The 57,671-nt window shown below is 42.8% G+C and carries 48 protein-coding genes and 1 tRNA gene (2 of these 49 cut by a window edge); 29 read left to right on the top strand and 20 right to left on the bottom strand.

Features of this window, described 5'->3' with window-relative positions; translation table 11 throughout:
• Window positions 1–653 carry the 3' portion of a MotA/TolQ/ExbB proton channel family protein gene (locus tag AC2FA3_RS00490; protein ID WP_490507822.1) on the top strand. It extends 52 nt beyond the left edge of the window, so 653 of the gene's 705 nt are visible here — the last part of the coding sequence; its start codon lies off the left edge, out of view; its stop codon occupies window positions 651–653.
• Between the two features lie 106 nt (window positions 654–759).
• Window positions 760–1,161 (top strand): ExbD/TolR family protein, encoded by a 402-nt coding sequence (locus AC2FA3_RS00485; protein WP_490507821.1) that lies wholly within the window; start codon window positions 760–762, stop codon window positions 1,159–1,161.
• Between the two features lie 257 nt (window positions 1,162–1,418).
• Here the strand turns inward: AC2FA3_RS00485 and AC2FA3_RS00480 are convergent, their stop codons facing one another.
• Window positions 1,419–1,958, bottom strand: coding sequence for a DUF2799 domain-containing protein (locus AC2FA3_RS00480; protein ID WP_490507820.1), 540 nt, complete (start codon window positions 1,956–1,958; stop codon window positions 1,419–1,421).
• Between the two features lie 370 nt (window positions 1,959–2,328).
• Here AC2FA3_RS00480 and AC2FA3_RS00475 point away from each other — a divergent pair, with 370 nt between their 5' ends.
• Both AC2FA3_RS00475 and topA read left to right on the top strand, forming a co-directional pair.
• The gene (locus AC2FA3_RS00475) at window positions 2,329–2,925 is read left to right on the top strand and encodes a hypothetical protein (protein ID WP_490507819.1); all 597 of its coding nucleotides are present in this window, start codon (window positions 2,329–2,331) and stop codon (window positions 2,923–2,925) included.
• Between the two features lie 281 nt (window positions 2,926–3,206).
• Window positions 3,207–5,885, top strand: coding sequence for a type I DNA topoisomerase (topA, locus tag AC2FA3_RS00470; RefSeq protein ID WP_490507818.1), 2,679 nt, complete (start codon window positions 3,207–3,209; stop codon window positions 5,883–5,885).
• 134 nt (window positions 5,886–6,019) lie between these two features.
• Here topA and AC2FA3_RS00465 read toward each other — a convergent pair whose 3' ends face one another.
• From AC2FA3_RS00465 to lon, 3 genes are all read right to left on the bottom strand, one after another.
• Entirely contained in the window at window positions 6,020–6,577 is a 558-nt protein-coding gene (locus AC2FA3_RS00465) for a superoxide dismutase family protein (RefSeq protein ID WP_183620600.1), read from the bottom strand.
• A 171-nt stretch (window positions 6,578–6,748) separates the two neighbouring features.
• Window positions 6,749–7,855, bottom strand: coding sequence for an META domain-containing protein (locus AC2FA3_RS00460; RefSeq protein WP_490507817.1), 1,107 nt, complete (start codon window positions 7,853–7,855; stop codon window positions 6,749–6,751).
• Between the two features lie 154 nt (window positions 7,856–8,009).
• On the bottom strand, window positions 8,010–10,628 hold the full coding sequence (gene lon / locus AC2FA3_RS00455; protein WP_490507816.1) for an endopeptidase La: 2,619 nt from the start codon (window positions 10,626–10,628) through the stop codon (window positions 8,010–8,012).
• Window positions 10,629–10,948: 320 nt separating this feature from the next.
• Here lon and AC2FA3_RS00450 point away from each other — a divergent pair, with 320 nt between their 5' ends.
• Window positions 10,949–12,310: a Na+/H+ antiporter family protein gene (locus tag AC2FA3_RS00450; protein WP_490507815.1), complete on the top strand. Its 1,362-nt coding sequence runs from the start codon at window positions 10,949–10,951 to the stop codon at window positions 12,308–12,310.
• A gap of 106 nt (window positions 12,311–12,416) precedes the next feature.
• Here the strand turns inward: AC2FA3_RS00450 and AC2FA3_RS00445 are convergent, their stop codons facing one another.
• Entirely contained in the window at window positions 12,417–12,650 is a 234-nt protein-coding gene (locus tag AC2FA3_RS00445; protein ID WP_490507814.1) for a hypothetical protein, read from the bottom strand.
• The gene (locus AC2FA3_RS00440) at window positions 12,650–13,366 is read right to left on the bottom strand and encodes a 5-formyltetrahydrofolate cyclo-ligase (protein ID WP_490507813.1); all 717 of its coding nucleotides are present in this window, start codon (window positions 13,364–13,366) and stop codon (window positions 12,650–12,652) included. The genes AC2FA3_RS00445 and AC2FA3_RS00440 overlap by 1 nt, the downstream gene beginning before the upstream one ends.
• Window positions 13,367–13,507: 141 nt before the next feature.
• Here AC2FA3_RS00440 and fumC point away from each other — a divergent pair, with 141 nt between their 5' ends.
• The 3 genes from fumC to AC2FA3_RS00425 all read left to right on the top strand — a co-directional run bounded on the left by fumC (window position 13,508) and on the right by AC2FA3_RS00425 (window position 16,523).
• Window positions 13,508–14,911 carry a class II fumarate hydratase gene (fumC, locus tag AC2FA3_RS00435; RefSeq protein ID WP_490507812.1) on the top strand — a complete coding sequence of 468 codons (1,404 nt, stop codon included), beginning with the start codon at window positions 13,508–13,510 and terminating at the stop codon, window positions 14,909–14,911.
• A gap of 333 nt (window positions 14,912–15,244) precedes the next feature.
• Window positions 15,245–15,676 carry an ACP-like domain-containing protein gene (locus AC2FA3_RS00430; RefSeq protein WP_201544851.1) on the top strand — a complete coding sequence of 144 codons (432 nt, stop codon included), beginning with the start codon at window positions 15,245–15,247 and terminating at the stop codon, window positions 15,674–15,676.
• A 172-nt stretch (window positions 15,677–15,848) separates the two neighbouring features.
• Window positions 15,849–16,523 (top strand): DUF4145 domain-containing protein, encoded by a 675-nt coding sequence (locus AC2FA3_RS00425; protein WP_490507811.1) that lies wholly within the window; start codon window positions 15,849–15,851, stop codon window positions 16,521–16,523.
• A gap of 121 nt (window positions 16,524–16,644) precedes the next feature.
• Here AC2FA3_RS00425 and AC2FA3_RS00420 read toward each other — a convergent pair whose 3' ends face one another.
• The 4 genes from AC2FA3_RS00420 to AC2FA3_RS00405 all read right to left on the bottom strand — a co-directional run bounded on the left by AC2FA3_RS00420 (window position 16,645) and on the right by AC2FA3_RS00405 (window position 20,215).
• Entirely contained in the window at window positions 16,645–17,457 is an 813-nt protein-coding gene (locus AC2FA3_RS00420; RefSeq protein ID WP_490507810.1) for a MipA/OmpV family protein, read from the bottom strand.
• A gap of 76 nt (window positions 17,458–17,533) precedes the next feature.
• Window positions 17,534–18,526 carry a rhomboid family intramembrane serine protease gene (locus AC2FA3_RS00415; RefSeq protein WP_490507809.1) on the bottom strand — a complete coding sequence of 331 codons (993 nt, stop codon included), beginning with the start codon at window positions 18,524–18,526 and terminating at the stop codon, window positions 17,534–17,536.
• 117 nt (window positions 18,527–18,643) lie between these two features.
• Window positions 18,644–19,831, bottom strand: a complete 1,188-nt coding sequence (locus AC2FA3_RS00410; RefSeq protein ID WP_490507808.1) for an alpha-hydroxy acid oxidase — start codon at window positions 19,829–19,831, stop codon at window positions 18,644–18,646.
• Between the two features lie 66 nt (window positions 19,832–19,897).
• On the bottom strand, window positions 19,898–20,215 hold the full coding sequence (locus tag AC2FA3_RS00405; RefSeq protein WP_490507807.1) for a glutaredoxin family protein: 318 nt from the start codon (window positions 20,213–20,215) through the stop codon (window positions 19,898–19,900).
• Window positions 20,216–20,488: 273 nt separating this feature from the next.
• Between AC2FA3_RS00405 and mtgA the strand changes: the two genes are divergently transcribed.
• The 5 genes from mtgA (at window position 20,489) to AC2FA3_RS00380 (ending at window position 24,936) form a co-directional block, all read left to right on the top strand.
• On the top strand, window positions 20,489–21,175 hold the full coding sequence (gene mtgA, locus AC2FA3_RS00400) for a monofunctional biosynthetic peptidoglycan transglycosylase (protein WP_201544861.1): 687 nt from the start codon (window positions 20,489–20,491) through the stop codon (window positions 21,173–21,175).
• Window positions 21,176–21,345: 170 nt separating this feature from the next.
• Window positions 21,346–23,613 (top strand): polyphosphate kinase 1, encoded by a 2,268-nt coding sequence (gene ppk1, locus AC2FA3_RS00395; protein WP_490507806.1) that lies wholly within the window; start codon window positions 21,346–21,348, stop codon window positions 23,611–23,613.
• A gap of 331 nt (window positions 23,614–23,944) precedes the next feature.
• Window positions 23,945–24,115: a hypothetical protein gene (locus AC2FA3_RS00390; RefSeq protein ID WP_490507805.1), complete on the top strand. Its 171-nt coding sequence runs from the start codon at window positions 23,945–23,947 to the stop codon at window positions 24,113–24,115.
• A 96-nt stretch (window positions 24,116–24,211) separates the two neighbouring features.
• Entirely contained in the window at window positions 24,212–24,463 is a 252-nt protein-coding gene (locus AC2FA3_RS00385; protein ID WP_490507804.1) for a hypothetical protein, read from the top strand.
• 101 nt (window positions 24,464–24,564) lie between these two features.
• Window positions 24,565–24,936: a hypothetical protein gene (locus AC2FA3_RS00380; RefSeq protein ID WP_490507803.1), complete on the top strand. Its 372-nt coding sequence runs from the start codon at window positions 24,565–24,567 to the stop codon at window positions 24,934–24,936.
• Window positions 24,937–25,067: 131 nt separating this feature from the next.
• Here AC2FA3_RS00380 and AC2FA3_RS00375 read toward each other — a convergent pair whose 3' ends face one another.
• Complete coding sequence (locus AC2FA3_RS00375) at window positions 25,068–25,766, bottom strand: MiaE family protein (RefSeq protein ID WP_490507802.1); 699 nt, start codon at window positions 25,764–25,766, stop codon at window positions 25,068–25,070.
• A 569-nt stretch (window positions 25,767–26,335) separates the two neighbouring features.
• On the opposite strand from AC2FA3_RS00375, the gene AC2FA3_RS00370 reads away from it, so the two are divergent.
• The 11 genes from AC2FA3_RS00370 to AC2FA3_RS00320 all read left to right on the top strand — a co-directional run bounded on the left by AC2FA3_RS00370 (window position 26,336) and on the right by AC2FA3_RS00320 (window position 40,884).
• Window positions 26,336–28,534, top strand: coding sequence for a malate synthase G (locus AC2FA3_RS00370; RefSeq protein WP_490507801.1), 2,199 nt, complete (start codon window positions 26,336–26,338; stop codon window positions 28,532–28,534).
• An 836-nt stretch (window positions 28,535–29,370) separates the two neighbouring features.
• Complete coding sequence (locus tag AC2FA3_RS00365; protein ID WP_490507800.1) at window positions 29,371–30,435, top strand: porin; 1,065 nt, start codon at window positions 29,371–29,373, stop codon at window positions 30,433–30,435.
• Window positions 30,436–30,663: 228 nt separating this feature from the next.
• Window positions 30,664–32,298, top strand: a complete 1,635-nt coding sequence (gene pyrG / locus AC2FA3_RS00360) for a CTP synthase (protein WP_201563085.1) — start codon at window positions 30,664–30,666, stop codon at window positions 32,296–32,298.
• Between the two features lie 256 nt (window positions 32,299–32,554).
• Window positions 32,555–33,430 carry a 3-deoxy-8-phosphooctulonate synthase gene (gene kdsA / locus AC2FA3_RS00355; protein WP_490507799.1) on the top strand — a complete coding sequence of 292 codons (876 nt, stop codon included), beginning with the start codon at window positions 32,555–32,557 and terminating at the stop codon, window positions 33,428–33,430.
• Between the two features lie 36 nt (window positions 33,431–33,466).
• Entirely contained in the window at window positions 33,467–33,721 is a 255-nt protein-coding gene (locus tag AC2FA3_RS00350) for a heavy-metal-associated domain-containing protein (protein WP_298909230.1), read from the top strand.
• A 205-nt stretch (window positions 33,722–33,926) separates the two neighbouring features.
• Complete coding sequence (locus AC2FA3_RS00345; protein WP_298909229.1) at window positions 33,927–34,151, top strand: heavy-metal-associated domain-containing protein; 225 nt, start codon at window positions 33,927–33,929, stop codon at window positions 34,149–34,151.
• A 320-nt stretch (window positions 34,152–34,471) separates the two neighbouring features.
• Complete coding sequence (locus AC2FA3_RS00340; protein WP_298909227.1) at window positions 34,472–36,820, top strand: heavy metal translocating P-type ATPase; 2,349 nt, start codon at window positions 34,472–34,474, stop codon at window positions 36,818–36,820.
• 358 nt (window positions 36,821–37,178) lie between these two features.
• Window positions 37,179–38,495, top strand: coding sequence for a phosphopyruvate hydratase (gene eno, locus AC2FA3_RS00335; RefSeq protein ID WP_490507798.1), 1,317 nt, complete (start codon window positions 37,179–37,181; stop codon window positions 38,493–38,495).
• Window positions 38,496–38,629: 134 nt separating this feature from the next.
• Window positions 38,630–38,938, top strand: coding sequence for an FtsB family cell division protein (locus tag AC2FA3_RS00330; RefSeq protein WP_201608851.1), 309 nt, complete (start codon window positions 38,630–38,632; stop codon window positions 38,936–38,938).
• 115 nt (window positions 38,939–39,053) lie between these two features.
• A complete protein-coding gene (ispD, locus tag AC2FA3_RS00325) occupies window positions 39,054–39,842 on the top strand; it encodes a 2-C-methyl-D-erythritol 4-phosphate cytidylyltransferase (RefSeq protein ID WP_490507797.1) in 789 nt (262 codons plus the stop codon).
• 418 nt (window positions 39,843–40,260) lie between these two features.
• Window positions 40,261–40,884, top strand: a complete 624-nt coding sequence (locus tag AC2FA3_RS00320; RefSeq protein ID WP_490507796.1) for a BLUF domain-containing protein — start codon at window positions 40,261–40,263, stop codon at window positions 40,882–40,884.
• 243 nt (window positions 40,885–41,127) lie between these two features.
• Here AC2FA3_RS00320 and AC2FA3_RS00315 read toward each other — a convergent pair.
• The 4 genes from AC2FA3_RS00315 to pyrC all read right to left on the bottom strand — a co-directional run bounded on the left by AC2FA3_RS00315 (window position 41,128) and on the right by pyrC (window position 43,672).
• A tRNA-Glu gene (locus AC2FA3_RS00315) sits at window positions 41,128–41,203 on the bottom strand.
• Between the two features lie 52 nt (window positions 41,204–41,255).
• Window positions 41,256–41,453 (bottom strand): hypothetical protein, encoded by a 198-nt coding sequence (locus AC2FA3_RS00310; RefSeq protein ID WP_490507795.1) that lies wholly within the window; start codon window positions 41,451–41,453, stop codon window positions 41,256–41,258.
• A 211-nt stretch (window positions 41,454–41,664) separates the two neighbouring features.
• Window positions 41,665–42,411 carry a ribonuclease T gene (rnt, locus tag AC2FA3_RS00305; RefSeq protein ID WP_490507794.1) on the bottom strand — a complete coding sequence of 249 codons (747 nt, stop codon included), beginning with the start codon at window positions 42,409–42,411 and terminating at the stop codon, window positions 41,665–41,667.
• Between the two features lie 190 nt (window positions 42,412–42,601).
• A complete protein-coding gene (gene pyrC / locus AC2FA3_RS00300) occupies window positions 42,602–43,672 on the bottom strand; it encodes a dihydroorotase (protein ID WP_490507793.1) in 1,071 nt (356 codons plus the stop codon).
• Window positions 43,673–44,070: 398 nt separating this feature from the next.
• Here pyrC and AC2FA3_RS00295 point away from each other — a divergent pair, with 398 nt between their 5' ends.
• Window positions 44,071–45,309: an argininosuccinate synthase gene (locus AC2FA3_RS00295; RefSeq protein ID WP_490507792.1), complete on the top strand. Its 1,239-nt coding sequence runs from the start codon at window positions 44,071–44,073 to the stop codon at window positions 45,307–45,309.
• Between the two features lie 280 nt (window positions 45,310–45,589).
• Here AC2FA3_RS00295 and AC2FA3_RS00290 read toward each other — a convergent pair whose 3' ends face one another.
• On the bottom strand, window positions 45,590–46,885 hold the full coding sequence (locus AC2FA3_RS00290) for a hypothetical protein (protein WP_490507791.1): 1,296 nt from the start codon (window positions 46,883–46,885) through the stop codon (window positions 45,590–45,592).
• A 146-nt stretch (window positions 46,886–47,031) separates the two neighbouring features.
• Between AC2FA3_RS00290 and AC2FA3_RS00285 the strand changes: the two genes are divergently transcribed.
• Both AC2FA3_RS00285 and AC2FA3_RS00280 read left to right on the top strand, forming a co-directional pair.
• The gene (locus AC2FA3_RS00285) at window positions 47,032–47,571 is read left to right on the top strand and encodes a L,D-transpeptidase family protein (protein ID WP_490507790.1); all 540 of its coding nucleotides are present in this window, start codon (window positions 47,032–47,034) and stop codon (window positions 47,569–47,571) included.
• A gap of 210 nt (window positions 47,572–47,781) precedes the next feature.
• Window positions 47,782–48,396, top strand: a complete 615-nt coding sequence (locus tag AC2FA3_RS00280; protein WP_490507789.1) for a nitroreductase family protein — start codon at window positions 47,782–47,784, stop codon at window positions 48,394–48,396.
• 244 nt (window positions 48,397–48,640) lie between these two features.
• Here the strand turns inward: AC2FA3_RS00280 and AC2FA3_RS00275 are convergent, their stop codons facing one another.
• Together AC2FA3_RS00275 and AC2FA3_RS00270 are read right to left on the bottom strand one after the other, a co-directional pair.
• Window positions 48,641–50,260, bottom strand: a complete 1,620-nt coding sequence (locus AC2FA3_RS00275; RefSeq protein ID WP_490507788.1) for a CYTH and CHAD domain-containing protein — start codon at window positions 50,258–50,260, stop codon at window positions 48,641–48,643.
• 216 nt (window positions 50,261–50,476) lie between these two features.
• Window positions 50,477–52,063 carry an isocitrate lyase gene (locus tag AC2FA3_RS00270; RefSeq protein ID WP_490507787.1) on the bottom strand — a complete coding sequence of 529 codons (1,587 nt, stop codon included), beginning with the start codon at window positions 52,061–52,063 and terminating at the stop codon, window positions 50,477–50,479.
• A gap of 866 nt (window positions 52,064–52,929) precedes the next feature.
• Between AC2FA3_RS00270 and AC2FA3_RS00265 the strand changes: the two genes are divergently transcribed.
• Both AC2FA3_RS00265 and AC2FA3_RS00260 read left to right on the top strand, forming a co-directional pair.
• Entirely contained in the window at window positions 52,930–53,919 is a 990-nt protein-coding gene (locus tag AC2FA3_RS00265) for a LysR family transcriptional regulator (RefSeq protein ID WP_490507786.1), read from the top strand.
• A gap of 428 nt (window positions 53,920–54,347) precedes the next feature.
• A complete protein-coding gene (locus AC2FA3_RS00260) occupies window positions 54,348–55,736 on the top strand; it encodes an NAD-dependent succinate-semialdehyde dehydrogenase (protein ID WP_490507785.1) in 1,389 nt (462 codons plus the stop codon).
• Between the two features lie 207 nt (window positions 55,737–55,943).
• On the opposite strand, the gene purN is transcribed toward AC2FA3_RS00260, so the two are convergent.
• Together purN and purM are read right to left on the bottom strand one after the other, a co-directional pair.
• The gene (gene purN, locus AC2FA3_RS00255; RefSeq protein WP_490507784.1) at window positions 55,944–56,645 is read right to left on the bottom strand and encodes a phosphoribosylglycinamide formyltransferase; all 702 of its coding nucleotides are present in this window, start codon (window positions 56,643–56,645) and stop codon (window positions 55,944–55,946) included.
• On the bottom strand, window positions 56,645–57,671 hold the 3' portion of the coding sequence (purM, locus tag AC2FA3_RS00250) for a phosphoribosylformylglycinamidine cyclo-ligase (protein WP_201544903.1). 23 nt of this gene lie beyond the right edge of the window; the window shows 1,027 of its 1,050 coding nt (coding positions 24–1,050); the start codon falls outside the window, past its right edge — the gene reads right to left on this strand; its stop codon occupies window positions 56,645–56,647. Before purM ends, purN begins: the two co-directional genes overlap by 1 nt.

The raw sequence follows: 57,671 nt of genomic DNA, 5'->3' as shown, positions 1-57,671 counted from the left end.
TCTTTTTGCTCCTTGTTTTATCTATCGCCTCTTGGGTGACCGGTATCATCCGCATCCTACAAAGTCGCAAACTGGCGGCTAGTGTCGCTGATGATTTGAGTGCGCAGATTCACAGTAAGCAGGCTAGTCTGGTTGACACAGATGCCGCGTCTCGGCGTTTGGTGATTGAGCAGACGTTACTGAAGCATATCGGTCGCTACCGTTTTGCCAGTGAGCGCGGGCTGCCGATACTTGGTACAACAGCCGCAATCGCGCCATTTATTGGTTTGTTTGGCACGGTGTGGGGTATTTTTCACGCGCTGCATAATATCGGTGTCAGCGGCCAAGCGGGATTAGGACAAGTAGCGGGACCAGTCGGTGAAGCCCTTATTATGACCGGTCTCGGGATTGCTGTTGCCATTCCAGCGGTGGTGTTTTATAACCTTGCAATACGTATCAATCGCCGCGTCATGTACCACGCCAATGATAGAGCGCATGATTTATTGGCGCAATCTACCGAGCTTGCTGCGGTCCAACAAGCGCCAATCCAAAACTCAGAAGCCCAGCATAGTACTACTAATCAAACTCAGTTAACAAAACAGGCGAATACAGACAAACAAGCGGCGCCGCCATCTGAGCATTATCATAACTCGGCACCATCGCAGCTGTCATAATTATTTAATAAAAAAATGATAACCTAAAATAGTTTAAAAGAGTAACGTGAAAATCAGTTAAAAGCATGAATGGCAAAGACTTCAACTAACAGTATTGAGAATAATTATGGCATTTCAATTGGGTGATGATGACAGTCAAAGCATGAATGAGATGAACCTTATTCCGCTTATCGATATTATGCTGGTATTGATGATTATCTTTTTATTGACGGCAACCGTACTAAATCCAACGGTGCCCTTAGATTTACCGAAGACCAGTGCCGAGGTCAATGAAGTGCCGCCAGAGGCCATTCAAATTAGCATCGATAAAGATGCAGGTTTGTTTTGGGATGATGAGCCTATCAGCATAGAAGCATTGGAAGTGCGTCTGCAACAGCAGTCGGCGAGCGGCAAGGATCCTTCTATCCATTTGCGTGCGGACAAAGAAGGGAAGTACGATACCGTGGCGCAAGTATTGGCAGCTGCCAGTCAAGCGGGGTTAACGAAGGTTGCGTTCGTCAATGAGTAAGGTTTGGAAGGGTAATTAAAAAGTAGATAGGCGGTAAAGAAATCTTCTAAAAGAATAAGCTACCAAGATAAATAAATAAGCTTAGCAATAAGAAAATAGCCAAAACAATAACAAGCATAATTAAAATAATAAATGTTCTCTCCGGCCTCGCATGGGTAACCTTGCGAGGTTATCTTTTTGCTGATCGCCTGTTTTCGACTGCAACATTGCTATAAACGTAACTGTATTCGCACTAATGGGTTTTAAAAACACTGCTATTACCAACCATAACCAAATGGGCGATAACCATAGCCAAAGCGACCAGGTCCATAACCAAACGGATAGGGCGAACGCAAATAATCAAGGTCACGCTGGCGAATATAATAGTAGCGTCCTTGCGCGTAGGCTTCTTCTAGCTTTTCGATACCTTCGAGCGGACAGACAGGCTGCCAATCATAACCTTCGCGACCAAGTTTATAAGCATTGAGCTCAGTACAGTAATTTTTCAGCCCTTGCTGACGACCTTGCTCCCATAATACGCGGTTTGGCGTTGCGCCAACAACGCTTGCGCATTGATTGGTATAGTTACCAAAGTAAGCTCCTGAGCGCCCACGGATACCATCAGCATAGCCGACTTCTTGCCAGTTGCTATTTTGGCATTGTTCAGGCGTTAGACTTTGGGTGGTTGCGCAGCCGGATAAGGCAAATAAAGCCGCGCCCATTAGCGAGATAGTAAGACGAGGTTTACGCATGATTTTACCGACGCATTTACTCTTTTGTGAGGCGGTCGATGAGTTTCGCTTAAGAAGATAATTCATAATAAACCTGCGCGTGTTTAAAATTATGGTTTATCATAGCACTTTTTTATATAGTCAACTTCTTGCATCTTGTTGGTAAATGAGGCGTTTTCTGTACTAAGTATTTGATATAGCACTATAAATAGCAGCGCATTGGTGGGTATCAGTCTTGCTCAGTATTTAGCTACTTATCAGCGATAGTATTTGCGACCGCTTGATTTTTAAAGGTTTACGCGCATTATAAGCACGTAGATATTATATAGCTGATAAAAGCTGTATCGCTGATAGCGGTTTATAATTAAGCTTTTTATATAAATAACCACGTTAATAGGTTATTCGTCCTATTTTAATTGCTAGCACTACACTAATTAAGTTAAAAGGTCAGACTGTTATGGGAATGTGGATTGCGATCGCCATTGTACTATTCGTATTAGGGAGTATGATGGCGCTCAAACCTAGCGGTATCGACCAGCGTTTGGATAAGCTGCGCATGACTGCGCGTCGCTTACAACTCAATCCTAAATTGGTGACTTGCCCAGATTGGGTAAAGGGTAAAGACAATGAGTATGGTCGTGGGATGATGGGTCAATATTGCTTGGTGCTCGATGATACACAGCTGCCATATACACGCTATCAAGTGATTGATGGGCAATGGCGACCAGATAGCAGTTTTGTCGATACCACTACAGATGCGGCTAAGCTCAACATTCCAACTGCTATTCGGTCTAGTCAAAGCAATAATCATACGACGGTTAAGAAGACCAATTTTAGTTTGGATAAAGTGCCACTAGATTTACCAGTCAGTATTGAGCCCTATGTAAAAGGCTTATTGACGAAGGCTAATAGCATTGTGATTTATTGGGAAGATATCGCTTATGTGCGACCCTCGACCAATCCTGCTTATCAGCAAAAATTGATTGAGAGTGATTTATTATTGCTTAAGCAGAAGCTTGAAGAGTGGGCGCTACAGATGCAAAAGAGCTTATGAAAATCGTGTCAGGGTAGTAAATCAATTTTTCGTCTCCATTAAGAGGCAATATGCAAGTCCTTTTGGCAAACTCTCAGTCATTTTAAGTTGACAGCTTAATGCTTAGCAGTGTAACGTCTTTATAACTGTATCTATGCGTTATGGTTATTGTTTGTTTTATAACCGTTTTTATCGGCAGCCCTTACTACAATAATTCGCTGAGCCATTATAACTAACTATTATAAATTGCCAGCTGCCGAATTTATCCTTATTTTAATTTACTTATTATGGTGTCGTCACTTATGGCAAAACCCGCAACCAAAAAAAGTCCAGCTGCGGCTGCTGACAAAACTAAAGACAGTCCAAAGGGCAAGTCTTTGGTGATTGTAGAATCACCCGCCAAGGCAAAAACCATTAACAAATACTTAGGCGACGACTTTATCGTACGCTCAAGTATCGGTCATATCCGTGATTTGCCAGTGGGCGCGAGCAAAAGCGCGAAGAAGCCTGCCGCAAGCAAAAAAGATGACAGCCTAAGCAAAGAAGAAAAAACCCAGCAAGCATTGGTACGGCGCATGGGCGTCGACCCAGAACATAACTGGGCGGCAGTCTATGAAGTATTGCCCAATAAAACCAAGGTTATCAAAGAGCTTAAGGCCTTAGCCAAAGACGCTGACAAAATCTATCTCGCAACGGATATGGATAGAGAAGGGGAAGCGATTGCTTGGCACCTAAAAGAAGTTATCGGCGGTCCAGACAGTAAATATGAGCGTGTGGTCTTTAACGAGATTACCAAATCTGCCATCCAAAATGCTTTTAAACAGCCATCAAAACTCGATATCGACCGTGTTAACGCTCAGCAAGCGCGTCGTTTTTTAGACCGTGTCGTTGGTTTTATGGTATCACCATTATTATGGCAAAAGGTTGCTCGTGGTCTGTCTGCAGGTCGTGTCCAGTCGGTTGCCATGCGTTTGGTGGTTGAGCGTGAGCATGAGATTCGCGCCTTTATCCCAGAAGAATACTGGCAGATTCATGCTGATACCCATATTGCCGATAGTAAAGCCAAAAAAGACACAGACGCCGAGCAAATTGCAATTCGTCTAGAAGCAACCAAGCAAGGCGGCAAAACGCTAAAGCTCGTCAATAAAGAGCAGACCGATAAAGTCTTAGCAGTACTTAACTCAAGCGACTTTATTGTTAAAGAACGCGAAGAGAAGCCAACGCAATCGCGCCCCAGTGCGCCGTTTATCACCTCAACATTGCAGCAAGCAGCCAGCACGCGATTGGGTTTTTCGGTTAAGAAAACCATGATTTTGGCGCAGCGTTTATACGAAGCCGGTCATATTACTTATATGCGTACCGACTCAACTTTCTTGTCTGGTGATGCGCTTGCTGCTGTTCGTGGCTATATAGAAGACAGCTATGGCGCAAAATACGTGCCAGAAAAGCCAAACTTCTATGGCAATAAGCAAGGCGCACAAGAGGCGCATGAAGCCATTCGTCCGTCTAACGTCAATATGAAATCAACCCAGCTAAAAGGTGTTGAGCGTGATGCCATCCGTTTATATGAGCTGATTTGGCGTCAGTTTGTGGCTTGTCAGATGCTGCCAGCAAAATACTTGTCAGTGAATCTGTTTGTTGCGGCCAATGATGTCGAGCTAAAAGCCCGCGGTCGTACGTTAGTGTTTGATGGCTTTACCAAAGTCATGCCACCAGCAAAGACCGACGATACTTTACTTCCGGATGTCAAACAAGGTGATAAATTAACGCTAGATAAGCTTGATCCTAGTCAACACTTTACCAAGCCACCACCGCGCTATACCGAGGCAAGTTTGGTCAAAGAGCTTGAGAAAAAAGGCATCGGTCGTCCATCGACTTATGCTTCTATCATCTCGACCATTCAAGATCGTGGTTACGTGAAATTAGAGAATAAGCGTTTATTCGCCGAAAAAATGGGCGATATCGTCACTGATAGACTGACCGCAAGCTTCCCAGATTTGATGGATTATACCTTTACTGCCGCGCTAGAAGACAAGCTTGACCATGTCGCTGAAGGCGATACTGACTGGAAAGATGTCCTCGATAACTTTTATGGCGACTTTAAAAAGACTCTAGATCGTGCCAAAGAAAAAGACGGAATGCGTCCGAATGATCCAACCGATGTGCCAGACGTACATTGCGATATTTGCGATCGTCCGATGCAATTACGTACCGGCTCAACGGGTGTATTCTTAGGCTGTACTGGCTATAACCTACCGCCAAAAGAGCGCTGTAAAGGCACCAAAAACTTGATGCCGGTCGAAGCGTTTGCCAATCTTGATGATAGCGACAGCGATGACGAAGCGGCCGAAGTTAAAGATTTGATGGAGAAAAAACGCTGCCCGAAATGCGGTACCGCCATGAATGGCTATATAGTTGATGGTGGTCTCAAGCTCCATATCTGTGGTAATAATCCTGATTGTGACGGTTATATCTTAGAAGAAGGTAAGTTTGAAGTACCGGGTTCAGATGCCCCAACCATCGACTGTAATAAGTGTGACGGACAGATGGAACTAAAAACTGGACGTTTTGGCCCTTACTTTGCTTGTCAAAAATGTGACAATACCCGTAAAGTGCTCAAAACAGGCGAAGCAGCGCCGCCGCGTATGGATCCTATTCATCTGCCAGAGCTAAAATCAACCAAGCACGATGATTACTTTATCTTGCGTGAAGGCGCGGCTGGGATGTTCTTAGCGGCGTCTAAATTCCCGAAAGTACGGGAAACGCGACCACCAAAGCTTGCTGAGCTGAGAGAAATTAAAGATAAAATGGAAGATAAATTCCAGTATCTGTTTGAAGGACCAGATGAAGATCCTGACGGCAATCCAACAATTCTACGTTGGTCACGTAAGAAAAAAGAGCAGTATATCGGCTCTGAGAAAAACGCTAAGGCCACCCGTTGGGGTGTATACTGGCGTAATGGCGAGTGGGTAGAAGAGTAAGCTTGTCTTACTTTTACCATCAATCGCTTTAAATAATAAAAAAACCTCTTAGATTATCTAAGAGGTTTTTTTTATTCTATCAATTTTAATGATACTAACAGTATTGAGCTTTAAAAGTTATTAGCTAAATACGATTAGTTCTTTTCGATGATACCGCAAGCAACGCGATCGCCTGCATTACCAGCTGGCTGGCTAGTATAGTCGTCAACACCACTATGGACGATAAAGGCTAGACGGTTAACACTATATTTACCGGCATCAGCAGCGGAGATTTTCTTATTTACAAAGTTGATAGTAGCAACACCATCAGCATTGGCGGTTAAGTTAGGCAAATCGCCCGCATGACCGTTCATATCATCAGGGTTAGAGTGCGGTTTATTATCTGGATTAAAGTGACCACCTGCCGCTTTACCCATATCAGCACAGCTACCCGTTTCATGGATGTGTAGTGATACCGTCTTACCTGGTTGCAAGTTCATGAGCTTACCGTAGACTTGTACGCCGCCATCAACCGGACGTAGGAATACTTGACCCACTTCATTCTTATTACCAGCGACTGCATTGATCGTAGATTTTAGCGCAGGTTGGCTAAGTGGATTGCCGGTTTGCATCTGACCTTCGACGGTTTGGCAACCCGTCATTACTAACGCTGAACCACATAATAAGGCACTTGCAAGCATCGTCTTATTCATTATTATCTCCATTTATATTTAATCGTTATGATGAGTTTCTATAATTTTAGTTAATATATTCAAATAATTCCTAATACCGCAACCAGTATAGCCAAGCGTTAGATATAGTTATTCATCAAATGCGCAACAATCGGTTAATAAATGTAAGTATCGTATGGGTTTGAAAATAGTTTACGGTATTTTCTTTGCTTCGTTTTGCCATACTAAGGTTTCGCCTGTTGCTATCGTTTGCAATAAATTATAACGAGGCATATCAGTCTGATTGTCTGCTATTGGCCATATCGGTTGTGAGGGTTGCAAACTTAGCGTTAGCTGACTGCTGCTATCACGCATTAAATCAAACAAAGCGGACTCGATTCTATTGCCTGTCTCACCGCAACCCATTACAGTACTAATAATAGTGCCGACCTTAAAAGTATTATCTTTGAGTAAAAAATAAGGCGCACGCGAGCCGTTACAGCCTGAGCTAAAGGAGGCGTATTGATTGTCAGGCCAACTCTCAAAGCTTGCTGAAATAGGGTGGTCAGAATGATAAAAATTACCCAAAGATTTTCTGATTAATTGACCTTTTTCATCAAAAGTATTGCTGACGGCGCTGACCAGCTGCCAATCGTAGTGTTCCAATAACTCATTAGTAATCGGCAATCCAGTGGGAGCTACTAGTGGCTTTGCTAAACCTGTAAAGATTAAGCGATTGCCATTTTCGATATTAAGCGCCAAGCGTTTAGGGGCGGCTTGTATGGCGACTGGCGCTGATTTTGATGTTAAATGCGAAGTTGGCAATAACTCGAAATTAAGCCTAACAGGTGCGTACTTAACAAATAATGATTGAATACTATTATCCTCTGTAATCACAGTTTTATTATCAAGGGCATTGTCATCGTTACAGGTCGCAGGAACTTTGGCAAGATGAGAATAATAAGGATAAGGCGGCGCGGACATCGCATAGAAATCCAGCATATATTGCTCGCAACCTTGATAAAATCTGACTGAACTGGGTTCTATTGCTAAGGTAATCGGTGCAAAATTTTCGATATCGATTATGTTACCGTTTTGATTAATTACTTGCGCCAATTGCCAGTCATAGTGACCTGACCACTGCATCACTTGCGCTTCACTTATGACAGCATTGTCAGTAGGGTTGATAGTATTGAAGGTTGTATTATCTACTGTATTCGTTTGTTGAGGGCTTTTCATCGGTGCGGACTGACAGCCTGTTAACGCTACAGAAAACGAAGCAGCTAGCAATAAGGATAGCGTTAAGCGTTTTGAAATCATTGTAATTACCATATAAACATTTGTCTGAAATATAGCATAGGGTTTTATTTAGATTGTTGTTTATTATTGCCAAAAATTATTGCCAAAAAAAAGCCGCCCATCATGACGATGAGCGGCTCTTTAATTTGTAAGACTGGATTAGTAACTAATCAGATTAGTTATGCAGCGCTTTGCCTGAGGTTTTATCAACCGTCACTTTCGCAGGCTTAAGCGGCACTGGCATACTAACCAAGGCCACTTTTAATATCTCATCAATCGTCGCTACCGGCTGAATGGTTAAGCCTTCTTTAACGTTATCAGGGATATCGGCCAAGTCACGCTCGTTGGTATCTGGAATCAATACATGCTTGATACCGCCGCGATGCGCCGCAAGTAGCTTCTCTTTGAGACCACCGATACGTAATATTTTACCACGTAAAGTAATCTCACCTGTCATGGCAATATCTGGACGAATAGCAATACCCGTTAAGGCAGAAACCAGCGCTGTGGTTAGTGCACCACCAGCAGAGGGGCCATCTTTTGGGGTGGCGCCTTCTGGCATATGTACGTGGACGTCAGTCGTTTTAAAGGTTTCGTAATCGATACCTAAGCTGTCGCCGCGCGCACGTACCACACTCATGGCAGCACGAATAGACTCTTTCATCACATCGCCGAGTGAACCGGTAAAGATAAGCTCGCCTTTACCTTTCATCGCGACGGCTTCGATAGTGAGTAGCTCGCCACCGACTTGCGTCCACGCAAGACCAGTAATACGACCAATTTCAGGCTCTTCTTCAGCCAGACCATAATCGTACTGATGGACGCCTAGATAGTCATCGATGTTTTTATCGTCGACCACCACCAGTTGACGTTCTGCTCTTTTCGGAGCGCGAGCGCCATGCGTTTCAACCGAACCGCGAACCACTTTACGACAGATTTTATTGACTTCACGCTCAAGGTTACGCACACCTGCTTCACGCGTATAGCTACGGACGATGCTATGTAGCGCCGCTTCAACAATCTCAATTTCACCTTCTTTAAGACCATTATTTTTAATGGCTTTTGGCACCAGATACTTCTGCGCGATATTCACTTTTTCTGCTTCGGTATAGCCCGGTAGACGAATCACTTCCATACGGTCAAGCAGCGCTGCCGGAATATCCATACTGTTAGCGGTACAAATAAACATCACTTGTGATAAATCTAAGTCCATATCTAAGTAATGGTCATTAAAAGTATCGTTTTGCGACGGATCTAATACTTCAAGCAATGCTGACGCTGGATCGCCGCGGAAGTCTTGCGCCATCTTATCGATTTCATCCAATAAGAATAGCGGGTTCTTGACTTCAACTTTTGCCAGTGACTGGACGATTTTACCTGGCATTGCGCCGATATACGTACGGCGATGACCACGAATTTCCGCTTCATCACGGACGCCGCCAAGCGCCATACGCACAAACTTACGACCCGTTGCACGCGCAATCGACTCACCCAATGAGGTTTTACCAACACCCGGAGGACCGACTAAGCAAAGAATAGGACCACGAAGTTTTTTCACGCGTGATTGTACGGCTAAGTATTCTAAGATGCGGTCTTTTACATCTTGCAAGCCATAATGGTCTTCGTCTAAGACGGTTTTGGCTTTGTCTAAATTGATAGAAACTTTGGTCGTCGCATTCCACGGCGTGTCCAAAATCCACTCAATATAGTTACGCACCACTGAAGACTCACTTGATGCTGGTGGCATCATTTTGAGCTTTTTCATCTCTTGCTCAGCTTTTTTGCGCACATCTTCTGGCAAGTCAGCATCTTCTAGACGCTGTTCAAGCTCGGCCACGTCATCTTCACCATCAAATGCGCCGTCATTCATATCTGACAGCTCATTTTTAATGGCTTTCATCTTCTCGTTTAAGAAGTACTCGCGCTGATTGTCTTCCATTTGCTGACGAACCGCATCTTGGATATCCTGCTCGATATTTTGTTCAGCACTTTGTTTAACCAGGTATTCAGTCAAGGTATTGATATGGGTTTTGATATCGTCTTCTTCTAAGAACGACTGCTTAATATCCAAATCCATCGACACGCGGGTTGAGATGAAATAGACCAATTCAAGCAAATCATCGATGCGTTTTGCCACGCGAGTTAGCTCGCGCGCATTACGTAGACGAGCGTCTGCATAGCCTTCAAACAACGTTGTTAATGCTTGAATGGTATTTTTTTGCTGGCTTTCATCCATGTCGACATCAAGGTCAGCACGCTCAAATTTTGCCATCAATAGCCCATCATGACTCTCTATCGAGTCAACGCGCGCGCGATATTGACCTTCGATCAGTACTTTGATGCAATTCTCATCGCTATCATGTGGCATGGTACTAACGATGCGGCAAACCGTACCGTATTGATATAAGTTGTCGTGATCAATATCTTCGGTGAGCGAATCTTTTTGCGCCACCACCAATACTTTATTGCCGTACTCAGCTTGTGCCAATTCAACAGCTTTCACCGATGGCGCACGACCAACAAATAAGGCAATTTGCATATGCGGATAAACAACCACATCGCGCAACGCTAGTAGCGGTAGATAGTTTTCTTCAGCGTCTTTAGCCTTAATATCTTCAGAATCGCTGTCTTTACTCTCATTGTCTTCGACAGTTTCGTTTTTAACCGTTTCAGACGCCGACTCGTTTTCCAACATATCGTCAGATGAAGTATTTAGCGCATTATCATCAGAAACGTTAGATGAAACGTCGACATCGATGTCGATATTGTCTTGGGCAATTTTATGTTCACTCATATATTCTTCCTCGTTCACCAGACTTGTAAAGTCAAGTTAGTGGTTCATGTTTAGATAAATGGTGCTGCTAAACAAAATTGCAAGGCTCTATCACGAACAGTAATGACAATATTGCGCCTTTATTTGCATTGTCGCTGATGTCTGCTAGGTTTTGCGCGTGGGCTTTATGGCTAAAATCAGGTAAAATGACGCGCGTCTTAACCGCTCCGTTTAAATAGCAACGATATGGGTTAACGTGTGAGTTAAAACGCTAGGGCGAAATAAATAGGTCAGTAATGTGTCAATAGCGGGCCAAAAAACATAGGGTAAGGGGCGAGAATATGACCATCAATGCGGTGCTACTAGCGGTAGTCATCATGCTAGGGCTGTCTTTAGCGCGGGTACACGTGGTACTCAGTTTATTAATCGGGGCGCTGGCAGGTGGGCTGATTGCGGGTCTTGGCATGACCGATACCTTAAATGCCTTTCAAGAAGGGATCCGTAATGGCGCGCAAATCGCGTTGTCTTATGCCTTGTTGGGTGCTTTTGCAGTAGCGATTGCACATTCGGGCTTGCCGCAATCTTTGGCAGGAGCAGTCATTAAGCGCATTGATGCCGGTGGCACCAGTGGCATGATTAAATACATGCTGTTTGCCGGTCTGGTCACCATGAGCTGCTTTAGCCAAAACTTAATTCCCATTCATATTGCCTTTATTCCATTGCTCGTGCCGCCTTTATTGCTCGCCTTTAATCGCATGCAAATTGATAGACGCCTGATTGCCTGTCTGATTACTTTTGGTCTTGTGACCACTTATATGTTTATCCCTTATGGCTTTGGCGATATTTATCTCAATCAAATCATGCTTAAAAACGTCGGTGAGGCCGGTATTGATGTATCGAATATTTCGGTCACCAAAGCTATGGCGATTCCGGCACTTGGCATGCTCGTTGGTTTGCTAGTGGCGGTATTTATCAGCTATCGTAAGCCGCGCCAATATCAGCAGCTAGCAATCGATAAACAAGCACATGATGCCGTGGTAGAAAATGATTCTTTAAGCAAAACAGCAGCGGATGCACAAACGCAAAGCAAGCTTAAGACTATCGTCGCGCTGGTCGCCATTGTCACCGCTTTTGTGGTACAGCTTTATACTGATTCGTTATTGTTAGGCTCGATGTTTGGCTTTGGTGTCTTTATGGCAACAGGCGTGGTCAAATGGCGTGATGCCGATACGGTCTTTAATGATGGTATCAAGCTGATGGCAATGATTGGCTTTATTATGATTACCGCACAGGGCTTTGCCGAAGTCATGAAAGCGACCGAACAAATTCAGCCATTGGTTGATGGCGCGGCGTCATTGTTTGCGGGTAACAAAGCAATGGCAGCATTCATCATGTTGTTAATAGGTTTGATTGTGACGATGGGCATTGGCTCTTCATTCTCCACCATTCCAATTTTGGCGGCGATTTATGTGCCGCTCTGTATCTCTTTAGGGTTTTCACCACTCGCGACGGTGGCGATTATTGGAACGGCAGGCGCGCTTGGCGATGCGGGTTCTCCAGCGTCAGACTCCACCCTTGGACCAACCTCTGGTCTAAACGTTGATGGGCAGCATGACCATATTAAAGACAGCGTGGTCCCAACCTTTATTCATTACAATATTCCGTTATTGGTGTTTGGTTGGATAGCGGCGATGGTACTTTAATTCATAATCCATATTTTGATAATAGACACGAAAAAGGCAAGTGACTTTATGATCATTCGCCTTTTTCATGGCTATTATCATGATGTGATTTACGCCTCTCTCAATACTACTCATCAAAATCTTTAAGCTCACTACCCAAGCTTGTTAAAAACTCATCACTCTGCGCCAGTAATTCGTTTAAGCGTTCTTCATTAATAAGCCGTGCCAGCTCATCAGCGCTAAAAGACTGCTCTTGACTATAATATAGCAGCTCATAATCCGCTTTTTCTAACTCTTGCAAATGTTTCTCGACATGCTCTGCGCTAGAGTTAGTTTCCAGTGGCATCTTATTATTACTCATTAAAACCACCTCAAGCCACTTGGCGTAATTAAACCATCTAACGGCACATCCCATGGATGACGCTCTAGTTGTTCGACCACTTGAAAGTCATAGCACCAGCCAATTTTTAATGGCTTTCTAACCCCTACCTGATGGCTTTTACCAAGCGTTGTATCATAAAAACCACCACCCATACCCATACGATTGCCGTTTTTATCAACTGCTGTTAATGGGCAGATAACGACATCTAATTCAGCTGCCCACAATAATCGGCGATGATGGTTTTGTTTCATACCCAGACTATGAATACGCGTCGGTATGTTTAATAACTTTGCATGATAAATAGGGACAAAGCGCAGCCGTTTATCCATATTACCTTTATTATCGCGACCGAGCGAGCCAACCATTGGCAAGTAAGGAAAATAGCCTAAGCGACCACACCAATCGAGCAGTGGCTGAGTGGGCAGCTCGCCAAAGCCATCATAATATAAGCCGATACGCGCATGCGGTGCTAAGCGCTGTTGCAACTTAATTAAGTGCAAGCTTGCCATACGAGCATATTGCCTACGCTCGCCATCTGTAAGCTTACGACGTTGGCTGGTAAACTGGCGTCTTGGCGGATTGATTAAAGTATCAGAGATTTTGCCCTCTTTTTTAGAAGGGTCGACCTCATTGGACAGCTCACATAGCCTTGATAGCGAAGTAGCAGATTGTTGTTGGCTGGTGTTTTTAGACATCAGTTAGCCTCACGGACTTGGAGAAATTTGTGATAAGTCATGCTATCATAACGCCACTTTACATCGTATTTTCCTTTATGTGCAGCGTGTGTTGCATTTTTTTCGAAGCAGCTATAAAACCAACCATCAAAGAGGGTAGTTATGTCGACACAGAATCAGGCAACTCGTACCGAAAAAGATACCATGGGCAATGTGGAAGTCCCAGCTGACGCTTATTGGGGTGCGCAAACCCAGCGTAGCCGTGAGAACTTTAAAATTGGTGGTGAGACGTTGCCACGTCCAATGATTGAAGCAATGGCTTTGGTTAAAAAAGCCGCTGCGATTACCAATGCTAGCCTTGAGCGTATCGAAGGCGATAAGCGTGACCTTATTGTCCAAGCTGCTGATGAAGTTATCAACGGTGGTCTAACGGATCAGTTTCCATTGGTTGTATGGCAGACTGGTTCTGGTACGCAGTCAAACATGAACATGAACGAAGTATTGGCCAATCGTGCTAATGAGATTGCTGGTAATGCACGCGGTAGCTACACGCCGATTCACCCAAATGACCATGTCAATCATGCTCAATCTACCAACGATAGCTTCCCAACTGCGATTCGTGTGGCTGCTGCTCGCGAAATCAATGGTTTATTGATTCCAGCGGTAAAAGCACTACGTGATACCTTGGCTACTAAAGCTAAAGAATTTGATAGCATTGTCAAAATCGGTCGTACGCATTTGCAAGACGCCACGCCTTTGACCTTAGGTCAAGAGTTTAGCGGTTATGTGAGCCAACTTGATCATTCATTAACTCGTATCGGCAACGCTTTACAAGGTCTATATGAATTGCCATTAGGCGGTACTGCAGTCGGTACGGGTCTAAACGCCCATCCTGATTATGCGGTAAAATCAGCTGAGCAATTATCAACATTGACGGGTCTACCATTTGTCACCTCACCAAATAAATTTGAAGCACTAGCGGCTCGTGATGCCGAAGTCTTTGCTTCTGGCGCACTCAAAACCCTAGCGGGCAGCTTAAACAAAATCGCTAACGACGTACGTTGGTTGGCATCAGGTCCTCGTTGTGGTCTAGGCGAGTTGACGATTCCTGAAAATGAGCCAGGCTCATCTATCATGCCGGGTAAAGTGAACCCAACTCAGTCAGAAGCGATGACGATGGTTGTGGCGCAAGTGATGGGTAACGATGTCACTATCAGCATGGCAGGCGCGTCAGGTAACTTTGAGCTAAACGTTTATAAGCCAGTTATCGCGTTTAACTTGTTGCAATCTATTAAACTGCTTGGCGATGCGTGTAATAGCTTTAACGAAAACTGTGCCGTTGGTATTGAGCCAGTAAAAGACAAAATCGATGACTTTTTGCATAACTCATTAATGCTAGTAACGGCATTGAACCGTCATGTTGGTTATGAAAACGCAGCAAAAATCGCTAAGACGGCTTATAAAGAAAACAAAACCTTGAAGCAAGTTGCGGTTGAGTTAGAGCTGTTAACTGAAGCTCAGTTTGATGAGTGGGTTATTCCTGCTGATATGGTAAACCCTAAGTAAGCTATTTAATACTTTCTTAGAATAGTAAAAAGACCTTGCCATCCTTTATAAGCGGATGTGGCAAGGTCTTTTTTTTATCTATCAATTGAAGCACATACATCGAGAGAAACAATGTCTTACGCTCACACAACAAGCAAACCAATACTTATAACAGCGCCAACAAAAATTTTGATTATAATGAGCGCATAGGTAAGAGTTCGTGAATAACAGTTATAAATCACGACAAAGACAATAAGAGCGAACGATGAGACTAACTAAAAATAGTTCGCCGCTAACGTCCATATTTGTATTCTCTTGTCTATGACCATTCTAATTATATCATTGAGGTAATTTATGAAAAAGTTAACGGCCGCTCTATCATCAGCTGGTATTTTGATGGCAATGTTGGGTTCTGGTTCAGCCATGGCTTACTCGGACCAAGTAATGGAAGCTAGCGAGAGTTATGATACTGCTGTTAAAATTAGACAAGTCAACTACACTTGCCAAAGCAACAAGAAAGTCAGCGTGACTTATGGCTTTAATAAGCAAAATCTACCTACGTTTGCAGAAGCCAATCTAAATGGTAAAAAAAGATTTTTACCGATTAACTTAGGTCGCTCTGACGATGTTGATACCGTGTTTGGTGATGAAGAAAACTTTAGTATTATGACTGGTGCACTGCGTTTAAATAATTATCATAAATCATCGGCTAATATCCAAAACGCTAAGAGTGAAATTCTCTATAAAGGTTGTAATGTTGCTTCTACCAAAAAGCTTAAAGGCTAGTTTTTAACAAGCTGATAGATGTAGAGAATTTTAAAAGACCTTGTCATGAAATGTGGCAAGGTCTTTTTTATATGCTAATGCTATGTCTATTATTCTAAATTATATTATAAGTGCTAATATTGCGGGATAATAGATTATTTGATATTTACATATATTGGAGTAAGTAATAAGAATGAATTTTACTTTACCAGAATTTAGAAAAAGTAGCTTCCATTGTCCTTTATGTAGCACTTATTCACATATGACTTGGAATCAATTAAAAAATGCTAATTCATATACAAAATATTATGAGTCACTTTGCTCATGCTGTGGCAAAGACAGCTTGTGGAGGGTAACTGAATATAATGAAGGTTCGTATGAAAGAATAGCTAAAAATGCCGAACTTTTATTTCCAGATAACGGTGTGGCAGCCTTACCTGAAGATGATATGCCTCAAGATGTAAAAACTGATTACGTTGAGGCTGCAAGAATATTCTCGAAATCTCCTCGTGGGGCAGCAGCTTTACTTAGATTAGGATTACAGAAACTATGTAAGCATCTAGGTGAAGATGGAAATAATATTAATACTGACATTCGTAGTCTTGCTTCTAAAAATATCCTGCCTCCCAAGGTTGTTCAGGTCGCCGATACCGTTCGCATAACTGGCAATAATGCTGTCCATCCAGGAACAATGAGAGATGAGGACTTTGACTACGTAGCATCTAAAATGTTTGAACTTCTTAATTTCATAGTCAAAAAAGGTATTTCAGAACCTAGAGAACTTGACGAATTATATGAGCTCACTCCAGAAGGTCCAAGAAAAGATGCAGAGGCTAAAGATGCTAGAGCTAAAGCTAATCGTACTTAATAAAACTTTAAAGAGTAGCGTAGGTTTAAAGAAATAAATATTCTTCATTGTTGTACATAAATAAAAAAAGACCTTATCACATAACGCGATAAGGTCTTTTTTTATCTAAATCTAAGCTCAATTAAAACTTATAAAGTAAACCTAGCGTCGTCGTTGCATCCGTACGCGAGTCGACCATTGGACTATCATATTGCTCATTTGCTAGATAGCTTAAGCTTTGATTGGCAAAGCCTGCAAAGCGCTCATTGAAATCATAGTTGGCACTGATATTGATATACGGATTCAAGCTTGAGTTAGAGGTATAAGCCGCAACGCCTGTCTTAGCTGATTCCTCAGCACTGACGCCATAATAATAGTTGTTATAGTCAGCGTCATGATATTCAAAGCCAATGCTTGGATAGACTGTCAGCTTATCTTTAGTGATTTTGGCAAGGTAGGTCAAGCGCGCTGTATTACCACCACTATTATCTAAAACGTCAGTCGCGACTTGCAGACGGAAACCGCCAACAGGCGTACGACGTAGATACGATAGACCGGCAGCGGCTGATGCCTTGCGTTTATCCAGACCTTGCAGCGCGCCAGTGGCATCATCAGGGTCGAACTCATTGCCATCAAGCTGCGCGTAAGCCGCTAGCTGATTGGTGCCATCGTTGATGATATAAGCACCAGCCTGCGCACCGCGCGCGTAGATTCTGTTGTTATCATAAAACACACCCGGCAATACTTTTATCTCAGTGCTATCTTCCAAATCATAGGCTGACTTGACTGCCATCACGTTGACACCGACGCTGAGTTCGGCATCTCGGTCAGTCGGTAAGTTGTTCTTAAAAAGTGCAGCATTAGAGAAGCTAGCGACACTAATTAGGGCAGTGGCGGTCAATGCGCTAAGGACAGTACGCGTTAACGATTGCGATAGTGCTGATGATTTAAACATGGTTTGCTCTCATAAGTGGGTGGGATAAATGGTTAAAACAGAGTCGGTAAATAGAATGATAAATAAGTCTGGCACTTTACTCAATGGCTGCTAGCACTTGTAGTATTTGCTGATGAATATCTTGCCACCACCATATAAAGCCAATACTAATGAGCAGCATGACCAGCCACGGTAGCAATTGCCATATAAAGATGGATTTGGTCGCTGTTTTCTGTTCGTTAAATTTGCTGTGATTAGCATTCACATTTATAGGCAAGTTTACAGCAGAGTCATGATTAAAACTGCTGTTATTATCAAAATTACCATCATTGTCAAAGCGAGGAGTGTCATTATCGAAGCGAGAAGTGTCGGTAGAAAAGTCCGTGTCGCTGTTTACTGGAGAGTTGATATACGTCGTTTGATAAATATCTCCAACTCGGATCGGCACATTCTGTAGCGTAGCAGCCAACCGCTGACGGTAAGCAATTGCGAACGCCAATGCAATCACTAAGCCCGTTACCGCGCCGCCAATATGACCGGCATTATCAATACCCGGTACAGCAAAGCCATATACCAAGTTTATGCCCATAATAATGATTAGGCTTTTAAGATTCAGCACCATGCCATTTACTGATATTTTAAACAGTGCGGCTACCAATAGCGCGGCACCGATACCCATGATACCGCCAGACGCGCCCGCCGATAGTCCGGGTTGTCCAGTGCCATCTAAGATACCTTGCCACGTAATATGGTTGTTAAGTAGGTTGCCACCGATTGCCGCTAGTAAAAATAGTGCCAAAAACTTCGCTGAGCCAAACATCGGCTCGGCGATTTGCCCAAAAAAATACATGGCAAAACCATTAAACAATAAATGCATGAGACCGATATGCAAAAATGCGCTACTTGCCAAGCGCCATGGTTCACTGTCCATAGTATAAGGCAATGCATTGGCACCCCATTTCAGCAATTCTGCAGTCGATGGGTTATTGGCATCGACGCCAGTCAGCACCTGTATTATAAATAGCCCGATAAAGCTGACTAACAGCAAAGTGGTGACGGGTGCGGTTTTTAATAATTGTTGAATGGTCATAAAATCTAATTATCAGTAAAAAATTATCAATACAGTATAAAGGCTAGGGTTAGGGCGTGTCACCCATAAGCTGGTTATGAATATTTAATAAAGGCTACCTTTTTAATAAGAACCAGTTTAATAAGAATTAGTTTTAAGATTCTCATAAGTGCCTTTAACCAAAATATCATCGGTCACTTGATTGATATCGGTATGACCACAAAACGCCATACTGATATCGCATTCGTTATAAATAAGCTCTAGCGCACGGCGCACGCCATCTTCACCGTAAGCACCAAGTCCATATAAAAACGCACGACCAATCATCGTACCAGTAGCGCCTACAGCGAGTGCTTTGAGCACATCTTGACCGGAGCGAATACCACTATCGAGCCAAATCTCGATATTGCTGTTTTCCGCTCGTACCGCTTGCACGATATCAGCAAGCGCCGCAATGGAAGATAGTGCCCCATCGAGCTGACGCCCGCCATGGTTTGAGACGACCAACGCATCGGCACCGCTACGAGCAGCCAAGATAGCGTCTTCAGGTTCCATAATACCTTTGATAATCAGCTTGCCGCCCCACATATCTTTAATACGCGCGACATCATCCCAACTCAGCGCAGGGTCAAACTGTTCAGCCGTCCATGCTGATAGCGATGAGATATCTTCGACGTTTTTGGCATGGCCGACGATATTGCCAAAACTATGCCGTTTAGTGCCGAGCATATTCATGCACCATTGTGGCTTGGTCATAAGGTTTAATATATTGGCAAGGGTGGGCTTTGGCGGCGCAGATAGACCGTTTTTAATGTCTTTATGGCGTTGTCCGAGCACTTGTAAATCCGCGGTTAAGATAAGCGCTGAACAATTGGCAGCCTTAGCACGGCGAATCAGGTTTGCCATAAATTCTTGGTCACGCATCACATACAGCTGAAACCAAAACGGCGCACTGGTATTTTCCGCCACATCTTCGATAGAGCAGATACTCATGGTCGAAAGCGAGAAAGGCACGCCAAATTTCTCCGCTGCCCGTGCGGCGTGAATCTCGCCATCTGCCCACATCATACCGGTAAAGCCAGTTGGCGCGATAGCGACTGGCATTTTGGCTTTTGAGCCCAGCATGTCAGTGGCAAGCGAGCGCCCTTCCATATTGACCAATACCCGCTGGCGCAATTTAATACGGTCAAAGTCGGTTTCATTATTGCGATAAGTGGTCTCAGTCCATGAGCCTGAATCGACATAATCATAAAACATCCGTGGTACTTTACGCTCGGCAACACGGCGCAAATCCTCAATTTCCGTTATTTTCTTTAAATCTTTCATAGGTTTCTCATTATTATGATTGTTTTATGCTGGCTGTTTTATGAAGAATACTTTATAAAATTCGTTTTATGACGCTATTAATAACTGCTGCAAATCCAGCACTGAAAACGGATAATCTAAACGTTTTGATGGCGTTAATATCACAGGAATCGTGGTGGCAAACTCCATCATAAGTGCCTCATCAAAATCAGCAATATCAACATGCTGATAGCTTATCGGCTGCACCGCTTGAAATTGGGTGAGCAACTGCTCAGCGATGTCACAAAGATGGCAGCCAGTCGTCCCGAGTAGCCACCATTTATCCTGATTTTTAGCCGTACCAAGATTGGGATTGGCGGCACTTATACGTGCCCGTAGCATTGCTATCGTAGTATCATTATCCATATTCACGCTCTTATTCTTATGTCTGTTTATCGCATTTGTCGCCAAGTGCTTATCTTAAGTCTTTTAAGGAAAAGTATTCATATCACTTGGCAGTATTTACATGATAAAGAAATGGGGTAAATAATGACAGCGATTGTGAGATTAGGTAAGATGACCTGCTATTTATCATTGCGCATTATTAGCGTCTTATTGATAGCTTGCCGTTTATAGTGAGTCATTTATAGACAGCCGCTTTTTATATGACTATTTTTTAACCACTCGGATATCGCACGCATGACAAGTTTTGGCAAATTTATCAAACGCTTATTATTGGCATTTATAGTGCTGGTGGTGGCATTCCATGTGTTGGTCGCAGGGTTACTGTTAATCTGGAAGACTCAGCCGATTAATAATAGTATGTTTATGCTGACCCATCGTTTAACGGGCGGCACGGTCACGCAGACATGGGCTGAATATGACGCCATTGCCAAATCTGCCAAACAAGCGGCGATTGTCAGTGAAGATTCGACGTTTAGCCAACATAATGGCTTTGATATGAAGGGCATTAAGGCGGCGCAGAAAAAGAACGAAGAGACTGGGAAAATGTCAGCGGGCGGCTCAACGATAACGCAGCAATTGGCCAAAAACCTATTTCTCACCTCGCATCGCTCTTATACCCGTAAAGCCGAAGAAGCTATTCTCACTATAATGATAGAAACCTTTTGGGATAAACAGCGTATTTTGACCGCTTATCTAAATGTCGCTGAGTTTGGCAATGGCATTTACGGTATCGATGCTGCAGCCCAGCATTATTTTGATAAATCAGCTGCCAATCTAAACCGTGACGAATCTGCTTTACTTATCGCTATGCTGACCAATCCAAAATACTATGAAAGTCATCAAAGCGACAAACGCTTGCGTAATAAGCAACGTATCATTAAAAAACGAATGAAGAATGCCGTCTTGCCGCAATCGGCTTAAATTGCTCGCTTAAACTGTTAGTGATTTTAAATAGCAGTAAGCCTAATTGTGCTATGTTATAGGATATAGAATTAGCCTCTTTAAAAAAATTAGTATAAAAATTTCTTAAGCGGGTTTGAGTATAAAAATAAAAGATGATGGCGTATCGATAACGCTAAAGGAGTGGGAAAATGGCAGAGATGGACAATAAGCATGAAGTTAATGACAGTATTGATATGAGTATAAAATCTGACAATGAAACAAGCCCAAACTTTATTGAAGTGAGCGATAATTCAACTGATAGTGCGGCTAATAGTTTAACTGAGGGTTTAACTGAGAACCTAACTGAGATTGAGTGGCAACGTTCAGAAGACGGTAGCTATTCGCCGAGCAGTTATATCAATCGCGATTTCTCTTTACTACAGTTTCATTTGCGGGTTTTAGCGCAGGCGGCCAGTCCGCGCCATCCTTTATTAGAGCGGTTGTTTTTCTTAATTATTTTTTCCTCCAACATCGATGAGTTCTTTGAGATTCGCGTTGCCGGTATCATGCAAAAACTCAATCTGGGTGATGTATCGACCAGTGTCCATGGTATGCGCCCCAGTGAGATTCTTAATGAAATATCAGCAATAACCCATGATGCCATCGATGAGCAATACCGCATTCTTAACGAAGATATCCTGCCAGCACTTGCCAAAGAAGATATTCGCTACTTAAAACGTGATGAGCTAAATAGCGAGCAATCGGCATGGATGAAACGCTATTTTACTGAGCAAGTATCTCCGGTTTTAACCCCTATCAGCATTGACCCTGCGCATCCATTTCCACGCTTGGTGAATAAGAGCTTAAACTTTATTGCCACCTTAGAAGGCAAAGATGCCTTTGGTCGCGATATCAATCTGGCGATTGTGCCAGCACCGCGCAGCTTGCCGCGCGTGATTCGTCTGCCTGATGAGCTGACGGGTGGTAAAGAGCACCATGTGATGCTGTCAGCCGTGATTCATGAGCATATTGGCGAGCTCTTCCCTGGGATGAATGTCACCGGCTGTCATCAGTTTAGATTGACGCGCAATGCAGATTTGGACTTGGCAGACGATGTCGATGATATTGCCAAGGCCTTAGAAGGCGAGCTTGAAAACCGCCGCTTTGGCGACAAGGTACGTTTAGAGGTCACCACTGACTGTCCTACGCCCATTAGTGATTATTTGCTTAATGAGTTTGAGCTGCATGACAATCAATTATACCGCGTCAATGGACCGGTGAACTTAACGCGCTTGCTGTTTGACTTTAATATTCCAGCGCTGCGTTATCAGCCGTTTACCCATGTCGTACCCAAGCCTTTTCGCCGTGAAGTCGATAAGCTCGATAAAGCGACCAGCATGTTTGCAGCAATGCGTAAAGGTGATGTCTTGGTTCATCATCCGTTCCATGCGTTTTCACCGATTATCAATTTGCTTTGGCAGGCAGCAAGCGACCCAAAAGTATTGGCCATTAAACAAACTCTATATCGTTCAGGTACCAATTCAGAGATTGTCAAAGCGCTAGCAGCAGCAGCGCGTCATGGTAAAGAGGTGACGGCGGTTATTGAATTACGTGCGCGTTTTGATGAAGCTTCTAATATCGCGGTTGCCAACTATCTACAAGAAGCGGGCGCAGTCGTGGTTTACGGAATTGTTGGCTATAAAACCCATGCCAAGCTGATGCTCATCGTGCGCCGCGAAGACGATAAAATACGCCGTTATGTGCATCTAGGGACAGGGAATTATCACGCTGCCAATGCCAAAGTTTATACCGATTATGGCTTATTCAGTGCTGACCCCGATATCTCAGAAGACGTACACAAGATATTTCAAGAGCTGACGGGAATGGGCAAACCTGCCAATTTGAAAAAGCTCCTGCATGCACCGTTTACTTTGCATGAGAGACTGATGAGCTTTATCGATGATGAAATTGCCCATGCAAAAGCAGGCAAGCGCGCTCATATCGTGGTTAAGGTTAATGCGCTGACCGAGCGCCGTCTGATTGATAAATTGTATGATGCGTCGCAAGCAGGAGTTAAGATTGAGCTAATTTTGCGCTCAATGTGTTGCCTGCGTCCACAAGTAAAAGGATTGTCTGAAAACATTACCGTGCGTTCTGTTATAGGTCGATTTTTGGAGCATACGCGTATTTATTATTTCCATAACGATGGGGACGAGCGCTTATATTGCGGTAGTGCCGACTGGATGGATCGCAATTTATTCCATCGCGTTGAGGTGGCGTTCCCCATTGAAGACAAAAAGCTGTTTAAACAGATTTATGAAGATGGTTTATTGAATTATCTCAAAGACAATGTGCAAGCGTGGACGCTTGACGGCAATGGCGTTTGGCAGCAGACTGAACCTGCCGCAGGCGAATTGCCGCATATCGCGCAGGAACATTTATTAAAAGTCATCAATCGTGTTGGCGAGCCCGTGTAGAGTATTGGCTTTAATCAGCTGGTTTTATTAGACGTGCTTGCTGATATCTCTGGTTAACCTGAATCGCATTAAATTTTAACATTTCCAGTTAAATTATTCTCAATGAAAGCCAAGCGTGGATGTAATCTACGCTTGGCTTTTTCGTATTAATAGTCTCCATTGCGAATGACGATAAGTATAAAGATGAAACATGCGTTACAAACTGTCTGGTAACCTCACATTTATTCACACATTGATACCGCAGTACACTGGTTAGCGATTGAAAATTCTAATTATAATTGACACAGGTCTTGTTACCAATACATCAATTATAAAAAATAGGAAATGAATCATGAGCAATACCAATAACGATACCTCAGATATTAAAAAAGCAGCAGAACAAGTAGATAGTCAGCAAATCGAAAAAAACTTAGCAGATAATAAGCAAGTCGATGCGCCAGAGAAATTGAGTGAAGAAGAACAGACTTCATTTATTGATGATGAATTACGCACCGATAAGTGATATCAGCTTCATTACAAAGAAATCAGTAGCAATTAGCATATTTATTCATTCATAAAAATAAATAATGCTTTAAACCATAAAAGCGAGGGAAGCGCTATGCCAACTAACACTCATCCAAATCATGAAGAAGCGGTACCCGTTCATGATCCAGCAGCCTTATATCCAGACAATGCCCAAGACAGTTACGAAGGTCGTAAACACGAGCCCGATATCGATGGACCACAGCAGAAATCACAGGAAACGGACGAGATATATTCCGATCCTCGTAAGGAAGAGAGCTTACCAGATGGCGGCAAGAATGTTGCAGACTTAAATGCTTATGATTTATCCCAAAAAGGCAATGAATAGTGTTTAGCTGTTATTAAATTGGCAAGCCAGTAGTTTTAGAAATTGAATGATTGATAATAATAACGACAATCACAACAATTCAAAATGACAAGGACACCATAATGCAAAATGAGAAGATGCAAACCAAAGATCCAGCGTTAACCAAAACGCGGATTGATGACTCTGATGTTAATACACTTAATACTCACACATCTGATGTTCACACTGAAATAGAAAATAGCATTACTGAGAATAAAGGTACCGATACCTTTAAAGAAGGTGTGATTAATTCAGAGCACGTCAATGACAATGACAATCCTGCACGTCAGCCAGATCGCCGTGACCAAGAGGGCAATGCTTTTGATGAAGGTATTAATGAGCATACCATCGTCAGCGATACAGCTAAAAGTGCAGGTATCAATGACTTAAACCGTTATGCAAACATTGATAATGCCCAAACCCGTGTCTTAAATCCTGATGAAAAAGATTCTTAATAGTTGGATTTTAGGTATTAAGTCAAAACTAAAAAGGTGCATCCATCAGTTGATAAGAGTATCGCTGATTGCAGCACCTTTTTTTAATGATTATTTATAGCTATTAGGAGCTCAGATAAAGTTTGTAAGACCTAAGTAGGTTCACCGCTATGAAAACGCAGCTCAGTATCTGGGCTTGCTATCAGCTCTGACTCTACTGCTTTAAAAAACGCCATGCGCTCGTCGATATTGTCCTTAGACAATGACTGCGCTAATGCCAAATAATCTTCAAAATGACGGCTTTCTGATTTAAGTAAGTAGCGATAATATTTCGCCAAACGCTCATCATTGATGACTTCAGCCAATGCGGCAAAACGCTCACAAGAACGCGCTTCAATAAACGCTCCGATAATTAATACATCTATCATCGCTTCTGGCTCGTAGGTACGTTTATGTTTCAGCATGCCTTTGGCATAACGTCCGGCACTTAGGTATTCCCACTCTTGCCCGCGCTCATTCATGATACCGAGCACTTGCTCATAATGCAGCATCTCCTCGCGTATCAACTGCGCCAATTTACGCTGTAAATCATAAGAGAACTCGTAGCGAAATAGTAGGTTCATCGCTGTACCAGCCGCCTTCTTTTCACAATTGGCATGGTCTTGAATGATTAATGGCAAATCAGCAATAGCAGCATCTACCCAAGCTTGGGTGGTGCGCGCACCTAAAAACTCATAAATATGGGATAGGTCTACCTTTATAGGCGTTCGTAATTGAGTAATATCAACGCTATCTTCTTGAGCGTCATTTTCTTGGGTTAAAGTTGCAAGGTTTTGTGTATTGATAGTCATAGTTTTATCGGGCTTTATTGAGTAGTTGTAAGGCGGCATTTATTGAATAATGATGAAAAGGTCTGAAAATAAATATGTCTGCTATATTGGCAAATATCTTTAATGGCGCTTGGCATGGCGGATAATCTGACGCGCTTGATGCTTTTAAATGTTTTACCTTAATAGATAACCATTAAGCATAAATTGAGATAGTAATGATTACTTACCGTTTATACATCATTTCAATCATTGTGCTTAAGCAAGCCAGTTACGGCATCTAAAGCCATACGTCTCATAGAGTATCATTTATATACAGCCTAAGTATTTACTTTGTGAATGATGTTTCCTTGTTTATTTCATTATTTGATAGTAGGATGAGATTTTGCTTTTGGGACATTCTGTCTTACTATTGATTGCTAGTAAATAGTTGCATACTCAGTATTATATCAACTATCTATGCTAGCGCAAAAAGTAAGGGTTATCGCCTTAGTATTTGCTCAAAGCTGGTCTAAATAGTAGCAACTTAGATCTTAACTGCGATAGTAGTAACCCGGGATTAACACACTTCACGAACAGATAAGGATAACAATATGAGCCAGTCTTCTAACGCCAATCGTATTCAAAAGGGCATTCTTGCCATCGATAAGCAGATGTTCGATTTTATTGAAAACGAAGTGCTGCCGAAAGTCGGTGTGGATTCAGACAGTTATTGGTCAGGTTTTGAAAAGGTCATTAAGGAGTTTACGCCGCGTAATAAAGCGCTGCTTGCGACCCGTGACAAAATCCAAGCCCAGATTGATCAATGGCATCTGGACAATCCTGCCAAAGACGGCGACATTGACTATCCTACTTATAAAGCGTTTTTGCAAGAAATTGGCTATCTGTTACCAGAAAGCGAAGATTTCAAAGTCAGTACCCAAAACGTCGACGACGAGATTGCCCATATCGCAGGACCGCAGTTGGTCGTACCAGTACGTAACGCGCGCTACGCATTGAACGCGACCAACGCTCGTTGGGGCAGCTTGTATGATGCTTTGTACGGCACAGACGTGATCAGCGATGAAAATGGTCAAGAAGCAAAAGGTGGCTACAACCCAACTCGCGGCGCAGCTGTCGTGGCATATGCCAAAAAATTCTTAGATGAAAACTTTGCGTTAGCATCAGGTTCATACAACGATGCAACTGGTTTTAAAGTTGTCGATGGCAAGCTTGAAGTGCTGCAAGGTGATAGCAGTACTGAATTAAAAGATGCCGCTCAGTTTGCAGGTTTTGTCGGCGAGGCTGAAAACCCAACTGGTATTTTGTTAAAAAACAACAACCTACACGCTGAAATCCAAATCGATGGCAGCCATCCAGTGGGTAAAGACGATCCAGCTAACATCAAAGACGTATTACTTGAATCTGCTATCACGGCGATTCAAGATTGCGAAGACTCAATCGCGGCGGTAGATGCCGAAGAAAAAGTAGAAGTGTATCGTAACTGGTTTGGTTTGATGAATGGCGACTTGCAAGAAACCTTTGAAAAAGGCGGCAAAACCCGTACACGTAAACAAAACCCAGATCGCGAATATACTACGCCAGCTGGTGGCACCCTTACCTTACCAGGTCGCTCATTATTGCTAATCCGTAACGTTGGCCATTTGATGCAAAACCCTGCGATTTTAGTCGATTTGGGTAACGGTCAAGAAGAGATTTTTGAAGGCTTGATGGATGGTTTGATTACACCGCTATTGTCTTTAAATGATTTAAAAGGTAACAGCCAGCTATCAAACTCACGCAAAGGTTCGATGTATATCGTTAAACCAAAAATGCATGGTCCTGAAGAAGTCAAAATGGCAAACGATTTGTTTAATGCCTCAGAAGACTTATTGGGCTTAGAACGTAATACCCTTAAAATCGGTATCATGGACGAAGAGCGCCGTATGACGGTCAACCTAAAAGAAGCGATTCGCCAAGCCAAAGAGCGCGTTATCTTTATTAATACCGGTTTCTTAGACCGTACCGGTGATGAGATGCATACCAGCATGAACGCCGGACCTTTCGTACGTAAAGGCGATATGAAGTCAGAAGCATGGCAGCCAGCTTATGAGCAGTGGAACGTTGATATCGGTTTAGAGACGGGTCTACAAGGTCACGCTCAAATTGGTAAAGGCATGTGGGCGAAGCCTGATGAGATGAAAGAGATGATGGAAACCAAAGCCGCTCATCCACAAGCGGGCGCTAGCACAGCGTGGGTACCATCACCAACGGGTGCCACCTTACACAGCATGCATTATCATCAAGTGAATGTCGCTGAGGTGCAAGACAACCTAAAATCACGTGAGCGTGCCAGCTTAGATGACATCTTGACCATTCCATTGGCAAAAAACACCAACTGGACGGAAGAAGAGAAGCAGCAAGAGCTTGATAATAATGCTCAAGGCATCTTAGGTTATGTCGTACGCTGGGTAAACCAAGGTGTTGGTTGCTCTAAAGTACCTGATATTAATGATGTGGGTCTAATGGAAGACCGTGCGACACTGCGTATCTCAAGCCAGCATATCGCTAACTGGCTGCATCATGGGGTCATCAGTGAGCAACAAGTAATGGATACCATGAAGCGCATGGCAAAGGTCGTCGATGAGCAAAATGCTGACGATAATGGCTATCAGCCCATGGCAACTGACTTCGATAACTCGTATGCCTTTAAAGCGGCTTGTGATTTGGTGTTTAAAGGTCGCGAGCAGCCAAGTGGTTACACTGAGCCGTTGCTCCATCAAGCACGCCTTGACTTAAAAGCCAACTGCTAAATTAATCGAGCCATATTATTAATTAAATGATATAACTAGCGTTAGTTATTATTAAGGGGCTTTGCTTTCAATAACGCGAAAGAGGACTCCATCCGAGGTTAGGGTGGAGGTGAATTTCGCTTAGTTTTTATTATAATTTTATACAAATTAGTTAGTGAAAATCCTTAAAATAATCTTTAATATCAATATTACGGCAGGACATGCCGTTTTGTCTGTGGAGGGTAGATGTAGTAAAGTCACCCATTGAAGCAGAAAACTTGTGACACCGCGAGGATTTCACCTAAGAGCCAACGCTTTTAGAATCCCTCACTTGAGCTTGTTGAAAGTGGTGGGAGTATGTCAAGTATAAGTAGCCTGCTAACGTTTTGTTTTTAATAAGCATATTAAATATAGTTTATATCCTTATTACTGATATTTCTCAATAACACCTCTATTCGCCCATGGCGAGTAGGGGTGTTTTTTTGTCCCTAATTAAATATGGGTTAAACCTCATAGTGGACATGGCTTTGAAGATTTTTTGTCATTAGAGACGTAAAAAATATGTTGCAAATTATGTCAAAGTTGTTATGCTTGTACTCGAAGTATGAGTTTGGTAACGGATGTTACGCAACAGAGCGATAAAGACCAACGTTTACATGGCAGTTACGATTTCGATCCCAGTTATGTAAGTCATGGTTTTTTTCATCTTACGGTAATAGAACTTCGCCACACTTGTTTCTGACTAATCTCGGTAGCCAGTTACACATTATATCTTTGAGGATTTGTGACGATACCATTTTGGGCACCGGCTAATAATAGCTCGCTCATTACTAAAATTGTAAAGTGGAGATACCCCCATGAAAAAACTACTTTTAGCTACAGCAATCGCTGCCCTATCTGTATCTGCAGCCAATGCAGCCCCAACTCTATATGGTAAAGCTTTTTTAGCGGCTGACTACGTTAATGCTGAGTTTGATGGTCCTGCTAGCAACATGTATGATGAAGATACAGTAGAGATTAACTCTCATGCTTCACGTATCGGTATCAAAGGCTCTGAAGCCATGACTGCTAATACTGATGTTATCTATCGCTTAGAGTACGGCACAAGCATTGATGGCGACAAAAACGGTTTCACTAACCGTGATACATATCTTGGTGTTGTAAACAAACAGTTCGGTGAATTCCGTGTTGGTAAAAACCAATCAACTCTAGCTAGAGTTGACAACGTTGTTGTTAACCAAGGTTATTTTGATAACTTAGGTCAGACTCAAAATGAGAATGAAGTTGTTTCTGCGTTAAACATGGCAGATAGCAACCGTATCGCAAGTTCAATCATTTGGACTGCACCAAAATACGACGGTCTACCACTAGAAATCTCTGCAATGTATAGCTCTGATGATGTAAACGGTAATGACAATGCAGGCTTTGGTGTTGCGGCGTTGTTTGATCAAGGTACTGGCTTCACTGCTGGCCTAGCGTATGATAAAGACCAAAATATCGTTGGTGATATCATCCGTGGTACTGCAACTGTAGATTTAGGTAAATACATGGCAGCTCCTATTACTTTAGGCGCTCTATATCAAGTAGCAGATTATGATTATGGCTCTTCTAAAGAGAAAGGTCTGGTTGTAAGCGCTCAAATGGGTCTAAATAACTTTGCCCGCCCAGCTTCTATCTATACTCAGTACAACAATACTACTAACCTAAATGGTTTTGATAATGCTGACTCGGATCAAATCGTTGTTGGTGGTAAGTATATGTATAAAGACAACATCATTGCTCATGCTTATGCTGGTATGAATAAAGCTGACAATGTTCGCTATGCATATAATACTGGTACTTCAGACAAACCTGTATATACTGGTGTACGTGGCGATGCAGAAGTATTCGTAATCGGTACTGGTCTAGAATACTTATTCTAGTATGAACTAGAATTTGACTCTAAAAAAACTCATCCTTCGGGGTGAGTTTTTTTGTTGTGACCTTTTTAGAGCTGCAGTGGGTTATAATAGCTACGTATTTACGATGACTACGCACTTAAGATGACTAAGCGTTAAAAACTGAGTGTTTTAAAGAGTTTGCGCTTTTGCCCTATATTTTGTGGCGTATTTTTAGTAAAATCCTTCTTTACCAATTACCGACAGAGTACTATGACCAAGTTTATATTTGTGACCGGTGGGGTAGTGTCCTCACTAGGAAAAGGTATTACCGCCGCATCCCTTGCTGCCGTGCTAGAAGCACGTGGCGTAAAAGTGACGATGACCAAAATGGATCCGTATATCAACGTCGATCCAGGTACGATGAGCCCGTTCCAGCACGGCGAAGTGTTCGTCACCGAAGATGGCGCTGAGACCGATTTAGATTTGGGCTACTATGAGCGTTTTTTGCGCCATTCAAAGATGAGTAAGAGCAACAACTTCACCAGTGGTCGTATCTATCAAAACGTTTTGAATAAAGAGCGTCGCGGTGAATATCTAGGCGGTACGGTACAAGTGATTCCGCATATCACTGATGAAATCAAAAGCAAAATTCTTGCCAGTGGCGAAGGCTATGACATCGCCATTATCGAGATTGGCGGTACAGTTGGTGATATCGAATCACTTCCCTTTATGGAAGCTGTACGCCAAATGCAAGTAGAGCTAGGTCGCAATCGCGCCATGCTGATGCATTTAACATTAGTACCTTATATCGCCAGTGCTGGTGAAACCAAGACTAAGCCGACCCAGCATTCAGTAAAAGAGCTGCGTTCGATTGGTTTACAGCCTGATGTCTTAATTTGCCGCTCAGATCACCATATCTCACCAGACAATCGCCGCAAGATTGCGCTATTCACCAACGTCGAAGAGCGTGCGGTTATCATGTGTGAAGATGCGCAAAGTATTTACCAGATTCCGCGCACCCTGCATGAACAAGATCTTGATGACTTAATCTGTGAGCGCTTTGGTCTTGATTTACCAGAAGCGGATTTAAGCGATTGGGATAAAGTGGTTGAAGCACAGCTGAATCCTGAAGCGACGGTGACGGTAGCGATGGTTGGTAAGTATGTTGAATTACCGGATGCCTATAAGTCTATCAATGAAGCCTTGCTACACGCTGGCATCACGCATAAAGCCGACGTGAAAATCGACTATATTGATGCTGAATTGTTAGAAACGGATGATGCTTTATTTGCCCGTCTAAACGATGCTGATGCTATTTTAGTACCGGGCGGCTTCGGTGAGCGCGGTACCAATGGCAAAATGAAAGCCATTACTTATGCGCGTGAAAACAACGTACCTTATCTTGGTATCTGCCTTGGTATGCAGCTGGCTGTGATTGAGTATGCGCGCAATGTGCTACATATCGATGCCAACTCTTCTGAGTTCCATCGTACGGCGGCTGAACCTATTATTGGTCTGATTACCGAATGGTTAGATGAGCGCGGCGAATTGCAGATTCGTAGCGATGATTCAGACCTTGGTGGCACCATGCGTTTAGGTGCACAGCAAGCGGAACTGGTTGCTGGTAGTAAGCTTGCCCAAATCTACGGTTCAACCAATATCACTGAGCGTCATCGCCATCGTTATGAGATGAACAATCGTTATATTGAGCCATTAGAGCAAGCAGGTATGAGCATATCTGGTTATTCGGCTAAGCAGCATTTGGTCGAATCGGTTGAGATTCCTACTCATCCTTGGTTTGTCGCGGTACAGTTCCATCCTGAATTTACCAGCTCGCCACGCGGTGGTCATCCACTGTTTAATAGCTTTGTAAAAGCCGCAAGAACCTATAGCGATAATAAATAATCGTTATCGCATGACAGCTTGATCGTTATAAAAAAGACTGATTTTCGGATTGGTCTTTTTTTTGGACTTTATTTAGCCATTTTTTAATAGCGGTTTCTAGCAATAGCGCTTTTATTAAGTAATCTACAGTATCAGCGAGATGTAATTACGCTTAGATACTTTTTTTCATGTGGCTATCGGTTACAATATGAGAAAGTAGCATTAATAATAACTGTTGATAACGACAGTAAATAACAAGAATGAGGGTCACCGCTTCATGGAAAATCTATTAACGGCGCAATCACATATTCAGCTTACAACGCCAAATGGCAATACAATCAATATCGGTAATGATCAGCCGTTTGTATTGTTCGGTGGCATGAATGTCTTAGAATCAAAAGAATTGGCGTTTGAGATTGCCGAGCAGTATGTTGATATATGCCAACGTTTGGGCATCGGTTATGTTTTTAAAGCCAGCTTTGATAAAGCCAATCGTTCAAGCTTACATTCTTATAGAGGTCCTGGATTAGAGCAAGGTATCGATTGGCTTGGGCAAATTAAAGAAAAATTCCAAGTGCCAATTATCACTGACGTCCATGAACCTTATCAAGCAGCGCCCGTTGCTGAAGTTGCTGATATTATCCAGCTGCCAGCGTTTTTATCGCGTCAAACTGATTTGGTGCATGCGATGGCAAAGACTGATGCGATTATTAATATTAAAAAAGCGCAGTTTTTAGCGCCGCATGAGATGCGTCATATCGTTAATAAATGTCTTGAAGGTGGTAACGATAAGCTGATACTTTGTGAGCGCGGTAGTGCCTTTGGTTATAATAATCTGGTCGTCGATATGCTTGGTTTTGATACCATGAAGCAGATGGATATTCCGGTATTTTTTGATGTAACCCATAGTTTGCAGCAGCCGGGTGCGCGTAGTGATAGTGCCGGCGGACGCCGTGAGCAAATCACAACCCTTGCCCGCGCAGGTATGGCAACAGGACTAGCTGGATTATTCTTAGAGGCGCATCCAAACCCAGAAGTTGCAAAATGTGATGGCCCGTGTGCGTTGCGAACCAGCCAGTTAGAGCCGTTTTTACGTCAGCTAAAGCAGATCGATGATTTGGTTAAAGGCTTTGAGGTATTGGATACGCATTAATAATGTTAACAATGATATCGATGAGAGGGTAAGACGATGGCGATTAAAATAGCGCAGGTAAGTATCGAAAATATCGATGATACCGAAGGGCTTGAGAGCGTGATGACGGCGCTAAAAAACATTACCGGTGTCACTAAAATTGAGCTGGAGCCTGAAAATGGTGTTGCCTTTATCCGTTATGATGATACGCAAACGACCATCCATGCTTTCGTTGCGGCAATCAGTATGGTCGATTACGTCACTCAGCCGTTTCCTATCGATGCCCCGCAAAATCCACGTTATCAGGATTAGCAGTTAGGCACTGATAAATAAACAGCGCTTTCATAAAGTAGTTTCGTAAAGATACGAGCAATCAAACTTGTTGTTCAGCTTAATTGGGCTTATGCTAGTTCAATGCTGCAATGGCTGTATTTAGAAAACAGCGATAAAAGCAGTTTATTAAAGCTATAAAGATACTCACTCATAAAAACTCAGTTATAAAAATAAGGAGCCTCTCATGGCAAACCAAACCCGTGTTATTAAAATTGATGGCATGACTTGTGGCGGCTGTGTGGCAAGCGTCCATAATGCCACCGCCGATATCGATGGTTTAGATGATATCAGTATCGAGCTTGCAGACAATCAAGCGACAGTCACCTTTGATGATAGCAAAACCAGTGCAGAAGTCATTGCTGCTGCTATCGATGAGGCAGGCTTCGATGCAACCGTTGCTAAATCGTAAGCATTGTCATTTAGTTAAGTAAACCAGCTATCATGGCTGGTTTTTTAATGGATATTTAAATGGTTTTTTTAATGAGCAATCACTATTCATACATATTAAGTTGCTTCTATCATGGTGCTGAGCGTTATTAAGCTATAGAGAGTGACATACTTGAATAGCCATTATTCGTATCCATTTAATATTTAGTATCCATTAAGATTCATATTCAACTTTAAAACGCTTTACTTGTTTCATTTAGATTTCTCCTCCACTGATATTTTTATGGCCATATCAATTGATAAACGCTATAAAGTGCTATAACGCAATAACGAGTTCTATTTATGAATGATTCTACCCGTACCAGCAATGAGCAGTCCTATGATGTTGAAACTGATATTCAGTCCAATACGACGACATCGCCTACGCGTGCACACTTGCAACTGGCCATTGATGGAATGACGTGTCAGGCCTGTGCCTCAAGAATCGAGAAGGTACTGAACAAAAAACCATCGGTATATGAGGTGAGTGTAAACTTCGCTGGCGAGACCGCCAATGTGGATTATGACCCAACGCAGACCACACCTGAGCAGGTCACAGAATGGGTAAATAAAACCGGTTTCGTGGCCAATTTACAAGCAGCCGATAGTTTGTTTGCACAAACAGACGAGGATACCGCGACTGAGTATCCGTGGCGCTTGATTGGGTTATGGGTTTGCTTGCTGCCGTTTTTAGTTGGTATGGCGGGCATGCTTGTCGGTCAGGGTATGGCGTGGATGCCACCCGTTTGGATTCAGTTTGTCCTAGCGACGATTGTACAGTTTGGATTGGCATTACCCTTTTACAAAAGCGCTTGGGCGTCTATTAAAGGTGGTCTTGCCAATATGGACGTACTGGTGGTCATCGGTACGGTCACTATTTGGGCGTATTCAACGTATCTATGGCTGACCCATGGCGATGGTACGTTAAATAGTCTGCTGCAAAGCGGTCATGGTAGTGGACACGGACCAGCAGTGTATTTTGAAGCAGGGGTGATGGTCATTGCTTTTGTGCGTACGGGTAAATATCTTGAAGAGCGCACCAAAAAGCACAGCTTAAACAGTATTGATTTACTATTGTCATTAACCCCCGATGAAGTCGAGCAGCAGCAGCCGAATGGCGACTTTCATAATGTTGCGCTGCAAGATGTACAAGTAGGCGATATATTGCGAGCTAAGCAAGGCAGCCGCGTGGCAACCGATGGTACAGTTATCGATGGTAGTGGCTGGTGTGTGGAGAGTCATTTAACCGGCGAGTCCGTACCGCTCAAAAAAGAAGTAGGTGATGGACTGCTAGCAGGCGCTCTCGTCGAAAACGGCAGCTTACTCTATCGCGTTAGTGCTAAAGGTAGCGATACGAAGCTCGGTGATATGGTACAAGCGCTCAGTGATGCGCAAGGCTCAAAAGCCAATTTAGCGCGCCTTGCTGATAGAGTAACGGCTATTTTTGTTCCTGTCGTAGTGACGATTGCCTTGGTCACCTTTGGGTTGACATGGTGGCTAACGGGTATGATTGACACGGCGTTAATGCATGCCGTGTCGGTATTGGTCATTGCTTGCCCATGTGCGCTTGGTTTGGCCACGCCAGCGGCTATCATGGCTGGTATGGGCGTCGCCGCGCGTCATGGTGTTTGGTTTAAAGACGCGCAAAGCTTAGAGGCGGCAGGTAATATCGATACCGTTGTTTTGGATAAAACGGGTACATTGACCATTGGCAAGCCTGCTATCGTCGATAATGTGATGGTAGATAAGTCACTAGCCGTTGATGATGTCCTGCAAATTGCCGCAAGTGTTGAGGCGCATGCCAGTCACCCATTAGCGACGGCATTGATTAACGCGGCTACTGAGCGAAACTTGCCATTGATGAATGTCACTGATATTAGCGTGATAAAGGGCGCTGGTATACAAGCAAATATCGAAGGCTTAGGCTTAATAAAGGTTGGTAGCGCAGAGTTTGCTAATTTGACGCTACCAAAGCTGATGCCAAAAGTATGGCAAATCGCCAGTACGGTCGCTATTAGTATTAACGATGAGCCGCTCGGTGCTTTTGCCCTTGCTGATGACCTAAAGGATGACACGCCGCAAGCCATAAGAGCGCTACAAGATGCTGGCATCAATGTCATTTTGATGAGTGGTGATAAGCAATCGGTCGTTGACCATGTAGCAGGGCAGTTAGGTATCGAGCAAGCGTACGGTAAAATGAGCCCACGTGATAAAGCCAGCCAAATTGCTTTATTGCAAACGGCAGGTCATAAAGTTGCCATGGCAGGGGACGGTGTCAATGATGCGCCAGCGATGGCAACTGCCGATGCCAGCTTTGCCATGTTTGAAGGTACGGATGTCGCGCAGCACAGTGCTTCTGCGCGCTTGATGGGCGAGTCACTCATGCATATCGATGCAGCGCAAAAAATTGCGAATGCAACGGTGCGTAATATCAAACAGAATCTATTCTTTGCTTTTATTTATAATTGCCTTGGTATTCCGCTTGCCGCTTTCGGCTTTTTAAATCCTATGATTGCCGCGGCTGCAATGGCGCTCAGCTCTATTTCAGTATTGATGAACGCGTTACGTTTGACACGATTTAAAACCGAGGTTGAGCTGGATAACACCGTCTCTGGCGCACATAGCAATAGCAAACGTTTAACAAAAGCGTAAGCGTTATATCACTATTAATAACGGCACTAACAAAACGCTTTGATAACGACTACTATCGCTGCTCATATAGGGCTTTATGGACGCAAGTTGGTGTAAGATAAGGGAAGTTTGGCAAAATTTATGCTATGATGCCAAGCATTATAGCCGACGCTTAAAGTGCCAAACCAACTTTTCACTATTCGCAAAATCATGCGCTAAATAAGCGGATTGTATCACTGGTATCAGATGATATAAATCGTATAAACAGGCAAGACTGGTTTGGGCATATTCGCTATACGATATTTTTTATCTTTTTTGTATTCTAGTTGCCGTTATTTATCCCACAAACTTGGCATGACCAAAGGAATTAACAGACATTATGTACGCTGAAGAAACCACCAACGTCACCGCAATTAAAGACATTCGCGCTCGTGAGATTTTAGACTCGCGCGGTAACCCAACGATTGAAGCCGATGTTATCCTAGCCGATGGCACTATTGGCCGTGCTGCTGCCCCAAGTGGCGCCTCTACTGGCTCACGTGAAGCGCTTGAGCTGCGTGATGGCGACAAAGATCGCTACATGGGTAAAGGCGTCAAAAAAGCCGTTGCCAACGTCAATAGCCAGATTCGCAGTGCGCTAATGGACAGAGATGTCACCGAGCAGCAAGCCATTGATGACGCTATGATTGCGCTCGATGGTACAGAAAACAAAGACAACCTTGGCGCAAATGCGATATTGGCTGTGTCTCTTGCAACGGCAAAAGCTGCTGCCAAGTCACAAAGTCTGCCACTACATCAATATATCGCAAACTTACGCAATCAGACGTCATTGACGATGCCTGTACCCATGATGAATATCATCAATGGTGGTGAGCACGCGGATAACACCGTTGATATCCAAGAATTTATGATTGAGCCCGTTGGTTTTACCAGCTTCTCAGAAGCGCTGCGTGCGGGTACAGAGATTTTCCACAGCTTAAAATCTGTCCTAAAATCGCAAGGCTTGAATACAGCCGTCGGTGATGAAGGTGGTTTTGCACCAAACCTGCGTAGCAACGAAGAAGCTATCACCGTTATCATGCAAGCGATTGAGCAAGTCGGCTATAAAGCAGGCGAAGACATTCATCTTGCCCTAGATTGTGCGGCTAGCGAATTTTATAAAGATGGTCAATATATCTTGGCAGGCGAGGGTAATAAGTCCTTTGATAGCCAAGGTTTCTCTGACTATCTCGTTGGCTTAACGCGTCAATATCCTATTATCTCTATCGAAGACGGTCTTGATGAGTCAGATTGGGATGGCTGGAAGTATTTGACTGAGCAGATTGGTGATAAAGTCCAGTTGGTTGGCGATGATTTGTTTGTGACCAACCCTGCTATCTTGCAAGAAGGTATCGATAAGAACATTGCTAATGCGATTTTGATTAAGTTTAATCAAATTGGCACCTTATCAGAAACCCTAGATGCGATTTATCTGGCGAAGAAAAATGGCTATGCAACGATTATCTCGCATCGTTCAGGTGAAACTGAAGACAGCACCATTGCAGATTTAGCAGTTGGCACAGCAGCGGGTCAAATCAAAACTGGCTCACTATGCCGCTCAGACCGTGTCGCGAAATACAATCAGCTACTACGTATCGAGCAACAAGTACGTGCAAGCTACCGTGGTCGTGAAGAGTTTATCGGTCTACGTGGCTAATAAGCTGAAGCGCTAAGAAGTTGGGTTTAAAACTAAGTGCTATATTGTCATTCATATGATGATATAGCGCCTAATAAGTTCATCTAATTTTCGATTTTAATTATTATCTCTCCATCATTTGGCGTTAACAATTTATGAAATACTTTAGCCAATTTATCTTACTTGCTTTAGCGGTCGCTGTACTGTTAGGACTACAATACCAGTATTGGCTGGGTGAAAATGGTCAGTTTGAGCATAATAAATTGCTGACACAGATTGATGAGCAGCAACGTTTGAATGACAATCAAGTGGCGGCAAACAACTTGCTACGCACTGACGTTCATGACCTAAAGACCGGTCTTGAAGCGGTAGAAGAACACGCGCGTTTAGACTTAGGCTTGATTAAGCCAAATGAGACTTTTGTACAAGTATCAACGGCACCTACGACGCATAGCCGTTATTGATTTTAACTATTGCAAAATAAATGGTTATCTATAGTTGTTCTGCTTATATTTAAATTACTCTTCTTTTTAAGATTCCTTTCTATCTAATCCAGTCATATCATCATGAAATCCGCCCATGAGTACTAGTCAAAACCACCCTATGAACACCACTCCTAATATACATACCATGATTGTCGCTGCTGGTCGCGGTAGTCGTTTTGGTTCCGCTATCGCCAAACAATATACCGAGCTGCAAGGGCAAACTTTGTTACAGCATAGCGTGGCACGACTTGAGTGTAGTGCTTATATTGATAACTGCTTATTGGTCATAGCAGCAGATGATAATATGGCACAAACGCTTAATTTTGCGCTTCCTATACAGTATGCCATTGGCGGCGCTGAGCGTTGGCAATCAGTCCAAGCAGGGGTAGAAGCCATTCGTCAGTCAGGTGCTGATGATTCAGACTTGGTAGTGATACATGATGCCGCGCGTCCTGCTGTATCCAGTGAGGATATTAATAAGGTTATTGAAGCGGCGATGCTAGAGCCTTATGGCGCTATTTTAGCCACACCGGTGGCTGATACGCTGAAAAAGTCCTACTTTCAGTCTGCCGCCCAATCTGAGACTATAGACAGCTTTACAGATAAGCTTGCAAATAGTGGCAGCATCCATTCTTACGCTAAATGTACTATCGATCGTAGTAATATGTGGCAAGCACAAACGCCGCAAGTATTTCGCCTAGGACAGTTGCAGCGAGTTTTATCTTACGTTGCTGAAAATCAGCTAGATATTACCGATGAAGCGAGCGCTTTTGAATATTTAGAGCTACCGATTCGTCTAGTAGCGGGCAGCCGCCAAAATATCAAACTGACTTATCCTGACGACGCTATTTTGCTCACAGCGATTCTTAGCGCCCAATCCTAACTCTCCTAAAAATTTTACAGTACTCATCATTTTTTATTATTGTTTTCCTTTCTAACTATTTTTTATAAATCTTTCTGTCCTCGATATTTAAATCGAGCGCTTCAAATTCACTGCGTCCGTTTTTTGCCTTTATGTGTCTAAAATTTTTAAAGGGCTTATTCTAGGAAGACATATTCTGCACATAAATAATTCTAAAGCATAGCTTAGTATTAATAAGTAGAGGCTTAATATAAACATATATTGCTTTGATGACGAAATTAGCCTATGATGTAACCAACTTAATACAATTAATATAAACATTTATAAATCAATAATATAACAAGCCAATTTGTTACCTTTGAATGCCTTGTTGCTCTATTTTTTCTAAAGTTAGTATGGTTGTCTTAGCTACATTTACCTGAAAATAGGGAGAAGCTGATTGTCAACAGTCAATGATTCGACAAATCCAGTAACGCCAGATCTCTGCCAGTTTGTATATCTGAGCCACATTACGTCGACTGGTCTTGCAAGTGCGAGTACGCTTAACGACATCGCAGAAGTCGCCATTAAGCATAATAAAGCCGATAATATTACGGGTATTCTTTGCTACGGCAATGGCTACTTTTTGCAATGTGTGGAAGGCTCCGAACAAGCATTAACCAATCTAAAAAACCGCTTATTGGTAGATGATCGACATAAAGATTTAAAAATATTGGATTTTTCAGCCATCGCTGAGCGCCGTTTTGCTGGCTGGTCACTACGCTCGATTACCCTTGAGCGTTGGATGATGAATGAGCCTAAGCTTAAAACTTTTATGCCGTTTAAGCCCAATACGTGGGACACCAATGAATGGCAGCAGTTTTTAGATATTCTGCAAGGTTATTATGAAGACCAAGAAAGAAGCGGTGAGCTTGATACCCAGCCGATAAAATACAATACCCTAGGGGTAACCTTAGGCAAAGTGGTTGGACAGCACCAAGCCTTTTTCCTAATACAGACCGTGCTAGGCGGCTTGATTGTATTGGCGCTACTTTGGTTGATGCTAGCAGATAAAATTTGGTAAGCTATTTTAAATAATTAGCGCGTATATATTTAAAAGGCCAGCATAAATTGCTGGCTTTTTGCTGTCATAAAACCACTCTAGAATACTTTATTTTGATGCGTAAGAGCTTTTATATAAAATTCTAAAAAATAAACAGGCATAAAAAAAGCCCGCTCACAAAAATATGAATGGGCTTTTTGATGGTACGCTTATTAGTCTTATCGATGCTTTATAGCAAACTTGCTAATAAGTGACGCCAAATAGTGGCGTCCCCAGGGGGATTCGAACCCCCGTTACCGCCGTGAAAGGGCGGTGTCCTAGGCCTCTAGACGATGGGGACTAGTAACAACGCTTCAACTGCTTTCACCATTTATGTTGAAGTGGTGCGTATTCTAATAGCGTCCGTGTCTACTGTCAAGCCTTTTTCTACGTCTTTTTAAAATTAAATATCTTTTTTTGAGGGCGCGACGTGGATGTAGGTCATTACGCTTTAAATGATACCGAATCCATAACGACGTACAAGTACTAATGGTTAATGCCAGCAGCATATAGCCGATGATGGTTGCCCATAACTTAAACTGTGGTTCCATAATAAAGTCCCTTTTATTAAGCTTTAAGCGCCTATAAAAGGTGCTTAAAGCACAGTAGGTAACTCAAACCATCTATAGATTTAACCTATTATTTTTATAGCGCGTTCATAAAAGGTTAAATTATACTTTTAAATCGAACGGTTAAAGTTAGTAAACCTTACAAGTACCACTATTATTCATGATGAACAATACATAATCTGTAATAAAGAATTTATTGATTATTTTCAGTAGACTCAGGTTCGCTATGCATCGCATTAGCCAGCATAGGGTAGCTGTTCAGGATATGACAAAACAGCTCAGCGGTCTTTTGGGTATCATAGAGCGCTGAATGCGCATCATTGCCATCAAAATCAAGTCCAGCGGCCTTACAAGCCCGTGCTAATACTGTTTGCCCAAATGCCAAGGCCGACAGTGTCACGGTATCAAAGACTGAAAAATTATGAAACGGATTGTGGCTTTTGCTATTGGTACGCAGTACTGCCGCATTTAAAAATGCTAAGTCAAAATGGGCATTGTGGCCGATTAAGACACATTGACGGCAGTCTTCAGCGCGGCGTACTTCTTTCAAGCCTTTAAATATACGACGTAGCGCCGTTTTTTCATCTTCGGCAATGGCTTTACGTAGTGGATTGTTTGGGTCGATACCGGTAAAGGCAAGCGCGCTTGGCTCGAGATTCGCCCCTTCAAAAGGTTCGATATGAGCGTTCAGTGCCTCACCCGGATAAAACACGCCCTGCTCACTTAATAGTACAGGAATACAGGCAATCTCTAATAAGGCGTCAGTTTGCGCATTAAAGCCCGCCGTTTCGACATCGACGACCACAGGCAGGAACTTACGAAAACGTTCTTTTAAGGTCATCGGTGCTTGTTCGTCTGTGTTGCTATCGGTCGTATTTGGGACCTTGTTAGGATGGTTTGTGTTGTCTTCAGGTAGGACGGTATCGTTTTGAATGGTCATATCAAGTTAAATCGCTTTTATCAGTCATGCTGTGGCATTGAATTGAGGTAAAAATTAAGTTAAAAATCGCTAAAAAATAAATATCCTATGATAGGAGTATTGCCTTTGCTAAGCGTATGGCTTTTTTAGCATAAGAGCATTGCTTATCATAGGATACAATAGAAGCGTAGATGACTTTACATCGTCTCTATTAGGCTTTAATAGACCAAGGCAACATCTCGCCTGCCATTAATGGCGTTAACGACGAGCCATCAAAGTAAGGATAGTCGGTTGGTACTTGCATCGGCGTATTTATCAAATTAATGGTGCTCTCGTGTACTGGTAAGCCATAGAATTGAGCGCCAAAGCGGCTGGCAAACCCTTCTAATTTGTCTATTTTACCGACACTATCAAAAGCAGTGGCGTATAGCGGTAGCGCATTGGCAGCGCTATAACAACCGGCACAGCCACAAGCAGATTCTTTTGCATCCGTTGCATGAGGTGCAGAATCTGTGCCTAAAAAGAATTTTGGATTGCCACTGGTGGCGACATCTAACAATACTTTTTGATGGCTTTCACGCTTCAAAATAGGCAAGCAATAAAAATGCGGCTTAATCCCACCGACCAGTAAATGATTGCGGTTAAACATCAGATGCTGCGGCGTGATAGTAGCAGCAACTTGATTGCCTTGCGCTAAGACAAAGTCAGCTGCATCACTGGTGGTGATATGCTCCATCACAATTTTCATGGTTGGAAATTTGAGGATGATTTGTGCCAATACTTCGTCTAAAAAGCGTTTTTCACGGTCGAAAATATCGACATGGTCGTGAGTCACTTCACCATGGAGTAGTAATGGCAGATTGTATTTTTCTAAGGCTTCAAAGATATCGACGCGGGCATTGATATCGGTGACGCCATCAGTAGAGTTGGTCGTTGCACCAGCAGGGTAGAGCTTGACCGCTTGGACGATACCTGATTTTGCTGCCATTTCGATATCATTGGCTGTTGTGTTATCGGTGAGATACAAGGTCATGCGTGGGTCAAACGCCGCTTTACGCTCAGCACTTAAATCACTTGCTTGTAGCTGCTGCATGATACGCGCACGGTAATCATGAGCATCATCGACATTTTTAACTGGTGGCACAAGGTTTGGCATACAGATAACGCGGTTAAAGCTTTGGGCGGCATGAGCAACGGTGGTTGCTAACGCTTTATCATCGCGCAAATGAATATGCCAATCATCTGGCTGCAGGATGGTTAATTCTCTAATCGAATCGGTCATGGTGTCATCGCGCTCTATATTGTCATATACGGGAGTGAAGGGGCAGTCTTACTGTGCTGCTATCATAACAGATTTGCCTACTTGACTAAATATGCGGCGAAATATCTGTACATAAATGATAAGCGATTTTTTGCCCGATTAACTTTTGCTAGAGCTTTAAGAGTGTGGTTAGAAATGATGGTTGATTAAGTTGTCTGCTATTTTAAATAAGCCTATTTATAGAATTAACCTCAAATATAAGGGAAAACCCATTGGCTGATAGCCGTGCCACTTTTGCCGTTAGTAAATATGATGTACACTGAGCAGGCAATCTATCTTTTGTTGATTTCATCCCATCATTCGCATTTTACGTCCCATTAAATGTATTCGACAATAAATTCTTATATTAGGAGTTCTTCATGGCTCAGCTTGATCCAAAAACTATTAATAAAATCGTCTTGGCATATTCGGGTGGTCTTGACACCTCAATTATCGCCAGATGGCTACAAGAAACCTATGATGCAGAAGTGATTACTTTCACCGCTGACATTGGTCAAGGTGAAGAAGTTGAGCCGGCGCGCGCTAAAGCTGAAGCGATGGGCATCAAACATATCCATATCGAAGACTTACGCGAAGAGTTTGCTCGTGACTATGTGTTCCCAATGTTCCGTGCCAACGCTATCTATGAAGGCGAGTACTTACTTGGGACTTCTATTGCCCGTCCACTAATTGCTAAGCGTCTGGTTGAAATTGCTAAAGAACATAATGCCGATGCAATTAGCCATGGTGCGACCGGTAAAGGCAATGACCAAGTACGTTTTGAGCTTGGTGCGGTTGCTTTGTCTCCTGACGTGGTTACCATTGCGCCATGGCGTGAGTGGGATTTATCGAGCCGTGAAAGCTTGATGGAATATGCGAAAGAACATAATATTGCCATCGACTATGCTGGTAATAAGACTAAATCTCCGTATTCAATGGATGCCAACTTACTGCATATCTCTTATGAAGGCGGTATTTTAGAAGACCCATACGCCGAAGCAGAAGATGATATGTGGCGCTGGTCAGTCAGCCCAGAAGAAGCACCTGATAAAGCACAATACTTAGAGCTAGAATACGAAAAAGGCGACATCGTTGCTATCGATGGTGAAGCGCTTAAGCCTTATGAAGTGATGATTAAGCTTAATGATATTGGCGGTAAGCACGGTATTGGTCGTTTAGATATCGTTGAAAACCGTTATGTCGGTATGAAATCACGCGGCTGCTATGAAACGCCAGCGGGTACTATTATGCTAAAAGCACACCGCGGTATCGAATCATTAACGCTTGACCGTGAAGCGGCGCATCTAAAAGATGAGCTGATGCCACGTTACGCTAAAATTATCTATAACGGCTATTGGTTCAGCCCTGAGCGCATGATGCTACAAGCCTTGATTGACAAATCACAAGAATATGTCAACGGTACCGTACGCGTTAAATTATACAAAGGTGCGGTAAGCGTCGTCGGTCGTAAGTCAGATGATTCATTGTTTGATGAAAAAATTGCGACTTTTGAAGACGATGCTGGTGCTTATGATCAAAAAGACGCCGAAGGTTTCATTCGCTTAAATGGTCTACGTTTAGCGATTGAAGCCAGCCGTGGTCGTGATTTATCAAAGTAAGCCAGATTTGCGGTAGTCAGTTCGAGACAGAGACGATACGTTAATAGTCACGTGCGACTGTTATAAATTTTCCTTGCTTGCTGTTATCACAGAGGCTACGAAAAATTCATTCCAGTCGCACTATATCGATTTCAAAGTTAGTCTAATATCGATACAACATAAGCAAGAAGAAATAAAAAAGGCGCTATTAAGATAGCGCCTTTTTTTTGGGTCTTTTTTTGCAGGTTGGTTCGACTATTTTTTGATGCTTAAGAGATTATGTACTAAGTGCTGTCACTTATCATTGAGCTGCTTTTGCGTCTTTAGCATCAGCTTCATCATCGTCCATCATAACAATGGCCACATCTTGCTGTTGACGCTCTTTTATCAGGTCTTGTTCTACGACCTCTTCTGTCGCCAGTAACATACCATCAGATTTTTGGCTTTGATATTTGAGAGCGGCTAGCCCTCCGAGAACCCCGATAACAACAATAATAATCAGAATAACCGGGTTTTTCCAGAGAGGTATAGGGGCGTCGTATTCAATGGGCTTTTCACTGGTGGTAGTTGGCGTATTGTCGTTATTGCCACCGATTAGACCTAAGCTGACCAAAGGTGGTTTTGGTGTGCTGGCAGGCTCGGAGGTAATGCGTAGGCGGTTACGCTGCAAGTATATTTCTGAAATTTTAGCCAGTTGCAGCAGCCAGCGTTGGTGCGGCAAGCTGATGGCAGTCATTTCTGCAAACATGAGCAAGTCATTATGTTTGCCTTGTTGGGCATTCGCAGAGGAGCGCCCGATGACTTTTAAATAATTACCGGTCGCCAGTTGCATGTCTTGCACAGGCTGTTGATTTTCAGGCTTGAATGTCGTCAACTCATGCCAATAAGGATTGAAAGCTGGCGGGTTATCAGCGAGTTGCTCTATACTTAATAAGGCACGTTCTGTATTAGGATTGTTTTCGGATTCGGCTGCTGCTTTTGTTTTTACTGATAAGTCTGAATTGACCCCTGCTGCAATCAGACCGTTATCTTCATTAATCTCATTCAATTTAACAGAGACAGACGCTGGCTCATTGATGGCAAAGCGAGCAGCTGATAAAAACTGTGGCTGTAAAGCAAACCATTTATCCATCTCGTCATTATCAAGTTGGCTATATTCGGCTAAAATAGCCAGCTCACGTAAGGCTATCACGCATAGAGACGTGAGGAGTATCTGCACTTGCTGCGTCGTCGCGTCAATCTGCTCAGCAATATAATCACTCGCTTTAATCACACAGGCATTATCATAGAATATGGCATCCGCCGCTTCATGGCGATGATATAACGTCGCATTGATGGTCGAAAAATTCATTGAGTTATATTGGCGTAGCTCTTTGACAGCGCCGCGACCAAACAGCTTTTTGCTCACGGCTTGCCCATCATTGTGCTGCTGATAAGCAAGCAAGGCACTGACAATAGCCTGCAAACTGGCATCCATCGCCAGTCGCGCTTGCGATAATGAAAGCTTGGCAGCATCTGCCAATAACGACACCATCGGCTTGGTATCTTGATAGAGAAAATCATACATCGACACACGTGTCGGTGAAATAGTCGTCATAATCTGCTAGCATCAAAAAGTGTGCCCCTATATTACGGTGCCAAAAGCCTTGACACAATCCCTTAATAATAGAAAAATTTAATCAACTTACTTATCATGCGGTCAACAATGACATCCATTAGATGAATGACCGCCGGAAGACTTCTATGACAAATAACGAAAGCTTTAATGAAAAATTTAACGCAAGTTCTAATGCGCATTTAGTGATTAATATTGCTCAGCAAACGCTAACGCTTTACCAACACGATAAAGAAGTGACTCAATATACGGTTTCTACGGCTAAAAACGGAATAGGCAGTCAGCAAGATAGCGGTTGTACGCCCCTTGGCAAACATTTTATCGCCGAAAAAATTGGCGCAAATGAACCTATGAATGCGGTATTTATTGGACGTGTTCCTACAGGTGAGATATATAGTGCAGAGCTTGGCAAACGCCATCCTGAGCGCGATTGGATATTGAGCCGCATTCTTTGGTTAAGTGGTTTGGAAGACGGACTTAATAAAGGCAGCAATAGCCAAGGTGGCTGTGATACCTATCAGCGTTATATTTATATTCATGGTACGCCAGATACTGAGCCGATGGGCGTGCCACTCTCGCATGGCTGTATACGTATGCGCAATGAAGATATTATGGAATTGTTCGAGCAAGTGGAAGAGGGTACAACGGTGACGATTGTCGCTAATTAACGACTATTTATTAACGATTACGTAGTAAATTATTTTCTTACATCTTAAGTAAAACAGAATAACTTTATAGAGTGATTGATAAAATAAACTTTATATAGTCTAGACGTCATTTAGTATATTGATATAATGGCCTCCTTGTTAATAACAGCGTGCCATGCCAAATAGGACGCGTTTGACCTATATTTTATTATAATTACAAGGATAATGATGATGTCTAAAGAAAGTCTAGTCACTTTACAACAAGCATTTGATGAGCGCCGTTCAATATATGCATTGGGCAACGAGCTACCAGTAGCGCCACAAGCGATTGTCAATATGGCTGAGCGTGTTTTATTGCATACGCCTTCTGCGTTTAACTCACAATCTTCGCGCTTGGTCGTATTGTTTGGTGCCGAGCATCAGAAGCTGTGGGATATCGCTGAAGAAAAACTGCGTGCAGCCGTTGGTGATGGTGACTTTTCTGGTAGTAAGCAAAAGCTGGATGGCTTCCGTGCTGCTGCAGGCACTGTGCTGTTTTATGAAGATAAAAATGTGACTGAGTCACTGCAAGAGCAGTTTGCGTTATATGCAGACAGATTCCCAATTTGGGCACAGCAAACCTCGGCCATGCATCAGTATGCGATGTGGACAGAGCTACGTACCTTGAATGTTGGTGCCAACCTACAGCACTACAATCCGCTTGTGGATGAAGATGCCGCTAAAGCATTTTCTATCCCAGATAGCTGGGAATTGGTGGCGCAAATGCCATTTGGTAATATTGTTGAGCCTGCTGGCGAGAAAACCTATCAGCCAGTCAATGAGCGTATGAAAGTATTAGGCTTATAAAAGAGCTAAGCTCATACAAGAACTGGACGTAGCAAATGCGTGCTAATTTTTGATGTATGATTGACTGATTCGAGTCGTTACTTTTTCAACATGGCTTAGTTTAGTCATCCAAGCGAAAAAAGCTCTTTAAAAAAAGCACCTCAAAAAAAAGACAGCCCATATAAAATGCGCTGTCTTTTTTTATTCTAATTCTTATTTGGAGCTCTAGTTATTCTACGCTTGATTCATACTGTTATGAGCATTTTTACCAAAATATTGAGCTGTCTATTACTTTAGCCAAGCGATTTTTGCTGCGCTTACGGTCTCTGGTTATCATGGATGCAAACCAGCCAGCGCCATATAAGGCATTGCTATCTGTGTCTGATTTTAACTGATAGCATTGTTGGTACGTTATATGATTGCGATATTGATGCAAGGCTGTTTGCACTTTGACCAAACGTTTTAGCCAGCGCTTGGTTTTCTTTTTCGACTTTTTCTTATCTAATAAGGGCGCGGCAAATTCACTGATATAAAGTAAAGCTGTTAACTGTTGATGCAGCTCATCCGTTGCTTGCTCTGAATTATGGTCATTTATATCAATATTTTCTACATCGCCATTTTTTAAATCATTATTCTCTACAGTGATGCTATCGGATTTAGCACCCTTTTTACTTTGTAGCGTTTGCGCCGCTTTGCCAAGCTTTGCATACTGTTTGGATAATGTTTTTTCCAGCTTATTGATGGCGGATTTATCAGCTTGCGGTTCAAGGCTTGGGTCGCTCATGGTAAAGGCGATCAACTCAAGTAAGGTGAGCTGGAAATCATTGGCACTGACAGCATCCTTTGGAGTAATCTTCAGCGTATCAATGTCAGCTGCCCAATCGACTGTAGGTGCGCCATGCTGTTGTAAATCAGGCTCTACATGAGAGGCGAGATGGTCAAGCTCTCGGTAGTCATCAATGAAAACCGCTGTTTGCTTCACTATCGGCAGCCAGTCTGGATTGATTTCATCAGAGTAACTGGCAAATGCTTGTAGGGCAGCTTGCAAGCGAGTAGTGCCAATATACAGTTGCAGGGTATGGTCATCATCTTCGCTGCCAGCGACGATAGCACTGCTGTTTGGTAATATTTGCAATAGACAGTTATGTACTACTGCGCGCGCAAAAGCAGGCATGCTGCTGTCTTTATCGATAATCAGTTGGTCAAGGTTAGCGCTGACGGCTGGGCTATGATGTTGCCCTTTAATCAGCAAGCTACCACGCTCAGCTTTGGTCACCGTAGATAGGCAAAGTTTATAGCGCTTACACCAGGTTTTGGCGGTTGTAAATAAAAAATCTATATCGCCTGATATCAGCTCAAACTCAATTTCTTGAATAGCGGTGCGATAGGTTTCATCATTGCCGTGAATAATTTCTCCATAATCGTATGCCATCTCAATATGGTTATTCGATTCATCGTCACTATCATCTACCAGCAATCGCGTGGTGCGCTCGACATCGGTCACGTATAACCGAGTAAGATTTTTGGTCAGTTTTTTCAGCTTAAATTCAGCCAGAGCAGGGGCGACAGAGGTGTTTTTATAAATGCTTAAATCTGGCATGAGCGTATTACTATCGAGCATCGCTTGTACCTGCTCATTATTCAGTACTGCATTGTGCTCTAAACGTGCCGCTATACCGTCGCCGCCTGCTTTAATGGTCTGTACCCACGCATCACCTTCCTTACGAATACGTAAGCCAATAGCCGCCTGTGCAAGCTGTTGGTCAGGAGTATCGTAATAATGAGCAGCCAGTTGCGTCACCTCAGATGATTTAACTTGTGCTTGGCGTAGCAAGCCTTTTAGTCGCGACTCTGGTACCAAAAACTTTAGCTCTATCTCTTGCATGATGGCTCCCGATTATTTTAATAAATGTAATTGATTACCATCGTATGAAAGCTATCGGTGAATAACAAGTAAAACTTTCGTTTTGGTTGGATGACTTAAGCTACATGAGTGCTGAACAGTCACATTATTTATAGCACATAAAAAAGCCGCCCTACAATATAGGACGGCTTTTCTTAAAACTTTTACTTATAAAATGTACTTATAAGTGGTCGGTGATTAGAACTGGTTCATCGTGTTCTTACCGCCACCAGCTTTAAGGGCGTTTTCACCAGAGAAGATTTCTTTGTGATCATCGCCAAGGTCAGAGCCTGCCATTGCTTGGTGTTTAACACAAGCGATGCCTTCACGGATTTCTTTACGTTGTACGCCAGCTGCATAAGCAAGCATACCATCTTCACCGAAGTAGCCTTTAGCAAGTTCATGAACGCTAAGAGCAGTAGTGTGATAAGTAGGTAGCGTGATTAAGTGATGGAATACACCTGCTTCACGTGATGCATCACGTTGGAAGTTTCTAGCCGCTTCGTCAGCTGCGGTATCAAGTTCAGTACCATCGTAATCAGCACTCATCAAGTCATCTTTATTGTAGGCAGACAAGTCTTTGCCTTCTTCTTCCCACTGAGCGATAACTTGCTTACGGAAGTTAAGCGTCCAGTTAAATGATGGGCTGTTGTTGTATACAAGCTTCGCTTTAGGCTGTTGCTCTTTAATACGGTCAACCATCATTTTAATGTGTTCTACGTCTGGCGTTGGTGTTTCGATCCATAGTAGATCAGCACCGTTTTCTAGAGCAGTGACACAGTCAAGTACAACGCGGTCGATGTTCGTTTCTTCACGGAACTGGTATAGACCGTTTGGCAAACGAACTGGACGTACTAGTTTGCCGTTGTGCTTAAGCAAGCTATCGTTTTCTTTTGCGTTTTCTAAAGTCACTTCTTCCATTTCGATGAAGTCGATGTATTTAGAAGCAAGATCGCCTGGCTCATTTGATACTGGGATTTTTTGCGTGAGTGATGCGCCTTCAGAGTCAGTACGAGCAACGATAATACCGTCTTCAACACCAAGTTCTAAGAATGCATAACGAATCGCATTTAGTTTAGAGATGAAGTCTTCATGCGGTACAGTTACTTTACCCGCTTGGTGACCACATTGTTTAGCGTCAGATACTTGGTTCTCAACTTGGATAGCACAAGCACCAGCTTCGATCATTTGCTTGGTTAGCAAGTAAGTCGCTTCTTCGTTACCGAAACCTGCATCGATGTCAGCAATGATTGGCACAACATGCGAATCAAAGTTTTCGATTTTTTCTAGGATAGCTGAAGTGTCTTGGCCAGCTTCTTCTGCAGCGTTTAGCTCACGGAAGTAGTCGTTTAGTACTTTAGCGTCAGCTTGACGTAAGAAGGTGTAGATTTCTTCGATTAGCTTAGGTACAGAGGTTTTTTCATGCATAGATTGGTCAGGAAGAGGACCAAACTCAGAACGTAGAGCTGCAACCATCCAACCTGATAGGTAGATGTAAGTTTTAGAAGTCGTACCAAAGTATTTTTTCTTAGCGTACATAGTTTGCTGGGCAACAAAACCATGCCATGCACCTAAAGACTGCGTGTACTGAGACGTATCATTGTCATAGTCTTCCATATCTTGACGCATGATTTTTGCAGTATATTTGGCGATATCTAAACCGGTTTTAAAACGGTTTTGTGACATCATACGTGCCGCATCAGTCTCGCTAATGTTCTGCCAGTTACCGTGCTTTTGCTTTAATTCACGTACTAAATCGATCGCTGATTTATATGCAGTTGACATCTATAGTCTCCTTGGTGGGGTGTAAAAAAACGAAAAATTAATTGTTAAAACAATTAAAGATGGGGCAACTAACTTTGTATCTTACTAAAACATAAACCTGATTTTTATCGTCGCCGTAATAAGCTTGTATGAAATAGGATATGAGTGCTTGAATGACAAAGCGAACTAAATATCATTAAAAGTTATCTATCCAACCTTACTTACCCTAAACAAACCTGCCTGTTAATACAAGGCGATTGCTGAACTTGTCAGTTAAAAACTGTTGAGTTTAAAAGGAGTGAGTAAAAATAGTTGTTGACGATCAAGTGATCATAGCTAGCTGATAGCGGTATTTATTAAAAATGTTCTATGCTTAAAAAGCATCTATAAAAGCTTTGAGTATTTATGGGTCAGCGGTGTCATATTTAATGATAAGAGGTGTTACAATAATCAATGCTGTCTATCTATAAAATAGGCGATGAGAAGATAGTTTATGATGGTTTATTGTCCACTCAATCGTATCTGCTATCCTGACTTATTTTCAAAATACTTTTATTATTAAGCGCTTAGACTCATTATATTTAATGCTCAAAACTTGTTTTTATAGTCTTGGCCGTATTTGGTCTACGGCAATCACTATAACTGCCTTACCAAGATTTATCTAATTTATGATTGTTATCTTGGGTATTTTATACGGTTATAGTGTAGATAAAACAATGGCTTATGTTGGTTGGTTTGAGTTATAATATGAATATTATAGAAGATTCTAGTAAAAAATATCATTATATTATGCTGTTATAGCAGCTTTAGTTAAAATAACAGCGCAAAAAATACCAGGCTTGCTCAAGGTTATTGTGGTATTTATTCCAAGGCAAAGAGAAAAATATATGAATTTGCAGCGGGTTGATTTGAATTTATTGGTACATTTAGATGTGCTGCTTCGTGAAAAAAACGTCACACGTGCGGCTGAGCAGCTTGGTATTACCCAGCCTGCCATGAGTAATATTTTGCGACGTTTACGTAAACTGTTTAATGACCCACTATTGGTACGTTCATCAGAAGGCATGACCCCAACTGAGCGCGCGCTTGAGCTACAGCCACGCATTCGTGAGATACTGGCAGATTTGACCCAAGTGCTTGAGCCGCGTACCGAGTTTCGCCCTTATAGCACCTCACGCGTTTTTCGTATTATGACCTCAGATTATGCTGAGGCGACTTTGGTGCCAAAGTTGGTTAAAGCCCTACGTTCTGAAGCGCCCAATGTCATTTTGGATTTTTTAACGCCATCTGACGTCTCCTATCGTGATATGGAGCAGGGTCGTGTTGATTTAGCGATTAACCGCTTTAATGAAATTCCACAAAGCTTCCATCAAGTATTGGTATGGCGTGATACCTTTAGCTGCCTACTGTCTTCTGAAAGTCCTTATGCTCATCGCTTTAATCTCAAAAATTATCTAAAAGCTCAGCATGTTTGGGTGTCTAAAACTGGTATGGGTGTGGGCTTTGGGGTCAATCCAGAAAAATCTGGCGGACTTGGCTCTATCGATCAGGCGCTGCAACGCTTAGGGCAAAAACGCCAAATCAGTGTTTTTACCCGCCATTATCAAATGCCCGCCATGCTCGCGGCAAATAAGGATTTGGTTGCAACCTTGCCAACTCGGGTGGCAAAAATGCAGGCAAATAACGACAGTATCATCATGGAAGAACCGCCATTTTTTATCCCAGAGTTTGAGCTGACCATGGCATGGTCGCCTTTATTGCAGCATCATCCAGCCCATCGCTGGTTGCGTCAGCTTATCATGCACGTTGCTCGCCAAATCGTCGATGATGAAGAGAATCCACCGCAAGATATTCCAATTATTAATCACTTATTCTAATGCGCTAACAATAAAATTAGCATTTAATAACGCAAAAAAACCAGCCCATGTCTCATGTACTGGTTTTTTTATTTGTCTGTTTTCTTGGTGATTTAGCTTATAAGCTTTACCTATCATTCAAGCTTATAAGATTCAAACTTATAAGATTTAAGATTTAAGATTTAAGATTTAAGATTATAAGGTCTCAGATGAGCTTTATAAGACTGTCACATTATTAACATCATACGCACACTTCTTTATAACTTGTAAACCTATAGGCAATGCATTTTGTTATGCTAAATAGACGTTAAGAAAAAAGACAATTATAGTGGGCATTGTTAAGTGATTCGATAATATCGACTCATTTAGTGATAGATTGTTTTTTAACAATTGTGCCTCGCTGATTAAGTATTCATTAAATAATAATCAAATAAATAAGGATAATAATCATGGCAGATATTACTACTGTGAACCCAGCGACGGGTAAAGATATTAAAAACTATACTTATATGAGTAGCGATGAAGTCAATAAAATCATCGATGCCTCGCAAAAAGCGTTTTCAGAATGGCGTTTGGTCAGTGCCGATGAGCGTGCCAAAGTGATTAACTCTATTGGCGAGACATTGATGAAGCATAAAGAAGAACTTGCGAAGCTGATGACAGAAGAGCGCGGTAAGACGTTAGAGGCGAGCTTAGGAGAAGTAGACCTATGTAAAGCGATTTGTGATTTCACCGCTGCTGAAGGAATTGCCGCTCTAGCGAATGATGAGCGCGATATCGAAGGCATTAAGAAAGGTTTAATCAGCTACAATCCTATCGGTATTATCTATGGTATTCAGCCATGGAACTTTCCTGCTTATCAAGTATTCCGCTATACCATTGCCAATCTAATGGCTGGTAATAGTATCCTGCTTAAACACGCTTCAAACGTAACGGGTTCAGGTTTGTTGATTGAAAAAATCATGCACGAGTCCGATCTGCCAAATGATTTATTCCGTACGCTCATCATTAACCATGATCAGTCTGAGCAAGTTATTGAGCATGAAAAAGTGCGCGGTGTTACATTAACGGGTAGTGATGTCGCCGGTCGAGTGGTGGCGCAGCAAGCGGCTAAAGTGCTGAAAAAGACCGTTATGGAGCTTGGTTCGAACGATGCTTTTATCGTACTAGAAGATGCGGACTTAGACTTAGCGGCTACTACTTGTGCGCATGCGCGTCTATACAATAACGGTGAAACCTGTATTGCTGCTAAACGATTTGTCGTCGTCGACAGTGTTTACGATAAATTCCGTGATCTGGTTATTGAGAAGTTTAAAGGCTATAAAGTCGGCGATCCAATGGAAGAATCTACTGACGTAGGGCCGATGTCAAGCAGCAAGCAACGTGATGAGTTGCATAAACAAGTGCAAGAAAGTGTCAGCAAAGGTGCGACCATTACCTTGGGCGGCGAAGTACCTGATAAGCCGGGTGCCTTTTATCCACCAACGATTTTGGAAAATATCAAACCAGATCAACCCGCTTATAAAGATGAGTTATTTGGTCCGGTTGCGGCGCTCATTCGTGCCAAAGACCAAGACGATGCTTTCCGAATTGCCAATGATAGCCGTTATGGACTCGGCGGTGCTATCTTTTCAAAAGACGAAGAAAAAGCGATTCATTTAGCCCAGCAGCATTTTGACACCGGTATGGTTTATATCAATGGTTATAACTTAGTCAATCCAGGATTGCCATTTGGTGGTGTTAAAGACTCAGGTTATGGTCGTGAGCATGGTGGCTTTGGTATCAAAGAGTTTGTGAATATTAAAGCCGTGCACGTGGTTGGTAAAAAACCTGTTTAATTATTAAAATGTTTTAGATTTTTAATTTTAAATGCTTAGTTTTTTAAAAGCCTAGTTTCCTAAATACCTCGTTATTCCGTAGCGAGGTATTTTTTTGCTAGCAATTTGCTATAAATTACCCGTTATTTAAGCGCAAAAAAAAAGCAGAACCAATCACGGATCCTGCCTTTTTATAAATTTTATAAAACGGATAGCTATGTTTAAAGCTTAAGTATTTAACCATAGCTTTAAAGGTAAAGCGGGTAAATAAGATGATTCAGCATAATTATGCGGATTATTCAGATCTATAATACCTTTAGTAATCAATAATATCGTCCATGGTAGTAGTTGATGTTCACCTTTTTGTATGCGTGCTTGTAGGCTATCAGCAGTGTCTTTTTGATTGACTTCAAGCAGCGCTTGGGTCAAAACAGCACCGGCATCAAGCTCAGCGGTGACCACATGAATACTACAGCCATGATGGCGTTCACCAGCTTGTATGGCACGCTGATGGGTATCAAGACCCTTATAAGCAGGCAGTAGAGCAGGGTGTAGGTTAATCATTGGGGCAGGAGCATTATCGATAAATGCGCCACTTAATACGCGCATAAATCCTGCTAAGACAATCAAATCGGGCTGCCAAGCGCTTAGCTGTGCGCTAGCATGGCTTTCAAAGGTTTTGATGCCCATGCGTTTGCCGCTCGCAACGTGTGACAGCACAGCGACTGGAATAGATGCGTCATTGGCACGTGTGATGGCATAAGCGTCTTCACGGTTACTGATGACACCTACTATTTCAATCGGTAACGCCCCAGCTTGCATGGCATTAATCAATACTTGCAGGTTGCTACCACTACCAGATACCAAAACAGCGACGCGTAACGGCTTAACTGATTTTTTTGCAATACTTTTTAAATTGTCGTCTGGCATTAACGGTACACCACCGCATCCGCTTCACGTTTGACCATTTCACCTAATTTCCATGCCTTTTCACCAGCATCGGTCAAGGTTTGAATAGCAGCATCTGCTTTATCTTTAGGGACAACGATGACAAAACCAACGCCGCAGTTAAAGGTACGGTACATCTCGCTTTGCTCGATATTACCTTGGGTTTGTAGCCAAGTAAATAGTTCTGAGAACTTCCAGCTGTTGGTATCAATGCTAGCCGCCAAGTTATCCGGTAGTACGCGTGGCAGGTTATCTGTTAAACCGCCACCAGTAATATGTGACATGGCATGTAAGGCTGAGCTACCAAGGGTGTCTTGTAGCGCTTTAATCGCTTTAACATAAATGCGAGTAGGAGCCATCAGTGCGTCTTGAATAGGCTGACCGTCTAATTGCTCGTTGCTAGTAGTAATATCAACGCCGCTCACTTCGATAACTTTACGTACCAATGAATAACCGTTTGAATGCGCGCCACTTGAGGCAAGGGCAATCAATACATCACCTTCTGCAACATTTTCACCCGTGATAACTTCCGCTTCTTCGACTACGCCGACGCAGAATCCCGCTAGGTCATAATCATCATCTTGATACATGCCCGGCATCTCAGCCGTTTCACCGCCGATAAGCGCACAATTTGACAGCTTACAGCCTTCGCCGATACCAGTGACGACAGTCGCTGCCACATCGACATCAAGCTTGCCAGTTGCGTAGTAATCTAAGAAGAATAATGGCTCTGCACCGCAAACCAATAAATCATTGACGCACATGGCGACCAAGTCGATACCGATCGTGTCGTGACGGTTTAATTGTAATGCCAGTTTAAGCTTGGTGCCGACACCATCAGTACCCGAAACCAATAACGGTGAGGTGTAACCAGTCGGAATACGACAAAGCGCCCCAAAACCGCCAAGTCCGCCCACAACCTCAGGACGAGAGGTGGCTTTTGCCACTGATTTAATACGTTGAACCAACGCATCGCCAGCATCAATATCAACGCCAGCATCTTTGTAG

The sequence above is a fragment of the Janibacter sp. CoH_79_TC_3 genome, assembly GCF_058197955.1.
This window is presented reverse-complemented; position numbering and strand designations above follow the sequence as displayed.

Excerpts from the sequence above, each read along its gene's own strand:
- AC2FA3_RS00465 (WP_183620600.1), bottom strand. The coding sequence starts at position 6,577 with ATGAATAAGACGATGCTTGCAAGTGCCTTATTATGTGGTTCAGCGTTA.
- AC2FA3_RS00285 (WP_490507790.1), top strand. The coding sequence starts at position 47,032 with ATGACAAATAACGAAAGCTTTAATGAAAAATTTAACGCAAGTTCTAAT.
- AC2FA3_RS00480 (WP_490507820.1), bottom strand. The coding sequence starts at position 1,958 with ATGAATTATCTTCTTAAGCGAAACTCATCGACCGCCTCACAAAAGAGT.
- AC2FA3_RS00370 (WP_490507801.1), top strand. The coding sequence starts at position 26,336 with ATGAGCCAGTCTTCTAACGCCAATCGTATTCAAAAGGGCATTCTTGCC.
- AC2FA3_RS00295 (WP_490507792.1), top strand. The coding sequence starts at position 44,071 with ATGGCTCAGCTTGATCCAAAAACTATTAATAAAATCGTCTTGGCATAT.
- AC2FA3_RS00345 (WP_298909229.1), top strand. The coding sequence starts at position 33,927 with ATGGCAAACCAAACCCGTGTTATTAAAATTGATGGCATGACTTGTGGC.
- AC2FA3_RS00280 (WP_490507789.1), top strand. The coding sequence starts at position 47,782 with ATGTCTAAAGAAAGTCTAGTCACTTTACAACAAGCATTTGATGAGCGC.
- AC2FA3_RS00410 (WP_490507808.1), bottom strand. The coding sequence starts at position 19,831 with ATGAAAGATTTAAAGAAAATAACGGAAATTGAGGATTTGCGCCGTGTT.
- pyrG (WP_201563085.1), top strand. The coding sequence starts at position 30,664 with ATGACCAAGTTTATATTTGTGACCGGTGGGGTAGTGTCCTCACTAGGA.
- AC2FA3_RS00340 (WP_298909227.1), top strand. The coding sequence starts at position 34,472 with ATGAATGATTCTACCCGTACCAGCAATGAGCAGTCCTATGATGTTGAA.
- mtgA (WP_201544861.1), top strand. The coding sequence starts at position 20,489 with ATGACAAGTTTTGGCAAATTTATCAAACGCTTATTATTGGCATTTATA.
- AC2FA3_RS00405 (WP_490507807.1), bottom strand. The coding sequence starts at position 20,215 with ATGGATAATGATACTACGATAGCAATGCTACGGGCACGTATAAGTGCC.
- AC2FA3_RS00390 (WP_490507805.1), top strand. The coding sequence starts at position 23,945 with ATGAGCAATACCAATAACGATACCTCAGATATTAAAAAAGCAGCAGAA.
- topA (WP_490507818.1), top strand. The coding sequence starts at position 3,207 with ATGGCAAAACCCGCAACCAAAAAAAGTCCAGCTGCGGCTGCTGACAAA.
- AC2FA3_RS00475 (WP_490507819.1), top strand. The coding sequence starts at position 2,329 with ATGGGAATGTGGATTGCGATCGCCATTGTACTATTCGTATTAGGGAGT.
- pyrC (WP_490507793.1), bottom strand. The coding sequence starts at position 43,672 with ATGACCGATTCGATTAGAGAATTAACCATCCTGCAGCCAGATGATTGG.
- AC2FA3_RS00380 (WP_490507803.1), top strand. The coding sequence starts at position 24,565 with ATGCAAAATGAGAAGATGCAAACCAAAGATCCAGCGTTAACCAAAACG.
- AC2FA3_RS00270 (WP_490507787.1), bottom strand. The coding sequence starts at position 52,063 with ATGTCAACTGCATATAAATCAGCGATCGATTTAGTACGTGAATTAAAG.
- AC2FA3_RS00445 (WP_490507814.1), bottom strand. The coding sequence starts at position 12,650 with ATGAGTAATAATAAGATGCCACTGGAAACTAACTCTAGCGCAGAGCAT.
- AC2FA3_RS00365 (WP_490507800.1), top strand. The coding sequence starts at position 29,371 with ATGAAAAAACTACTTTTAGCTACAGCAATCGCTGCCCTATCTGTATCT.
- fumC (WP_490507812.1), top strand. The coding sequence starts at position 13,508 with ATGTCGACACAGAATCAGGCAACTCGTACCGAAAAAGATACCATGGGC.
- lon (WP_490507816.1), bottom strand. The coding sequence starts at position 10,628 with ATGAGTGAACATAAAATTGCCCAAGACAATATCGACATCGATGTCGAC.
- AC2FA3_RS00440 (WP_490507813.1), bottom strand. The coding sequence starts at position 13,366 with ATGTCTAAAAACACCAGCCAACAACAATCTGCTACTTCGCTATCAAGG.
- AC2FA3_RS00425 (WP_490507811.1), top strand. The coding sequence starts at position 15,849 with ATGAATTTTACTTTACCAGAATTTAGAAAAAGTAGCTTCCATTGTCCT.
- rnt (WP_490507794.1), bottom strand. The coding sequence starts at position 42,411 with ATGACCATTCAAAACGATACCGTCCTACCTGAAGACAACACAAACCAT.
- AC2FA3_RS00460 (WP_490507817.1), bottom strand. The coding sequence starts at position 7,855 with ATGATTTCAAAACGCTTAACGCTATCCTTATTGCTAGCTGCTTCGTTT.
- AC2FA3_RS00420 (WP_490507810.1), bottom strand. The coding sequence starts at position 17,457 with ATGTTTAAATCATCAGCACTATCGCAATCGTTAACGCGTACTGTCCTT.
- AC2FA3_RS00450 (WP_490507815.1), top strand. The coding sequence starts at position 10,949 with ATGACCATCAATGCGGTGCTACTAGCGGTAGTCATCATGCTAGGGCTG.
- ppk1 (WP_490507806.1), top strand. The coding sequence starts at position 21,346 with ATGGCAGAGATGGACAATAAGCATGAAGTTAATGACAGTATTGATATG.
- AC2FA3_RS00430 (WP_201544851.1), top strand. The coding sequence starts at position 15,245 with ATGAAAAAGTTAACGGCCGCTCTATCATCAGCTGGTATTTTGATGGCA.
- eno (WP_490507798.1), top strand. The coding sequence starts at position 37,179 with ATGTACGCTGAAGAAACCACCAACGTCACCGCAATTAAAGACATTCGC.
- AC2FA3_RS00290 (WP_490507791.1), bottom strand. The coding sequence starts at position 46,885 with ATGACGACTATTTCACCGACACGTGTGTCGATGTATGATTTTCTCTAT.
- AC2FA3_RS00275 (WP_490507788.1), bottom strand. The coding sequence starts at position 50,260 with ATGCAAGAGATAGAGCTAAAGTTTTTGGTACCAGAGTCGCGACTAAAA.
- kdsA (WP_490507799.1), top strand. The coding sequence starts at position 32,555 with ATGGAAAATCTATTAACGGCGCAATCACATATTCAGCTTACAACGCCA.
- AC2FA3_RS00265 (WP_490507786.1), top strand. The coding sequence starts at position 52,930 with ATGAATTTGCAGCGGGTTGATTTGAATTTATTGGTACATTTAGATGTG.
- AC2FA3_RS00485 (WP_490507821.1), top strand. The coding sequence starts at position 760 with ATGGCATTTCAATTGGGTGATGATGACAGTCAAAGCATGAATGAGATG.
- AC2FA3_RS00415 (WP_490507809.1), bottom strand. The coding sequence starts at position 18,526 with ATGACCATTCAACAATTATTAAAAACCGCACCCGTCACCACTTTGCTG.
- AC2FA3_RS00350 (WP_298909230.1), top strand. The coding sequence starts at position 33,467 with ATGGCGATTAAAATAGCGCAGGTAAGTATCGAAAATATCGATGATACC.
- ispD (WP_490507797.1), top strand. The coding sequence starts at position 39,054 with ATGAGTACTAGTCAAAACCACCCTATGAACACCACTCCTAATATACAT.
- AC2FA3_RS00385 (WP_490507804.1), top strand. The coding sequence starts at position 24,212 with ATGCCAACTAACACTCATCCAAATCATGAAGAAGCGGTACCCGTTCAT.
- AC2FA3_RS00375 (WP_490507802.1), bottom strand. The coding sequence starts at position 25,766 with ATGACTATCAATACACAAAACCTTGCAACTTTAACCCAAGAAAATGAC.
- AC2FA3_RS00330 (WP_201608851.1), top strand. The coding sequence starts at position 38,630 with ATGAAATACTTTAGCCAATTTATCTTACTTGCTTTAGCGGTCGCTGTA.
- AC2FA3_RS00310 (WP_490507795.1), bottom strand. The coding sequence starts at position 41,453 with ATGGAACCACAGTTTAAGTTATGGGCAACCATCATCGGCTATATGCTG.
- purN (WP_490507784.1), bottom strand. The coding sequence starts at position 56,645 with ATGCCAGACGACAATTTAAAAAGTATTGCAAAAAAATCAGTTAAGCCG.
- AC2FA3_RS00260 (WP_490507785.1), top strand. The coding sequence starts at position 54,348 with ATGGCAGATATTACTACTGTGAACCCAGCGACGGGTAAAGATATTAAA.